Source organism: Terriglobia bacterium, from assembly GCA_020072565.1.
GTDB lineage: Bacteria > Acidobacteriota > UBA6911 > UBA6911 > UBA6911 > JAFNAG01.
The window spans coordinates 1-57,671 of sequence record JAIQGI010000037.1 but is presented as its reverse complement, the minus strand read 5'-3'; the positions used below and the strand labels follow the sequence as shown (position 1 = coordinate 57,671).

The following is a 57,671-nucleotide window of genomic DNA, read 5'->3' as shown; positions in this document are numbered from 1 at the left end:
ACAACAACTTCACTTACGGTGTCAGCACGGTCAGCCCCGGCTCGACGACGCGCGTGGTGGGTTCGCTTCTGCGCACGAAGCTCGTCGATGACACGAGCCCGATCGTGTACGGGGTGCCGGAAAACCTTGCGATGTACAGCGGCAACGGCGCGGCCTTCAGCGTCAGCGCCACCGCGGGTGGCGGCGGACGCGGCGGAGGGGGCGGCGCACCTCCGGCGGCAGCGGCTCCCGGCGGCGGACGGGGCGGCGGGGGCGGCGGGGGACGGCCGACCGGACGCGGCACGCAGGATGATCAGGATGTGGTTCAGGGCCGGCCGCTGCTGGAGGGGACGAACCTGAAACCGGTGCCCGAGCGGCCGCCGACGCAGCCCTGGCAATACGCCTTGCCGACGGAAGAGCAGTTGAAGAACAATCCGCCGAACATCATCCCGCCGGAATTCCGCCCGCGCGTGGCACTGCGCTTCGACGCCCAGAGTACCCTGCTCGTCTCGGGACTGCTGGACGGCGGCACAGATGTCGCGCAGCGGCCGGTGGTCGTCGATGTGCCGGTGGGTCAGGGCCATGTTGTGCTGTTCGCGAACAACCCAATCTATCGCGGCGAAACGATCGGCAGCTATTTCATGGTCTTCAACACGATCCTGAACTTCGACAGCCTGAACGCCGGGCGAAAGCTGGATCAGAGATAATTACCAGATCCTCGATCCTCACAACCGCAGATGCTCGCGGATAACAACCCGCGCGCGTCTGCGGTTTCCGACCCTGCCGGCAGCCTGTAGTCGCCGACGCGAGCGCATCCTCCGCACTCTTATGGTTCATCCGATCAGTGGGCTTGCTTTCGCTGCTGATGCGTCAACAACCGCAGAATGGCATCGAGAACATCGTCGAGACGTTTGCCGACATCCTCAGCCAGGAATCGCAAGACAAAATATCCGTTTTCCTGCAGCAACGCGTCCTTGCGGCGATCGCGGCGATAAGCTTCAGGATCGTCCAAATGCTGATCGCCATCCAGTTCCAGGGCCAGGCGCAGGTCAGGGCAGAGCAAATCCACCTCCATGTGGCCTGAGCCGCTGAAGGGAATGGGCAAGGCAGCGTTTAAGAGGAACCGCCCCGCGGTTTCCGGCAGCGTCTGCAGCCGGCGATAGAGAAAAGCCTCAGTTGCACTGCGGGCGCGACCGGCACCCTCGGCATCAGGGGGAATGGGGAGCGCCGCGTGATGGAAGAGGGACGCCAGCGGCGCGTCCACGCCATCCCGTATGAGCCGTCGGACACTGGCGGCATAGTCCCTTTTCCATTCAGGATCGACGGGCAGCGGAACTTCGACGGGCCAGCCAGGCACGGCACTGGCGGGCAGTCGAAGCGCGTATCCAATGGACTCGTAGCCTTTGCAGCGCCGGTCGAACATCCGTGCCAGCATGGGCACGTTCAGGTCGGCATAATCGTAGACGCGGACCTCACGCTTGCCATAATGCAGACGGTGCAGCCTCCCGGCGTACTGCGCAATCGTCCCCCGCCACGATACCGGCAAGGCCAGGAACAATGTGTCCAGCCGCGCGTCGTCAAAACCCTCTCCAATGAATCTCCCGGTTGCCAGCAAGACCCGTTCTTCACCTTCAGGAATGGCGGCCAGCCGAGCCAGACAGCGGCCCAGTTCTTTCCTGCCCATGCCGCCCCGAAGCACGACAAGATGGCGAATCTCGGCAGACAGCCGCTCTTCCAGATCGTCCAGGTGGCCGGTACGTTCCGTCAACACCAGAGGCGACCGCCCGTCGCGCGCGGCCTGGATGACATCCTCGCAGATGAGTCGGTTGCGGGTCCCATCAGCGATCAGTTCGGCATAGAGCTCGTGGAACTGACTTGGCAGCTCGAGGCTGGCTGCGTGATGCGAATGAAACGCCGTGGGACGGATATATACCACATGTGCGAAGGGCCGCGTGAGGGCCTGCTTTTTCGCATCGACGCGATACCGGACGGGCCCGCACTGCATGTAAACAATCGGGTGATGGCCGTCTTTGCGCACGACCGTGGCGGACAGGCCCGTGACATATTTCGCCCGCGCCTGCCGTACGACCTGCTCAAAGCTCAGCGCCGACACGTGGTGGCACTCATCCACTATGACATGGCCATATTCAGCCAGCCGAGCATCCGCTACGCCCTTGTGAACCAGGCTCTGCATGATCGCCACGTCCAGGAGGCCGGTCGGCCTGTTGCGTCCGCCGCCGATTCGGCCGATGGCTTTCATGGGCAGCCCCAGAAACATCGCCAATCGCTCCACCCACTGTTCCAGCAGCTGTCTGCGGTGGACGAGAACCAGCGTATTGACGCCGCGTTGCGCAATCAGCCACGCAGCCACAACAGTTTTTCCGAAGGCCGTCGCGGCGGAAAGAACTCCCATGTCGTGAGCTGCCATTGCATCGGCTGCAGCCTTTTGCTCGGGATGCAGGACGCCCAGAAAGGAAACACCCAGAGGTTTGCCGCCGTTGCGTTCGTCGCGAATCACAGCCCGGATCTTCAGATCAGATAGCAGCCTTCCCACGTCCTCCCAGGTGCCGCGCGGCAAGCCGATGTGATGCGGGCCATCCTCGGCGCAGGCGATGATGCGTGGCCGACCGTATGTCGGCAGACGCATCGCCTGCGCTTTGTAGAACTCCGGATTTTGGAAAGCCGCCAGCCGGAGCAATCGATTGCGCAGCCCGGGAGGCAACGCGTCCTTGGTGATGTAGATCTGATTTCCAAGAACCAGTTCGAGGTGTTCAGGTAAGGGTCCGGCGATCGGAGGTTCTCTTTGGCGGCGCGCGGGCGGTGCCGTCCACGGCAGAACATCATCCTCTTCTGCCGGCACGAGACGCACCCCGACGACTTGCCGCCTGCTCTCGGCATCCCGTACCAGGTCCTCAACCTGAACCCGTCTGATCTTCGTAATTGTGGCGAGATACATCCATTGGTCGGGATGGGGCGCAAAACCCTCATCCAGGAAGACGCTGTTTTCACGGTTCCGTGGCTGCTTTTGAAGAGGCAGAGCGATCAAATTGCCGAACCCGCCATGAGGGAGAGTATCCTGATTGGGAAAGAACCGATCGTAGGAGTCCAGCCCCAGATCCGGCCGTCGTTCCATCGTCTCGGTCAGAACGTACGATCCCAGCTTCCGCGCCAGACCGGCCGGCAGGGCCTCATCGAAAAACAGCCAGACATGCCCGCCATTGCCGGAACGTGACCGCTCCAGCGCGGCCGGCAATTTCAGCCGGCGGCATGTCTGCAGAAACGTTTCGGCATCCTCGCGCCAGCATTCCTTGTCGAAATCCGCTGCCAGGAAATAGCAGGTTTCGTCCCGCAGCATCGGGTAGACGCCTGCGACAAATTCGCGTCCTGTGTCATCACAGCCGCTAAGATGCCACCGGATCACCTCGTCCGTGACCGGAAGAAAGCGGCGATTCAGGCACTCGGCGCACTTCACCCTCCGCTTCTCGCACAAGCCATGAATCCACTCGTTGGCGCAGGCCGGCTGGTAGCCGGACCTGCCGGTCTGCCGGCTCTCGAAACGGCGGGGGTAGACATCTTCCCGGCCGCGGAAAAGAGAGCGAAAGAGGGCAATCTTGTCAGCGGGTGCGGAACAGCAGTTAATCGGAGTGCTCATCAGAGAGCCATTCCAAGTCGACGTAATCCCGGACGCGGAGTCGAGATCTCACGTTCCCGCAATCAAGGAGGTCAGGCCATAAAACCGGCGGGCCCGCTGCAGACGATGCCGCTGGCTTGCTGCGTATCAGTTCTGAGTTCCAGTCTTGCCCCGTCAGCGATCTCCCCCTCCAACCTTTTTGGTCGCGTTCGTGGCCGGCTCAATTTTTTTCTTCTGGTCCTCGCGCTGCTTCAGCCGCTGGCTGATGTGGTCCTGCATCTTGAGCAAAGGCACGCCGTTTTCGAGCCAGTCGGGAGAAGGCTTGTTCATCAGGTAGTGATCGAAGAACTCCTTCATGCGGATCATGTAGTCCTGCTGGTTGGGCATCTTGGCCAGCCCATGATTCTCACCCGGATACTCGAGCAGCACCACCGGCTTGCCCATCCGGCGCAGCGTGTCGTAGTACTCGATCCCCTGCGTGAAGTCGACGGCGCCGTCTTTGTCATTGGCCAGGATGATGAGCGGCGTTTTCACGTTCTTGGCCCAGTGGACGGGTGAGTTGCGCGAATAGGCTTCCCAAAGATCCCACGGTCCGCCCGTGAAGCGGCCCTGGCTGCTCTCGAAAATCGCCCCGTTCGTGCCGCCGGTATTTTTATAGATCAGGCTGTACATGCTGATCATATCGGTCAGGGGCGCGCCGGCCACCGCGGCCGCGAAAATGTCCGTCTGCGTGATGGTAAACGCTGTCTGGTAGCCGCCCCACGAGTGGCCGTGCAACCCGATGTGCTTCGGATCGACGGCGCCCGTCGCAATCGCGGCCTTCACTGCCGGCACGATCGCCCACACTGCCGACATGCCCGGATCATTCACGTAGTACTTGATGTCGGGCTGCAACACCGCGTAGCCGTTGCTTGTGTAATACGCGAGGTTGAAGCCGGATCCGGGGATGGACGGCCGCGGGAAGTTGTTGTGCCCCTGCGTGAGCCGCTCGTAGATGTAAACGATCGTCGGATACTGTTTGCCTTTCTCGTAGCCGGCCGGCAGGGAAAGTGATGCCTGCAGGCGCTCGCCTTTGTCATTCTTGAAATCGATGAGCATGGACCCGCTCGTCCAGAGGAACGGTTCGACTTCAGCCTGCATGCTGGCAAGCTTGCGGCCGTTCTCAAGGGCCGCATTGGTTACGTAAATCTCCGGCGAGTTCTGGGTGGTTTCGCGACTGTAGATCCAGACGTCCGCCTTCTTCGCCTTTGCCAGCCGGCCGAACGCGGCGTCGTCCCAGGTGAGCATCTTCACGCCGAGCTTGCCCGGCGTCAGCAGGCCATAGCCCTGTTTCTTGGTCCACTCCGCTATGGCACTGAAGTACTGGGGCTTCGAGAGATCGATGCCCTTTTCATCCGGATCCACGCGCACGCGACTGCGGTAGCGAATGCTGTCCTTCTTGCCGTTGACGGTGAGGTTTACCGCCGGCACACCGGCAGCGACGGGCACCTTCCAGAGGTCCCAGTCGTCCGACAGGATCAGGAAGGCGCTGTCAGACGTCCAGCCCATCGGACTCAAGGGCGGGTCGACAACGTTGTGATCGTCGTCGACGTCGACGAACGAGGTGGGCAGCCCCGCCGTAATGTTGCGAACGGTTCCACCGGCGAGGTCATACACGAAGAAGTTGCGGTTCTCGTAATAAAACCACTTCGTGCCGTCCTGCGAGGGGCTGTATCCCCAGCGCACCTGCTTTTTGATCGGTTTGCGCTCGCCGGTGGTCATGTCGATCGCGTAGACGTCGCGGAAGTTCCGGCCGCTGAGGTTGCCCTCGAGTTCGTAGGCCCGGACATCACTGCCGATCGCCCACTTGTCCTTCGGCGCGGGAGTCACCGAACGCACTTCGTCATCGGCGAGACGGATGAATTTGTTCTCGGCCACGCGAAAGATCGACAGATAGCTGAACTGCTTGTCGTTGTTCTCCTGCACCTGCTGCTGCGACTGCAGGCGCGGATCCTTGTAGTGCCATATCATCAGGTCCGGCCGTTCGGTGGTATCCTGGCTGGCGGCAGGAGGCGTCTGCGGCGGAGTGTCGCCCGGAGCAGTCTCCTCGGGGCCGCCACCGCCCCTGCGCTCGACCTTGTTGAGCGCCGTGATGCCGAAGAGGATTGCGTCGCGACTTTCCGTCCATTGCGGCGCGCGGTTGCCGCTGATCGACATGTTGGCGGGGAACGACTTGTCTTTGGCAGGATCGTAGGACACCTTCTTCGGCGCACCGGAGCCGAAGCCGGAGAATCCCACCACGGCGTAAAGCCGCTCCTTCCAGGCACGGTCGTCGTGTCCCTTCAGGACTGACAGCGCATCGCCCTCCTCCGTCCACGTCATGCGCTCGTAGAACGCTTTGTCGGTCTCGAGCGGAGTGATGACGCCCGTCGCCATCTCGCGAATCTCGACGCCGTTGCCGGCCTGATCGGCCGCGTCGATCACGATGGCGAGCTGCTTGCCGCTCCTGTTGAATGCAAACTCAGACACATTGCCGATGTTGAGCTCGGTGCCGGTCGCGAGTTCGCGCAGCACAAGATCGGTGCCCCGCGGCCGCGTGTCGCGCGGTGCGTCTGCAGCGGCGCCCACACCGCCGCCCCGCCCGCCTCCGGCCGCCGGCCGCGGCATCCGGCCCATAGCGATGTAGCGCAATCCAGCCGCCCATCTCGCCGTTGAACGCGAAACGCCGGATCTTGGCGATGTTTGTCTTCTCGCCGCTCGCAAGGTTGACGAGCGTCACACCGTTCTGGACCGGACGCCGCGCCTTTTGCGCCGCCTGGGCTTCCTTGCGGGTCGGCGCAGTTCCAATGGCGATCCAGGCTGAGTCATCCGAGAACGCCATCAAGCCGCCGGCACCTTCGCCGACCGGGAACTTCATTTCCTTGTCGCCGGTCGTACTGCGGACAATGACCTCGCTGTCTCCCTGGAGCGGCGACATTCGACAGGCCAGCCACTGCCCATCCGGTGACAACGTGTTCAGACCGATGCTGCGAAAGGCAAGAATATCGTCGAGTTCCATCGGGCGCTTGGCGCCGTTCTGGGCCGCAACCGGCGCCAACACGACGCAAACCACCAACAAAACCAGAATGGCGGAAGTGCGCATCCGCTTCATAAGAAACCTCCAGAGTAATAAATTGACCGTGATTTCAAATCTCGTGACATAAGACTGCGGGGAATTTCCCCTCCAGTTCCGGAGATGATCGTCCTCCGGCAGGCTATTCCACAGGCACGAGATCCGGCCTCAAAGAGAAGACAGTCCATTGCAGGCATTCATGTTCGGAAAAGACGGTAATTTCTCACAGTGCATTTCAGGAAAACCTAACGCGCTTTCACGTGGTCGCAGCAGAATACCATCCGCCGAGCTGGAAATCATCCGGATTCACTTCAGATCCGCCCTGCCGGTGGTCCCTTCGTTGGGGTGACCTTATAGAGCCCGCCGCTGTGAGCTGGAATGGTTGTCCTAATACAGGCGATCCGCAGCGAGGCAACACGCATTTGGATCCAACCGGCTTCTGAGCAGTCCGTCATGCGCCTCGGTAAGCAATCACATGCGCACTTCCACCGGGCGCCCGTCGAAGATGAGGGTTCGTGTCGCCCGCTCGCCCGCGAGGCGCACTTCGATCGTTCTCCAGGCCGGGGGCAGCATGCGCGAGCCCCGCGCCAGGCGCAGCGTCAGGCGGCGCTCCACATTCCGCCAACCCATTTCGATCCGCATCCACGCTCCCTTCCGATATTCAAAGGTCCTGCCATCGTCCTCATAGAGGGTGGATGCACCATCGGCGCCCGGATAGACGACGAGCGTCAAAGGAGCGTCGACGTGTTCGTCTGCGTACTGTTTGACGGGACCCAGTGGCAGGATGGAGCCCGCTCGTATGTGCAGCGGCATGGTTTCGAGATCGACCTTGCGCTCGATTTCGCGGCCGCCGACGACGCGCTCTTCGGTCCAGAAATCGAACCAGGTCCCGCGCGGCAGGTAAAGACGCCGGTTCGAGGCGCCTTTCTCGACGACCGGCGACACGAGCACGTCACGTCCCCACAAGTACTGGTCGCCGCGCGCGACTGCCGCCGGGTCGTCGGGATAGTGCAGCCAAAGAGCGCGCATGATCGGCAGGCCCGTGTCGCAACATTCCCGCACCGCTGTGTAGGTGTACGGCAGCATGCGATATCGCAGTTCGAGGTACTTTTTTAGAATCGGCTCTACCTGAGGATTTTTCAGTTCGACGGGATCCGGCTTAAAGGTCGTGGTCTCCATCGGGCCGCCGTCGCCGCCGTTCCAGCCCCAGGGGAGGCGCAAGTGCCAGTGCCGGCCGTGTGCGCGGAAGCACGTGCAGAACGCACCGAACTGGAACCAGCGCACGTGAAGTTCGCCTGTATATTCCTGCGTCGGTATGAATCCGCCGATGTCGGTGCCCCAGTAGGGAATTCCCGAAAGACCGGTGTTGACCGCAACCGGCACGTGCGTGCGCAGTGTTTCCCAGCGCGACTGCACGTCTCCCGACCAGAGAAACGCCGCGTAACGCTGCATGCCGGCATAGCCGTTGCGATGCAGAGCGAAGGGCCGCTCGTTCGGCCGCCAGAGCTGCGACCCTTCCCAATACATCCGGTTGCGATTCAAACGGGACGGTGCGTCATAGCCATCCCCCTGGTCAGGCCACCAGCCGTCTACGCCGATGTCGTAGAGCGGTTTGTGGTACGGCCAGTAGCACGGCACGTTGCGGTTGTCGGGCCAACGGTTGTCCGGCGACCGACCGCTGGGAACGGCGTTTTTCGGATCGCACAGTTCCTGCACCGTTCCGGTCAGGAGCCTACCTTCAATGACGATGTGCAAAACCACCTTGAAGTGCTGCGAGTGCAGCGTGTCGATCATGCCTTTCGGCTCGGGGAAGTTGCCGCCGTGCCATGTGAACTCGCCGTTGCGCGTATTCCACCCGGACGGCGTGAACTCAGTACCCAGGTAGATCAATGCATCACAAGGAAGTCTCTTCTCGCGCATCGTTCGGGCGACGCCCAGGACCTCCTCCGGGCCCGCCAGCGTTCGGTGCGACTGCATGTAGCCGATCGTCCAGAGCGCCGGCAACTCGGCGTACCCGGTTATGCGCGCGTACTCCCGCATGATTTCCGCCGGATTTAAGGAGGAGACAACGAACACGTCGAGGGGCAGACCCTCGTCCGGCGCTGCGAACCTCCCTTCCGCGCCGGTGAAGTCGAACGTGCCCAGGGGGTGATGGATGAACATGCCCCAGCCGTCCGTGCCCACCAGCCACTGGATCGGCACGCGGCCGCCGTGCGTGCCGAGCTGATACCCGCCCTGCCCGCTTCGCATCCGGTCCGTGGTACCTTTGCGATCGAATTGCGGCCCGCCCTGCCCGAGCCCGAGAAGCGGCCCTTTGCTCAAAAGAAACGACATCCCCGCGGTCTTCGCGTCCAGCGTCAGCCGCTGCACGGGCTGGCCCGTGCGGGTCTCAACCCGAAGCGTCGGCGGCTCAGGCGTGAACTTCACCACGAGGTTGCCGGTACGCACGGCGTCGAAGCGCTCGCGAGCACGACAGCGCACGATGGCGCGCCCCTCACCCTCAGGCACGACGGCGCCGTCCATCGGAACAGGGGCCGCACGCCCGGTTTCGAGTGGCAGCACGCTGAGGCGAACCGTTGCAGGGCTGAGCGAGGAAACCACAATCTCCACCGGTTTGCCTGCGACTACAATATCTGTGGCTTGGCCGCGGATGATGCTGCGCCCCAGGATCATGCCGGCGCCGGCTGTGCCAAGCTGCTTCAACGCATCACGACGGGTTAGCGGGTTTGTCATGCGCCGCATGCTATCGCCGGCCCTCAATCGAAGTCAAGCCGCGCGAGGCTCATCCGCATTCGGGGGCGGTTTCATTCTTGAACGGAAGTTGCTGCGCAATTGCTGCTTTCGCCGGCGGCGATCATCGTTTCGGGAATGCCGTGAATTCCCGCACATGATAGCTCGTCGCCGGATCTCGAGATCGCGGCGCCGGAGACTCAGCTTGCCGAGGACTCTGGGCAGGCGCAGAATTATCTTAGTTGGGGAAAGGGTGTAGGGCATTGGGCAACTCATTGACATTTTGCCAGCTTACACGGCTCGTCAATCAACAGCTTCAGGCCGGCAACCGGCCGATCTCGCCCAATGCATGGGAGAATTCCGATGAGATTCAGAGTATTTCTGCGCACCGTCGCACTGAGCTTGACGGTGTCCATTCTCGTTCCGTTTGCGCCGGCACAGCATGGCGGTCAGACGGGAAGAGGTACTACGAACAACAACGGCAGCAACAACACAGGCAACGGGAGCGGCAGGATCGGTTCGGATAAGAATCCTGACAGCCAATCACAATTCCAGCGGGAGCCATTACTCTTCATTTCCGGGTCTGTCGTGCTGGACGACGGAAGTCCTCCTCCGATGGGGGTGGTCATCGAGCGCGACTGCGGCGGCAGGACGACCAGGGAGGCGCATGTAAGTCCGAATGGGAGTTTCGGATTCCAGGTTGGCGTCGACAACCGTGTCTTGCCGGACGCCAGCGAGAGCGGCCCGGGCACACCCTGGGATCCGGTTGCATCGCCTTCCGGGCCGTTTTCCAGTTCGGGCTGGACTCCGGCTTCGTGGCTCGCCGGTTGTGAGCTGCGTGCTCGGCTCGGCGGCTATCGCTCCAGTCATGTGCTCCTGGCAGTGAATCAGACGATGGGCATGCTGGATGTGGGAACCATCGTACTTTACCCGGCGGAGAGGGTTCCGGGTACTACCATAAGCGCTACCAATCTGGCGGCGCCCAAGGAAGCGAAAAAGGCGCTCGAGAAAGCGGAGAAGGCATTTCAAAAGAAGAACTTCGATGAAACTGAAAAGGACGTTGAGGCTGCGCTTAAAGTGTATCCTGGCTACGCGACTGCCTGGTACGAGCTGGGGCGGGTTTATGAACAATCTCATCGCGTCGAGGAAGCGCGCACTGCTTTCTCAAAGGCATTAGCAGCCGACAAAAACTACGTGAATCCAATCATCGAGCTGGCACAGCTGGCTGCCACAGAAGCAAAATGGCAGGAAACCGCGGATTTGACGGAGCGCGCTCTGGAACTCGATCCGGTCGATTTCCCGGAAGGATATTACCTGAACTCACTGGCCAACTATACCCTGAGCAGGCTGGATGCGGCAGAGGGAAGTGCTCGCAAGCTGGAGCGTCTGGATACGCTGCACCGGTTCCCGGAGGCATTCCTGATCATGGCGGGTGTTTTCAATCAGAGGAAGGATTCTGCAGGCGAGGCGGATCAATTGCGCAACTACCTTCAATATGCTCCGCAGTCAGCCATAGCGGATAAGGTACGCTCCCGCCTCAAGGACCTGGAAAAGACCGCCGGTGTGCAGCAAACCACCCGCAAGGTGCCGGCCCAGACGCGTTAGTGAGTTCCCAACGGCACGGTCAATATCTACGCCGTGGCAACTAGCCCGCGCGGGTGCCGTCGGGAACCGGTGCTTCCGGAATCGCCAGAACGGGGCGGATCCCGTCCGCGTAGCCGATGTCGAACAGCATCCCTTCAGAAACGACGCCATGTATCTTTTTTGGTTCCAGGTTCACGACAAACAGGGCTTGCTTGCCTTCGATCTCCTTGGGGTGCGCGCGTTCCTGTTTGAGAGCGGCGACAATCGTCCGGGTGTGGTCGGCAAAGCTGACGCGCAATTGCACCAGCCTTGTGGAACCGGGCACGTCCTCCACCGCCTCGATTTTCCCGACGCGGATATCTACCTGGTTTAGAGTCTCGAGAGAGATCGCGGGCTTTACGGGGGCAGTTGGCATTGGCATATTCTATCGAAAAAAGGGTTCTTCGGGTTATTTTCGAGAAAAAATCTTGGCTCCCGGCCGATGAAATGATACAAGGCTGGATTGGGTAATATCTGGCTGAGACCGGCGGTGCCGATCAGAGCCGGCGGCTGTTTGGCTGCGCGTTGTGCCCGTGGATTGAGACAAAGAAGGGACTATAATGTAGTATGGGAGCGGAGGTTCTGGGTTTCACCGTCCTTTGGTCCCAGTTTGTCTTGCGTTTCCGGGCGCTTCAATCCCAGCGCCGGCATCGGTACTGCTGACCCAGCAGCTTTGAGTTCGGAATGGAGCACGGGTACTGCCAACCTGACAGTCTTGAAGCAGGTTTACATGACCCTCGCAGTTAAGCGTGCAATAAGCGGCTGAATGCCAAGAACACTTATGATCTCCCGGTTTCGTCCTTTTCGCTCCGTCGTCATTTTTGTCGTCCTGGGGCTTGCGACTCAGTGGTCATGGGGACAGTCTCGAGTTTCCTCGCCCAACGACCGCGCTCGTTATCTTGCTGCGCTGCCTTTGCAGGAAACCTCTCCACTGAAGAAGTTCGAGCAGCTGCCGGCCTATCAGGAGCACGCCGAACTCCTGGACGCGGAATGGCAGGCGAAACAGAAAACCAGGTGGGATGTGATGACGTCATGGGCGGGAACCGAGATCAGACCGTTCATCGACAACGGTGCACCGGTTTTCTATATGTTTGGCGGTCCGGATTTTCTGAACGCTTATCTCATCTACCCGGGCGCGCCGAAATATGTACTGTGCGGACTTGAAACCATAGGCAGAGTCCCTCCGCTCGAGAACTTGCCGGAGGAGAGGATTGCAGCCGACCTGAACAATCTCGGAATGTCTCTCAAACCGGCGCTTGACATGGGCTTTTTTATCACCAAGGAAATGGGCAGCAAGTTGCTGAAGGGCGATGCGTATGGTGTGCTCCCGCTGCTTTATGTCCTGGTCGTGCGCTCCGGCAATGAGATCACCGGCGTGCAGTATGTCAAGCTCAGCGAATCGGGCGATGTCATCCTGCTGCCAGGAGAAGATCCGATCAAAGCGGGCGCGCGTGGAGTCAGGATAACGTTTGTGCGCCAGGCGGGCGCGCCCACGCAGGAGTTGGATTATTTCCGCACCGACCTGTCCGATCAGGCTCTGGAACGGGACAAGCGTTTCCTCAATTACTTGGGCACGCTGGGCCGGGCTAACAGCTACTTGAAAGCAGCGTCGTACCTGATGCATTCAAAAAGTTTCGCTCTGATTCGCGACTTTCTGCTTTCGCAGAGCTCTTCGGTCTTGCAGGATGACTCGGGGATCCCCTACCGGGCTTTCAGCCCGGAGAGATGGAGGATCATGCTCTACGGCAATTATTATGGGCCGATCAGCGAAGTCCCCTGGGCCGAACAGCGAGATTTGAGAAAAGCCTACCAAGCGCCAGGCGCGGCAAGGCCGCTTCCATTCAAGAGCGGTTACGGCACCAAGGAGCACGCGAATCTGCTCTTTGCGACGGGAGCAGCGTCAAAAGCGCCGGACGCAAAGCCCAAGCCCATCCAAAAGCGCACGCATGGCGATCCTTGAGTGTAAGCGGGGATTTTGCCGTACACTGGATGGCTGGAGAGCAAACAGATGTCACCGAACAGGCCGCGCGCAGATGGCGACACGACGGACCGAATGATCGCGGAAGCCCGGCGCGAAAGAGAGCTGCGGATGAACGGCTACCGCGAGCGGGCGCTCAAGCTGTTCCCATGGATTTGTGCACGCTGCGGGCGGGAATTCGAAGGCAAGAGGCTGCGGGAACTCACCGTACACCACAAGGATCACGACCACGAAAACAATCCGCTCGATGGCAGCAACTGGGAGTTGCTGTGTCTCTATTGCCACGACAATGAGCACTCTCGCTACTCAGTGGCGGAGTGGTATGAAGAACCGACCCCGGGCGGCGAGCAAAAGCCGGCTTCTACTTACAAGCCATTTGCGGGTCTTGACGCCTTGCTGAAAGACAAGAAGTAGCTGCTCGCTTTCGACCCATGAACGCCGGTGCCACCCTCGTCGACTACAGTCCGGAATGTGTCGCGAGGAGGAAGCCCTCTTCATGGTGCTGCATTTCCGCAGGATCCCGCAGAATCTAACCCACTGCCTGACGAACGCGCACCTTTGATCCGGCGAAGGCGTAGTACGCGATGAATGCGTAGCAAGACATAGGGATCAGCATGGCAGCTGCCATGCTTCGGGTGGCTTCGAAAACCAGCCCCATGATGGGCGTGAACACTGCGCCCCCCACGATTGCCATCACGATCATCGAACCGCCCAGTTTTGTGTTGGGACCCAGTTCTTTGAGGCCAAGCGCGAAAATCGTCGGAAACATCAGCGACATGAAGAAGCTGGTCAGGAAGATCGCCCAGAGCCCTGCCCAGCCTGGGAACAGGATTCCTACACCCACCAGCAGCAGGTTGACAAGGCTGAAGGCGCCCATCAGCTTGTTGGGGCGAAAGAACTTCATGAGGTAGGTGGACGCGAATCTTCCCACGCCGAAAGCAATCAGGGTCCCGGTCAAAAAGTACCCCGCGATCTTTTCAGGCTGATGCGTGTAATCCTGAGTATACTGGATGAAGTAGCTCCAGGTCCCCACCTGTGCTCCCACATAGAAAAACTGGGCGACGACAGCCTGAATGAAATGGGGGTACCGAAAAAGCTCCTTAAACCTGCCTTTGTCGCGGCCGGTCGTGGATTGTCCCTCTTCGGCGATTACAGGAAATTTCGTTCTGATGATCAGGAGGGCCCAAAGAAACACGACCGCACCGAGGACCAGGTAAGGAGTAATCACCCTCAGGGTTTCCTGGCGCAGGTAGGCGTCGTACTGCCCTGCGGTCTTCAGCGCGTTCACTTCGTGACTCCCCAGTTCAATGCCCGAAAAAATAAACGCTGTGCCAATCAATACCCCGGTGATCGATCCCACCGGATTGAACGCCTGTGAGAAAGTCAACCTCCTTTCCGAACTCGCGGGATCACCCAAGCGCGCGATGAAAGGATTTGCCCCCGTTTCCAGGAATGCCAGACCGCTGGCGATTACGAACAGGGCAAACAGGAAGAAACCATAATCGCGGACGATCGCGGCAGGCCAGAACAACATGGTACCGGCGCCATAAAGAAGCAATCCCGTCACGAGTCCGGTCTTGTAGCTATACTTGCGCATGATCAGCGCCGCCGGCATGGAGAGCAGGAAATATCCCATGTAAAAGGCCGACTGAACCAGTCCTGCCTTGAAGCGCGTGATCTCGAAGGACTTCATGAACTGCCTGATCAGGACATCATTCAGATTGTTGGGAATGCCCCAAAGAAAGAACAGGGCGGTCACCAGGACGAACGGGACCGCGTTTTGGGATGGAAACAGCCTCCGTGCGCCATGCGCGTGATTTTCCGCCTTTAAGCCTGATGCCATATTGAAGCGCCCTTTCGCTGGTGTGGAATTCCAGTGGGGTTGTATCTGCGATCGTCGGAATTTCTGCCGGGATTTTGACGATTGCGGATGCGACTCCCGCTCACAACTGACGGAATCTGTTGTAGGCTTCTTTCCAAAGTGCGGTGTTTTCCGGCTCATAGCGCGCCGGGTGAAACGACTCGCGCACGATCTGCCGCGCAATCTCCAGCGATGGCAATCTGCCCAGGGCGATGGCCTGCACCAGGACGTTGCCGATCCCCGTACATTCAGCCGGTCCGGCCAGAACGGGGATCCCCGTGGCATCCGCAGTAAACCGGTTGAGCAGGTCATTTTTGCTGCCACCGCCGACGATGTGGAGCCTGTTCGGCCTGTTCCCGGTTATGCTTTCGAGCTGGTCCAACGTTTGCCGGTAGCACAGTGCCAGACTTTCCAGCGCGCAGCGTATCACGGCCCCCGGATTGGCAGGGACAGGCTGGCCGGTTACACGACAGTACTCGGCAATCCTGTCCGGCATCCCCCCGGGCTTGCCGAACCTCTCTTCCTGGGGATTGACGAACGACACGAGCGGTTTTGCCTCTCGCGCAAATGCTGCCAGTTCCTCGTAGCTGAATTCCTGACCCTGCCGTGCCCACGCGCGGCGGCATTCCTGCACGATCCAGAGACCGACGATATTCTTAAGGAAACGGATGCTTCCGCCATAGCCGACTTCGTTGGTGAAGTTAAATTGCCGGCTGCGCATGTTGACAACCGGACAGGAAGCCTCTATGCCGAGCAACGACCACGTTCCTGAGCTGAGATACGCCCAGCCTTCCCCCTCGGCCGGCACAGCGGCCACTGCCGCCGCAGTATCGTGGGAACAGCCGGCTACCACTTGAACTCCCTGCAGTCCGGTCTCGGCGGCGATTGCAGGCAGCAGCGGGCCCAACCGCGTGCCGGAGGCAACGGTCTCGGGAAAAATCGTCGGCGGAAAACCGAACTTCTCAATCAGCCAGGCCGACCACCCATGCACAAAGGGGTTATACAATTGCGTGGTGCTGGCCAAGGATTCTTCAGACTTGCCGACACCGGAAAACAAGAAATTGAAATAATCCCCGATATTGAGAAACCTGTCCGCAGAGCCAAGGAGTCCGGCCCTCTGCTGCAGGTCGGCGTGCAGTTGATAGAGCGTGTTGATCGGCATGAATTGAATACCGGTCTCCGCGAAGATCCGCTCGGCAGGAACAACCAGGAATGCGCGCTGCAATGCGCCTTCGGTGCGCGTGTCCCGGTAGTGATAAGGAGCCGTCAGCATCGGCTCGTTTCCGCGCAGCAAGACGTAGTCAACGCCCCAGGAGTCGGAGCTGATGCCCGAGACGGCGACGCCGCGACCCGCCACTTTGCGGAGCCCGTCCTTCAACTCATCAAAGATGCGCAGCACATCCCAGCGAAGGGAGTTGTTGACGGCGACAGCACCATTCGGAAAGCGATGAATCTCCTCCAGGTGAAGATGGTCATGTTCCAGAGAGCCGAGCAAAACACGCCCGCTTTCGGCACCAAGATCACAGGCCACGTAGCGCTCTAGGGTCATAGTTTCAGCGTGAGCGGGCAGCTACCCTCTGCTTTGATCTGATTTCTCGCCTAGTATTTCCCATACAACGGCCCGAAATTGGCACAGGCACGGAAATCCGCACCCTGGGGGTCATGCGCTCCGAACGCGGTCCAGGCGCTCGGCCGGAAGATCTGCTCCTCCGGCACATTGTGCATGTACACGGGCATCCTCAGCATGGCCGCCAGGGTTAACAGGTTGCTTCCGATATGCCCAAAAGCATACGCGCAGTGATTGGCGCCCCAACAGTTCATCACCGAAAAGACATCCCGGAAGGGCCCGCTGCCGGTCAGAATCGGCACAAACCAGGTTGTGGGCCATGTCTGGTTCGTCCGCCGGTCGAGAATTTGATGGACTTTGCCGGGCAATTCCACCGTCCATCCCTCGGCGATCTGGAGAACGGGTCCCAGCCCTCTCACTACATTGATGCGCGCGGCGGTCACAGGCATGTCGCCGCAGGTCGAATAACAGGAGGAGTATCCGCCGCCGCGGAAATACTCCACAATCGACGGATACCAGGTTGTGGCTTTCAGGCAGGCCTCGGCTTCCCGGGAATTTATATCCCAGTAAGGTTTCATTGCCGCTTTGCCGTTGATTTCCTGCCGTCCGGTGCCATCCAACGCCGCAGGCCCCGAGTTGATGAAGTGCAGCATCCCGCCCGCGGCTTTGCCTGCCAGTTTGTGGCCCGTCACTCTTCGCACCGCAGCAGGACTCCAGTATGTCCTCACATCTGCAAAAACCTGCGCCGAACCACTCATCAGGTGGCCCAACAGCATCGTCGCCCCGTTGAGGCCGTCGTTTTCCGTGGCAACAATGTAAGGCTCACGGATCCCGTTCCAATCGAACGACGAGCAAAGGACAGCCTCGAGAAAGTCACCGTTGGGAAAGTGATCCGTCCATTGCCTTTGCCCCTGGAAGCCCGCAGCAATCGCATTGTGGCCGAGCGCCTCTTCACCAAATCCCATTTCCGCCAGCCGCGGATTGCCGACCATCAGGTCGCGCGCAATGAGAGCCATTTTGACGCAGGCTTCCCAGTCCAGGTCCTTCTGCTTCCGGCTGCGCCGGACTCCTGCTGCATTGGTATCCGCACCCTCTTTGCAGTTGCGCCGGGTCCATGTCAGGGCCTGCTCAAACTCCTTCGGATCAAAGATCCTTTCCTCGATGCGGCGGACAAATTCGACCATATCGACAACCTCGACGCGCATCCCCAGATAACTCTCGAAAAACGCCTGATCGATGATCGAACCGGCGATCCCCATCGACACGCCGCCCATGGACAGATAGGACTTGCCGCGCATCGTGGCTACAGACAGGCCGGTTCGGGAGAATTGCAGCAGTTTCTGCTGCACATCCGCGGGTATGTCGGTGTCGTCCTGATCCTGGACGTCGCGTCCATAGATATTGAAGACCGGCAACCCCTTTTGGTTATGCGCCGCCGACACCGCCGCCAGGTAGACGGCGCCGGGCCGCTCGGTGCCGTTAAAGCCCCACACCGCCTTTGGGATGAGTGGGTCCATGTCCATGGTCTCCGATCCATAGCACCAGCACGGCGTCACTGTGAGTGAAACACCGACACCCTCGCGCCGGAACTTTTCTGCGGCACGAGCGGCCTCTGCCACACCGCCGATGCAGGTGTCTGCAACCACGCATTCCACGGTCATTCCATTCGCATGCCGGAGGTTTGAGGATAGAAATCTCGCGGCTTCGTTTGCCATCGCCAGGGTCTGATTTTCCAGTGACTCGCGCACCCCGCCCAAACGTCCATCGATGGTGGGTCGAATTCCTATCTTCGGCATCTCCCCTACGAGACGATTGCAGGGAGCATGCACTTTGAGATCGCTGCCTCCCATGGCCTGAGTCCTTTCAAAATGAATTCCGTTCAATCAGGGTCTTGCCAATGCCTTGCGCTCCAATTCATCATAATTCGGCGATGAATCGACAGGCGCATCAAAAGAATGAGCCTATTCTAGCGCGATGCGATCCTGGGACCTAGCGCTCATCTTCGTCAAACAGTGCTCGACCGTGGTGAAGCCCGGTGCGGTGGCAAAGTGGGGAGGCGGAAAGCGCGTTACCGGGTTATGCGCATGGTTTCATCGATGGAGAGGGTCGGCAGATCCGTTCTGGAGGAATCCATGGGTTTCGCAGTGATGCGAAAATGCGCGGCCCCGTCTACTTCAGCTTCGTAAACATAGCCGCGCCGGCTGCCCTCTGGAAATGGATTGGTGTTACCTGATTGCCTGAGTTGGTCCAGGCTGGCGTAGCTGCCGTTGGTTGCCAGGTAAAGCTTCTCCGATCTCCCGAGGCTCAGCAGGTCACTCCTGACAGCAACCAGATCGATCAGCTCGGCGACCGGCTTGTCACTCGCTCCTCGCTGGACTTGCGCGGAGTAGATGAAGTAGCCTACGACCAGTACTGCCAGAAGCCCGATCATACCCATTATAGATCGCATATCCGGCATACTCCTTTTGCGGCTGGAGATATCCACGTCTGTCGGTTACTGCCGCTCAACTGCCGTATCGACCCGGACCGACTTGCGAGTTTAGTCTATTCTGCGGATTTCGCCCGTCACGGGAAAGTTCCGGGGTTGCGCCTCTTTCCCGGTTTCCAGGGCGTCTTGAAAGATCAGCAATCCAATTTGAATTGAAAGTATCAGGAGCGGTGTGCTACCTAAGTACACGATTTCACACTTATACCGACGACGATGATCGCATTTTCCGGAATCCATACTTTGAGGGGGAAAAGAAATGATTCTCAGGCGATTCATGATGACGGTTGCGCTTGTGATCGCTAGTCTGGCTTCGGGCGCCGGCGCCATCGGACCCAAGCAGCCCATCGGTGAAATCGTCAATCCGTCGGTCGAAATGCTGGATGCGAACAATCAGCCCGCGCACTGGACCATCGACCCTGCCCCACGCACGAACACGACCCCCGGCGCGCAGGTCGCGTCCGATGTTGCCCATGCCGGTACGCGCAGCCTGGTGATCTCGGCAAACGGCGTTTCATGGATAAACAAGACACTCCTCAAACCCTACGCAAAATACAGGTTGACCGGCTGGATCAGGACCCAGGATATACCGGCCGCAAGCGACCGCGGTGCCATGTATGAGCTGCGCGGCGTCACTGTGACCTCGCCTGCGCAGAGGATCAACGGCACTCGGGATTGGACCAGAGTGGAAATCGCCTTCGATACCGAAGGTCAGGACAGCGTGATCGTCGCCGCCACACTGGGTCGAGGGGGCGCTCGGGGCAGTCGGGGCGCTGAGGCCGCCGTACCCCCGGGCAAAGCCTGGTTCGACGACCTGCAGCTGGAGCTGCTTTCGGCGCGCGAGCTCAAGCCGGCAATAACGATTGATGCCGCGAAGACGCGCGAACCGATGCCTGACCTCATCTACGGCCAGTTCATAGAACACCTGGGGCGCAGCATCTATGGCGGCATCTGGGCCGAGATGCTCGAGGACCGCAAGTTTTACTCCGCCGTAGGCGAAACACGCCGCGACAAGACCTTCGTTCCTTCGCCCTGGAAGGCCGTCGGTCCCGCGAGCTCCGTCACGATGGTGAAGGAAAACGCCTTTGTCGGCGAGCACACGCCCCAGGTGGACCTGGGCGACGACGGAACAGCCAAGGGCATCACGCAGTCCGGCCTGGGCGTAGTCGCCGGGAAAGGCTATGTGGGGTACGTCATTTTGGCGGGCGACACTTCGGCTGTGCCCATCGAGGTGAGCTTCGGCTGGGGCGGCGGCGCCGGCGAACGCCAGACGGTTAAGGTCGACAAGATCACGGGAGCGTTTAGAAAATACCCCCTCAAGTTCAAAGCCGGCGGCTCGACCGACGACGCGGTTCTCGAGATCGTCGGCAGAGGCAAAGGCAAGTTCCTGATCGGCACGTCCTCGCTGATGCCCGACGACAACATCAAGGGGATGCGCAGAGACACACTGGCGATGCTCAGGCAGCTTGATTCGCCCATCTACCGCTGGCCGGGCGGTAACTTCGTCAGCGGCTACAACTGGAAAGACGGCATCGGCGACCGCGACAAGCGTCCGCCGCGCAAGAACCCTGCCTGGACAGGTATCGAACACAACGACTTCGGCATGCACGAGTACTTTGCCTTTCTCGAGGAGCTGAACACGCAGCCGTTCATCGCCCTCAACGCCGGCCTGGGCAGCGTCGACCTGGCGGTCCAGGAAGTGCAGTACGTCAACGGCAGCCCCGACACGCCGATGGGCAAGCTGCGCGCCGCGAACGGCCATCCCGAGCCGTTCCGATGCACCTACTGGGCGGTAGGCAATGAGATGTCCGGCAACTGGCAATTGGGCAACGTGCCGATTGAGGAATTCGTGAAGCGGCACAATGCTTTCTCCCAGGCGCTGCTCGACATCGACAAGTCCATCAAGCTGGTCGCATCCGGCGAGGCGACCCGGCCCAACAGCGATTGGGATCGCCAGCTGCTTTCCAACTGTGCCGCCTATATCAACCTGAACAGCAAACACTTCTACAAGCAGGATTGGCACGGGGGCGGCCTGATGACCCATGTGCGCCAGATCGGCGACTCCATCCGCGCCATTGCCGACGCCCACCGCGAATACCTCAAGACAATTCCGCAAATGCAGGGCAAGAATATCCGGGTCTCGCTGGACGAGTGGAATTACTGGTACGGCCCACACGTTTTCGGTGAACTCGGCACACGCTATTTCATGCGCGACGCGCTCGGCATCGCGGCGGGCATCAACGAATACAGCCGGGACACCGACGTCATAGCACTGGCCTGCTACGCCCAGACCGTCAACGTCATCGGCGCCATCAAGACGAGCAAGACGGCCGCGGTGCTTGACTCTACCGGCGAGGCTCTCGTGATGTACCGCCGCCACTTCGGCTCCATCCCCGTGGCGGTTACAGGGGCACCCGAACCGCTCGATGTTGCCGTCGCCTGGACGAAGGATAAAAAGGCGCTCACGATTTCCGTCATAAATCCGACCTACGAGACTTGCCGGCTCGGATTCAAGGTCGAAGGTGCGCAGCTGGCTCGGCAGGCAAAGTCCTGGGTTCTGACCTCCCCGGACGACATGGACTATAATGACCCGGGCAAGGAGCCCATCGTCAGGTTCACTGAAAAAGCTCTCAGCGAAATCGAGGACACACTTACGGTGGCGCCTGCAAGCGCCACGATCTTCGAAATCCGGGTGAAATAAGAAACGCAAAAGCCCAACGCAGAGGACGCAGAGCATTGATAGCCTCGATCCTGAACTCTCTGTGCTCTCCGCGGCTCTCCGTCCTCCGCGTTAAGCTTTTGCTTTTGTCGATGCTTGGCCAACAGTAGAAAATGGAGCGCAAGTATGAGAAACGGCGCATATCGATCAGCAATCACAGTGCTCGCCTTTTTGCTCTTGCTCTGCGCCATGCCGGGGCGGAGGAATGAGGCGGCGGCTCAGGCAAAGAAGGGCGCGGCTCAGGCAACTCCAGGGCCTATGCTGGAACAGGGTCTGATCGAGCTCAACACTCCCGATTTCAGCCTGAGCCTGGTGCGGTCGTCGCAGACGATGGCCGGTCTCAAGCCCAAAGGCGGCGACGGATTCGATTTCACGCCGGCCGACCTGCTCGTCGAGCGCTCGCAGAACGGCTACTATCACCTGGGCGATCTCAACTTGCGCGTGCGCACGGGAAATACGGGAGAGTGGAAGAACTATTCGACGGCCATCGCCCGCAAACCGGTCACCGCGCTGCCTGAGTCGGGGCAGATCCTGGCGGCCGCCGATCTCACGCCGACGCTCCCCTCCGATTGCCCGCTGCAGATTACGCGCACCTGGGTGCTGGATGAAGCCAGGCTTGCCTTGCGCTTCGAGTTGAAGAACAAGGCAGCGGAGCCCGTTCAGGTCGGCGCGTTCGGCATCCCGATGATTTTCAACAATGTGATCACCAACCGCTCGCTCGACGAGGCTCACACCATCTGCTCGTTCTCCGACCCCTACATCGGCGAGGACGCCGGCTACCTGCAGGTGACGCGCCTCAGCGGCCATGGGCCGGCGCTCATCGTGGTGCCCGAGGGCAAAACCCCCTTCGAGGCGTATAACCCGATCCTGAACCGGCGCGGGTCTGGCGGCTCCGGGCCGATCTTCAGCGATCCCACGCCCCGCGGCCAGACTTTTGAAGGCTTCTTTGACTGGATGGTTCACAGCCGGGCCTACGCTGAAAACGAGTGGAAGCAAGCCCAGCCCTGGAATCCTCCCAGTTCGCTGACGCTGGCTCCCGGCGCGGTGAAGAATTACGGCGTCAAATTCCTTGTATCCGACGAGATCCGGAACATCGAGAAAACGCTCGCCGCCGAGGGACGTCCTGTCGCGGTCGGCATCCCGGGCTATGTCCTGCCGATGAATGCAAGCGGACAGCTCTTCCTCAAATACCCCAAGGGTGTCAAATCCATGGAAGTCGAACCCAAGGGGGCGGTAACGATCGCCACCGCCAAGTCCACGACCGGTGGTTGGAAGTCCTACGCCTTGCAAGGCAAGACCTGGGGCCGCGCCCGCGTGGTCGTCACCTATGACGATGGCCTCGTGCAGGCGATCCACTGCTTCGTGACCAAGCCGCAGGCCGACGCCGTCAGCGACCTGGGCCGATTCCTGACCACCAGGCAGTGGTACGTCGACCCCAAGGATCCCTTCAAACGCAGCCCTTCCGTCATGAGCTATGACCGCCAGGAGGACAAGATTGTCCTGCAGGATAGCCGCGTCTGGATCGCCGGATTGGGCGACGAGGGTGGTTCGGGATCGTGGCTGACCGCCGTGATGAAGGAGTTCGGCCAGCCCGACAAGGAGGAAATCGACAAATATCAGCAATTCATCGACAACGTCCTCTGGGGCGGCCTGCAGTATAAGGATGGGCCGCGGCAATTCGGCGTGCGCAAGAGCCTCTTCTATTATCAGCCCGATGAGATGCCGCCCGATTATTACAGGAGCGAGCTCAACTGGGGCAGTTGGACGAGCTGGAAAAAGGTGGATGCCGAGAAGGTCGATCGTTCCTTCAATTATCCCCACGTCGCCGCTCTGCACTGGGTGATGTACCGCCTCGCACGCAACCATGAAGGTCTGGTCACCAACCATCCCTGGCAATGGTATCTGAATAATGCCTATCAGACGGCGGTGGCGATGATGAACTATGCCGCTTACTACACCCGGTTCGGCCAGATGGAAGGGGACATCTTCGTTCAGATTCTGCTCGACCTCAAGCGCGAAGGCATGGCCGAGCAGGCCGCAGCCCTCGAGGCCAGGATGAAAAGCCGCGCCGATCGTTGGCGGAGCCAGGCGTATCCATTCGGCAGCGAGATGGCATGGGACTCCACCGGACAGGAGGAGGTCTACGCCTGGACGAGATACTTCGGTGACACCGCCAGGTCTGAAGTGACGCTCAACGCCATCCTCGGATACATGCCGACGCTGCCGCACTGGGGCTATAACGGCTGTGCCCGCCGCTACTGGGATTTTCTGTACGGCGGCAAGATCAGCAGGATCGAGCGCCAGCTGCACCACTACGGTTCGGGCATCAACGCGATCCCGGTGCTGAGCGAGTATCGCGCCCATCCCGACGACCTCTACCTCCTGCGCGTCGGTTACGGCGGCACGATGGGTGCGACTACAAACATCGACCAGGAAGGTTTCGCATCGGCCGCGTTCCACTCCTTCCCCGACACCCTCAAGTTTGATCCGTATTCGGGCGACTACGGCCCGAACTTTTTCGGCTACGCGTTCAACACCGCCACCTACATCGTCAACGATCCGGACTTCGGGTGGCAGGCGTTCGGCGGCAATGTCAAAGTGGAAGGCGGTACCGTCAAGGTCACACCGCTCGATTCTTTCAGGATGCGCGTTTACGTGGCTCCGGTTGGCTTATGGCTGACGCTCGATGCCGGCAAGTTCGCGAGCCTGGAAGTGAATCCCAAAACAGGTGTCGTGCGCGTGGGTTTTGTCCCCGCCACGACCTTCACACCCGCGGCGCGCCTGCGCGTGGAGCAGCCTGCCAAGGTGAACGGTGTCGGAACTTATCGTCCGGCCACTGCGTTCAAATCCGAGCGCGATGCCTATGTCGTACCGCTCAAGACCGGCATCACCTGGATCGAGTTGATTGGCAAGAGATAGCCGGAGCAGACATAGCTGTGATTTTGGTCCCCGCTGGTTTTGTCAGTCTGATCCCATCTTGTCCGGCTTCCGGCTGAAGCGGAAGACGCACTCCGTATATCCCTTGGTGTCCTGATAATCGATTTTGAGGTTCCATCCGGCCGCCAGAGCGCGGTCCTGCCAGATCGTCTCGAAGATTTCTTTGTAGTCTTCAAAGGAGATCTGCCCCTTGAGGTGAGCCGCACTCTGGTACAGTATGAAATAGGTGGGCGAAAGCCGGACCACGGCCTCCTCGTCGGTCAGCTTTTCCAGCCGGACTCCCTCTCCGTACAGGTTGGGGCCGCGCAAATTGGCCTGCTCCCAGCACAGAAAGAGAATGAAGGCCTTATGCGTCGGTACGAACGGCACCCGGCTCTTGGCCCAGACGAAGTACCCGCCGCCGTCCTTGAGCAGTCCGAGGAAGAAGTCTTTTCCCTTCTCCTTGGCCAGGATGCCCCGCCACTGAATGATTTTTGACCAATAGTCTTCCTCACGGTCCCAAGCCTTCTGGGCCTCGTTCGTGTCCGGAAACTTGGAGGTCGGGGGTGGGGGCGTTTTATCCAGGCGGATGAAGATCGCCTCCAGATGTTGGAAGTACCATTGCCCACCCTCCTCAACGAACATGAAGCAGTAGGAGGTCCGCTCGCTTTTGCCGAACGTCAAGGGAACGATGAAATTGGTCAGTGCCCCGTTCTTCAGGATCTCCGGCTTCCTGTCCCATTCTTGCCAATGCGCCTGCTGCTTCATCTGATCAAGAAAGCCCATCAGGACATCGGCCTTGCCGGCCATTTCCGGCATGGGCCTGATCCGATCGGGCGTGAATTTCCCGCTCTTCAGGAGCGATACGAATTCCCGCCAGATCTTTATCCCGGGCGCCGGCTGCCGGCCCATGGTCCCGGCTCCGAGGGCCTGGCCTATGATTCCCACGAGAAGAAAGCTCACCAGCATTTTCGCTGAAGGATGCCTGTTCATCTCTCCCTCCCTTATAATCAGCCAATAATTCGCCATTCCCGGTGGGTCCAGGATGCTGCCGATTGGGCACGAATTCAGCCGGAATGCTGACTGCTATGGCGATCTTTGAACCTTCGACCCAGTAGATTCTCAACGGCGCGAGGAAAGTTGATGCCTCCGGTTCGACGGTACTACGGGTGAATCGGCTAAGATGTTCCGAATATATGCGCCGGGAGGATTTGGATGCTCCGTCATCCATTTCCGGGTGCCTGTTATTGAGTTTGCCGCTAGAATTGAAGCAAAATTAGCGGCGTGGGGATGCATGCAGTTGCCGGGAGTGGCCGGATTTTCGAGATTTCATAACCGATCCGCACGGCAGGCAACAAAATGGGAATTGCCGCTGATATCGCGATCATCGTCGTTGCCGCACTTTTGGGCGGGTTCATTGCCCAGCGCCTCCGCCTGCCGCTGATCCTCGGGTATATCGTTGCCGGAATAGCCGTCGGCCCATACACGGGCGGCTATACCGTCACAGAGATCCACAATATCGAGCTGCTGGCAGAAATCGGCGTGGCTCTCCTGCTTTTTGCGCTCGGCATTGAGTTTTCTCTGAAAAAGCTCCAGCCGGTTCGAAGAATCGCCCTCCTGGGAACGCCGATTCAACTCCTGCTGTCCATAGCACTGGGTTATGGCATTGGCCGCTGGCTTGGTTGGGCGCCCTACGAATCGCTATGGTTGGGCGCTCTCATTTCCGTTTCGAGTACGGTTGTGGTCCTGAAAACGCTCGGAGCCCAGGGAGCGCTTGACGGACTGTCAGGCCGCATCATGATCGGCATGCTGATCATTCAAGATCTGGCCATCGTGCCTATGATCATCATCCTGCCGGAGCTGCAGCAACTCGACCGAGGGATCAGCGTATTATCATTGGCCGTCGTCCGAGCCACACTATTTCTCATCGCGATGATTTTCGGAGGCACGCGCATTATTCCTGCGCTCCTGAAACGCATCGCCGCCTGGAATTCCCGCGAGCTGTTCATCATGTCGATCATGGCGCTCGGATTGGGAATTGGTTATGCTTCCTACCTCGTCGGACTCTCGTTCGCTTTTGGCGCCTTCGTTGCCGGCATGGTGCTGAGCGAATCGGAATACAGTCATCAGGCGCTGAGCGACATCATTCCGCTTCGGGATGTGTTCGGCATGCTCTTCTTCGTTTCTGTCGGCATGCTGCTGGATCTTCCATTTCTATACCGAAACGCATCCACCGTACTGATCATGCTGGGGCCTGTAATAGTGGGGAAGGCCCTCATTTTTGCGGGATTGGCACGTCTTTTCCGATATCCGTTCGCCACAGCCCTGTACGTCGGATTCGGGACCTTTCAAATCGGAGAATTCGCATTTCTTCTGGGCAGTGTGGGCCTGCGCACTCAGGCCATCCGGCCCGGGACCTTTTCCCTTGTTCTGGCGACGGCTGTAATCACGATGATGCTGACGCCATTTTTTCTGCGTCTTGTCCCTTTGATGATGGGATGGTATCAGCGTTGGCGCCGGATTCAGCAGCCCGATGTGTCCAACATGCCGGAGCAGGGGCTGGGGGAGCACATCATCATCTGTGGGTATGGTCGTGTCGGGAGTTTCACGGCGGGAGTGCTTTCGCGGCTCGGCTTTCCATTCGTTGTCATCGAAATCGATCAGAACGCCGTATGGAAGGCTCGCTCCGCCGGTCTGCCAGTGATTTACGGGGACGGGGGGAGCCCCGTTGTGCTGGAGGCCGCCGGCGCATCGCGGGCGCGCCTGCTGTTGGTGACCGTTCCTGCCGTTTTTGACGCGGAACTGATAGTCAAGAGAGCCCGTCAACTCAATCCGCGCCTGCCGATCGTCGCTCGCTCCGCCCAGGTGAGTCAATTGGAGCAGCTGCGTGCCCTGGGGGTTCAGGATCTGGTCCAACCTGAATCCGAGGCGGGTTTGGAAATCGTGCGCCAGGCGTTGTTGCATCTGGACATGCCGGCTCTCGAAATCCAACGCTTTACCGACGGCGTGCGCAAGGAACTTTATGAGCCGCTCTACAAGCCGCAAACCGACGCATCCCTCCTGCGGCGTCTCCAGCGCGCCACCCAATCCATGGAGATCGAGTGGATTCCTCTTGCCGGAGACTGCCCCCTGATTGGGAAAAGCGCCACTCAGGCCGAAATCCGCAGGCAAACGGGCGCATCGATCGTGACCGTGCTTCATGGTGAAGAAACGTTCCCAAATCCTGATCCCGGCAGAATTTTCCAGCAGGGCGACATCCTGGCGGTCCTTGGGTCCGCGGAACAGCGAGCGAGATTCCGGAAACTAATAAACGCTCCGGATGCGGAGGCAACCGGTTCATAGCGGGTTGTTCAGCCGCGGGCCGTGCGAAGTGTCGCGCGCTTTCTCGCAGATTGCCACCACGGCGGGATGTTTAAGTTTCCTTTCGATCGAAATGGCGTAAATTCGGCCGAGCGCCTCATCCGTGCTGCCGATCCGGTGCAGACCCAGCGGGCGCTTGAACTGGTCGAGAATGGAGAGCGACGGGACAATGCCCAGTCCTGCTCTGCCAAATTCGGCTAGCAGGGCATCGTCTTCAAATTCCCCGATGATTTGCGGATGTACCCCGTGGGCTTCAAACCAGCGATTCAGCTCCTGCCGGATGGCCGTATTGTCGGTGGGAAGGAGGAAGGGCGCCCCGTCCAGCGAACGCGGAAAATCACGGCCATAGGCCCGGGCTAGTTTGCGGGAGGCCAAAAAGGTCAGGCCGGACTCACAGAGCAGATGACTATAAGCCTTGACCCTGATGCCCAGGGCGATGGGAGCGTCCGTCAAAACCAGGTCCAGTTCCTGGAGAGCAAGCAGGGCCAGCAGGCGGTCGGGCGGATCTTCACGGCATATGATACGAACGGGGCGCCCAAGGCGCATGGCTGGTTCGATCAGCTTGTAAGCGACACCTTTAGGCAACACATCGGCCAGACCGACCACTAACTTGAGAGGGTGTCCCGTGGGTCGTCCTTTGAGGGTATCTGTGAGTTCCCGGCCCAACGAAAAAATCTCATCGGCATAGCGAAACACCAATTTGCCCATATCCGTGAGAACCAACCTGCGCCCGGAACGCTCAAACAACTTTTCCCCCATGTTGCTTTCGAGGCTGCTGATCTGGGTGCTGATCGTGGGCGGAGACAAGAGCAATTCCCTGGACGCCTTGGCGATGCTGCCGGTACGCGCCGTAACCCAGAAATACTGCAGATGGTGGTAGTTCAGCCATTCCATGATTTCACCATAGTTTGAATAAATCTAACTGTCAACTACAAACTTTCTAATTTTCTCATAAGCGCTGACCTGGTATCTTTTAAGGAAGAAGGCGGCGGGTGGCCTTGAGGAATGGAAAGACCGCGCCGCCGTCTTGATCGGGGAGGAAAACTTGGAATTCAAGAACCTGCAGCACCACATCCATACGCTCGCGAACCTCGAGGAAGCAGACGAATCCATAGTGAATTGTTATCTCAATCTCGAGACAAGATATCGCGAGCAATTCAACGAGCGAATTCGCTCGTTGAAGGGCGGGATCGAACGGCCGAGGCGGCCGGCATTTTGGGAGGCCATTGGCCTCATTGAGGTGTTTCTCGGCACTGGGATCCGTCCCGAGTCCAAGGGAGCGGCCGTCTTCTGCCGCTGCGGAAATCGGCCATTCTTCCTGGCGCTGCAATTTGGAGCGCCTCTGCCGAATTCCCTGACGGTGAGCTCCATGCCGCACATTTACCATCTGGTGGCATTGAAGGATAACTACTATGTAGCGGCGACACTTCCGCCTTTTCTCGAGTTTGAAAATCGCGAATGCCTGGCGGTGGCGGATCGGCTTCATGCGGAGACGAACGGCTGTGGTCTTGTGGCAGTGGGAACGAGCAGCTGTCTAAAGGCCCTGATGGAAGATCGGGCCAGCATGCTGGTGCTGTCGAATACATATGCTCCCGATCCGGCGTGGTTGTGTTCATCCTGCAAGGAAATGGTGATCGCACCAGGAATGCCTCGTGAATGTGACGCATGCAAAAATCAGACCTTCCAAGCGCTCGATACGAGAGAAGAGATCGTTCGCCTGACGGAGAGGAACGGCCGCCCGATCGAAATCGTGGAACACAGCGCCGGCATGGAGGCAATCGGGGGCATTGGCTGCTTTCTTCGTTATCAAGCCCTTGAGTGGTTTGATCGGCCCGTCGCATGAAATTCCAAGTCCGCGGGAGGATGTTTATGCACGATCTGGCTATTGCATCTTGACCAGCTTACTGCCCACGCGGTCACTCCCCGTGTCGTAGACCACCACTTTGAGAATCTGACCCGCCGCTTTGAGTGGAATGACGGTGGAAAACGGGATCCCTGATTGCAGAAACCGCTGATAGCTATCCTCCTGCAGTTGCAGGTCCAGCGTCTTCCAGTCCTGCCCGAGGTAGCTTGCCTTCGCATCCGCGTAGAAAACGGTGATGCGCAGCCTGGCCGCGTGCAGGCCGTTGACGGTCTTGAATTCAACGGGCGCAGGGTCAATCAGCAGGTCGACCTTTAGTCGGGTCAGGCCGTCGGCGCCGGTCATCTTTGACCCGTTGACCGTGAAGGCAATGCCTGCCAAATCTCTATAACTCGCCCCGGCAGCCGTAATTCGGCTGTAGGCAACAAACTCCTCCATATAGCGCAGGTACTGGATGCAAGTGAATATGTTGCTCATATCCATTGCGGCGCTCTTCGTTCTCAGGACAAATTTACCGAAGGGCAGCGACAGAGTGAGTGCATCGGCTTGCAGCACGTCGAATTGCTTCATCGCCGCGGTTGTCGGATCGATCATTCCGTCGGCGGTGGCATTCTTCCACTCATTGGTGTCGCCGCGCAGGAGAATCTCCTGGGCACGGTCCACGCTCCGGGCGGCCGCACTGTCCTCTTTCAGCTCTGCGGGTGGAGGTAGCCTGGACGTCAGTTCTGCATCTCCGTGGAGGATGTAGTCGATTCTAGGCTGGTACCATTTGGCGAACCTCTGCAGAAGGGTACCATAGAGTTCCAGATGAGCTTCGATTTCGTCGGCTTTCTTTTTATAGCGCTCGAAGACCTGCAGGATTTTTTCGATCACTGAGGGGTTTTCGATGAAGATGTGTAATGGACAGGCAAATTTTGGGCACGAGAGTGGGTCATCGACACAAAACGGAGCGTGAACGCAAGAGTCCTTTCCGCCTGGCAAATGATTTCTCATTCCTCCACGACGGCTGAGCCACGAAATATACGAAACACATAAAGGCAATTTCGTGTGTTTCGTGTATTTCGTGGTCAGGATCTGGTAGCTGCTGTGCCGCGCCGCGTCATTTGTCCTTGGCGCGGCGGCAAAATTCATTTCTCCAGATAGTCAGTCAGGACTTGGGCCGGGCGCGCCTGCGCTGCTTGGTTTGTCGCGGTGATCGCGAGGATGCGGATCCTCTCGTTCGCGGGCAGGGTCAGTGTTTTGGCCCCCGCCGGCACGTCGATGGCATATGCATATAAATACGAATAAGCGTACGGCTCATTGGTGCCGTCGGACGCATGGCGGTGGGAAGCGAACCAGGCCACGGACGCGGGCTTTATATAACCCGGGGTCAGGGTGTCCACCACGTCGATCATGCGCGGTCCCTGTTGCCCCCCGCGGCCGGCTGCAGCCCCGCCCTGTCGCGCCGCCTGCTGAGCCAATTGTTCCGGTGTCGGCGGTGGCGCCGGAACCTGTTTCCAGACCCGGTTGTCCCATTGGCCGATGTAGCCGCTCCAATCCTGGACGGTCAGGCTGACCGGCTTATCGCCAACGAGGAATGTGGCCGTAACATCCGCAGGCATGTCTGCTCTGGTGGAGCTTGTATTGGCCATCAGAATGTAGAGACGATTGAAGTTGCCCGCAGGCAGCGTGATGTTCTGGCCACGCGGGATTACGGCATTGTATTTCCCATACCCGGCGCCAGGAGCGAGACTGAAATTGATGCCGGCGTAGGGAATCGTATTGGGCAGCATCTCCGCCGGCAGGGAACGGCCCTGATTATCCCAGTAACCTGCTCCCGGTTTGCCGTCGGGCGTTGTGACACACAGATCGTAGGTCAACTTGACCGCCTGCGACTGCACGGCGAGAACCTTGTTGGGGGCAGGGCCGAACTTCACCGCAAACGTGCGCGGCTGGAACTTCTTGAACGACGCGACCAGCTCGCCACCGGTTACCGTGGCTGGACCGACGGCTTCTTCCGCGCCGTTGACTTCGCGGGCCGAGATGACGGGTACAAAAAACGAAATGTGAACATCCTGCGCCGGCTTGCCATCCATCTCGACGAGGCGGACGATGTATTCATCCCGGTTCTGCTCGCTGGTCTGCTCGGCTTTCTTGAGGGCCAGTGCGCGGATCCGGCTGCTGCTGATCTTCATCAATGAGAAACTCTTGCCCAGCGCGCCCGCGTGACTGGGACTCTGGAAGGCTACGAGGGGCTGATTGAGCCGGAGCGCCTGCCAGTCGGTCTGTCCCTGGCGGAAGTCTCCTGCATGGCCGGCGAGGCCGTACACGAACTCATGGTGGCCGATATCCTGCGTGGACTGATCCGGATAGCCTCTCCCACCGTCACTGATGCCCGGCGTGCGAACGAGGGTCAGGCGCAGGGTATGATCGTTGGGCTTGTCGGAAGCGTTCTTGCAGTCCGTGAGGATGGTCACGCCGTAAGATCCGCTCTTATCCGTGAGATCGACGAACTGATGAGAGGCGACTTCAAACTGCCGCTCGGTTTCGGTGGGACGCTCGATAGTGCCGACGTCCCAGTTGTAAGTCGCATTCAGATTCGACGCGGTCAGGGGAAAGACGGCCTTGAGATTGCCTTCTCTGCTGTTCCAGTCCATGACATGGCCGATTTCGACGCGATTGCCGGCATCGCCGGCGGAAAGCCGGATCGTCTGGAAGAATTTGGATCCTTCCGCTTCACGCGCCACCTCAATGGCCACGCGCGCCGGGCCGTTCTCCACTATGCGGATCTGCGCCGGCCCACTGACGATCGTACGCGGCGCTCTCTGCTCGTCCTCGAAATCCATATTCCATGCGGGCCATTGGCGGGGCTTGTCCAGGATGATCGCCAGCTGCATTGGGGCGGAAAGCAATTCCTTGTTAAGAGTCTTGTCGAATATGCTGCTGACGTCGCCGTTCTGGGCCAACTTGATGGTGTAGCGAGCGTTTTCAAGGGACGATTGCGTCACTCTGAGCTGCGATGCCACACCGCCATCCGCAACCTGAGCATCGTATACCGCGTAGCCGGCCGAAGGGAATTTCGCCACGAACAGGACCTTTGCAGCCCCGTCCGCCGCGCCATTCAACTGCGCGGGCACTTCACTGCCGTCGGGCCCGAACACACGGACCGCCCTCGGAATGCCGCCAGCGAAAGAGATGGTGGCTTCCACCACATCCTCGCGCGGGATATTCAATGGATTGTAGACAACGATCGCCGTGCCCTTGGCCTGGGTGTCCATGCCGGAGGCGACCGCTTCGGTGGCGCTGGTGAGCACGCCGGCAAACTGGTTCATCGCCAACAGTTCGTCGTTCCACGCGTACTCATAGGCCTTGGGAATTGAGGTGCCCGGAATGATGTCGTGGAACTGCCCGCCCATAACCAGTGTCCAGGCGTCGTTCAGCCGCTGGAGAGGATATGGCTTGCCGCCCAGCAATTCAGCGGCAACAGAAGCTTTTTCAGCGGCATCGGCCAGCACTTCGTTTTTGCGGTTCCACCGCTTCATGTGCGCCTGGGACGTGATGGAACCCGCGGAATGGTTGATCAGTTCGAGATCGCCCTTGTATTTCGGCATCTTTGCGATCTGCTCGGGCTTCAGGTCCAGGAAAAGCTGGTCGGAAGTCGCAGAGATCACCCTGACCGGGCCATCGCCGACCATGACCTCAGACCCCGGCGCTGGCGGCGGAGTCTGCGGCGGACCACCCTGGCCGCGGCCGCCTCCTGACGGCAGCACGGTCCTGCTCCTGGTAACGATTGCTTCCAGCAGTTTTATCGAGGATTCATTGGCGGAACCCCCGCTGTCGCCCGTGCCGTAGTACATGTAGTCGGCATACGCGCCGGTCAGCTGCCCATTCAACTGAATGCGCGCGGGCCAATCCGTCGCCCCTCTGGCACCCCGCTGCGGCTGGTTGGGATCCGGCGGTGGCGGTGGCAGCGGACTCCTGCTGAGATCCGTGCCGATCTGGCTGCCATAGCCGCCGGGATTCAGCGCGGCGATCACAAAACTGCCATCCGGGCCCTCCCACACACCGACGTTGAAGGGGATGCCCGCGGGCGTTTTTTCCGGTGAGTCGGGACCGCCGACCATGGCTGCCGGCTGCCAGCTCGACGATAGTTTCTGCGTGGAGAAGCCCTTAATGCCGCAGTGAGCCAGGATCGTGGGCAACGATGCGGGGAAGCCGAAGCAATCCGGCAGCATGTATTCGGCGCTGGTCTTGCCGAACTCGCGGCGGAAATAGGCTTTGCCGTAAAGGACCTGCCGGATGATGGACTCGGCGGAGGGCGAGTTGACGTCGTTCTCCTCCATGGACGAACCGGCCGGAAACCAGCGGCCGGCGGCCACATACTTCTTCACCCTTTCGTAATCAGCCGGATAGTACTCCTTCATCATCCGGTAACGGTTGGCGCCGCTGAAATTGAAGATGTAATGCGGATACTTTTCAATCCAATCGAAATTGAGCCGCATGGTCTTGGGGATGTAGTCCTTGATCGTGGTGACATAGTCCCAGCGCCATTCTGTGTCCAAATGCGCATAGCCGACCACGTACAGAGTCGGCTGCTTGGTCAGATCCGGGCTTTCCGGCTTCGGCTTCTGTCCCTGGACCGCCGGCTTGGCAGCCTGATCCTGGACGCCCGCCGGTTTGGTGCTCTGTCCCAGCGCGCCGGCGAACATTGCCAGGCACGCCAGTATCAAAATAGGTAAACGTTTTAGGTCTCGTGTCATGGGCGTCTCTCCGTATGAATTTCCTGGGAATCAAGAATTATAAGCCTGAATTATTCATGGCTGGAACATATCTTTGGTCCGGGTTTCGGGAGTCTTGACCGTTGAGTGCGACTCTTCAGTATTTATCTTATTGTTTTTGCCCGAATCTGAGTCAGCTCCCGGTGAGTCGGGATGGTGTCGAAGGGACTCACCAGATCCTGCGCACTCTTGATGCGGTTCGATACCGGACCAGGAGTGTGAATCCAAGACACACACCCCGGATTTTGGATTTGGGGGACGGATTTGGGGCTCACTCCGGTTCGAGGCCGTGAGCGCCATGGCATGAGATTGTCTATCCCGCAGTGACGTTGTTCACTGATATTCGGCTGGGCCGGGCGAAAAGTTCCAGAGCGCAGGCTACTTTGTCCGGATGGCTTCGATGCGCCAGCTGAACTCCTCGAGCAGCTTCTCGCTCCAACCGACTTTTTCGAAAACCTTGCGTCCTTGCGCATCCACGAACCAGGTGGTCGGGAAAGTGTGGAGCCCAACCTTATTGACGTACCCGTCGTCGATGAGGACCGGGAACGCGTACTTCTTTTGTGCCATCCACGGCGGCACGTCGTCGGGGTTCGAATCGTTGTCGATCGTCAGGATCGCCACGTCGGGGTCGCTCGCGTACTTCTCGTAAAGCTTCTGATATTCGGGCAGTTCCTGGACGCACCAGCCGCACCAGATGCCCCAGAAGTTGATGACAACGATCTTGCCCTTGAGGCTGTCGAGCGAGACGCGTTTCCCATCGAGTGTCTTGAGGTTGAAGGTTGTGAGCGTTTCGGGACTGGCGATTCGTTCGGTCAGGATGCGTTCCTTGCGTTTGTCACGGTCGACTTCCCTCAGCTTCGCCAAATAGGCATCGATGCCATCGAGAGTGCCGCGACGCTTCTCGTACAGCGATCTGAGCGCTGTCTCGCAGGGATTGGCGCCGGGCGCCTGCACGCTCAATCCCTTGACGAAGAACTCTTCCGCCTTGCTTTCATTATTGCGCGCCAGGTAAAAGCGGCCGAGATGGTCGAGGTTCTGCCGGCTTGCGTGGTCCAGTTCGAAGGACTGCAGGAGAGCCTTCTCCGCCTCGTCCACACGGCCCTCGGCCAAAAGCACCCAGCCGAGCGCGTCGTAGCCCTTGGCGGTCGCCCAGCCGACGGCCCGATCGTATTCCCCTTGGGATTTGTAAACCGATCGCTGGCTATCGATCTTCTTTTTCAGCACCTCGATGCCATCGCGTGCGATGCGTTCAGCGTCGGCAAGGTGCACCTTGCGATCGGCAAGCGCGGTGGGCGTGTACACCCATGTAATGTGTGGGTTGTTGGTCTCGTACTTCAATGCACCTTCTGCCACGCGGTACAGTTCGTCGCCTGACACCGAGCTGTCGGTCGCGAGGACATAGAAGTAATTCTGATACGCTTCGCCGAGCAGTCCGTCGATATAGTGCCGCGGCCGGTCGATGAATTCGCGCAGGATTTGACGATACTGTGGCGAGCGAGCCGACTCCGGCGAGCGTCCCAACTCTCTCCACCGGGCGGCGAAGATCCACTCGGCTTCCAAGCTGTCGGGAAACATTTTGAGGATCTTGTCCTCGCAATCCCGCTGTTTCTCCGTCCACTTCATGTCTCGCGACACGGAAGCCACCGCCGACAAAGCGCCGGGACGGTCACCGCGGCCGTTCAGGAACGCGTTCACGTCCGCCTCGATCTCCTGGCGTTTCCTGTCGGCCCCGAAATCATGGCTGCCTGTCACGGCATTCCAGTACTCCTGGTGTACAACCGTCGAATCGGGCGCGATTGCCAGCGCCCTCTTGAGCAGCGGATAGGCCTCGTCGCTCCGGCGAAGCCCGTTCAAATACGCGCCGGGCAGATACAAGGCGTTCAGATTCTTCGGGTCGATCTGGCGCGCCTCTTCAAAGGCGGCAAACGCCAGCTTCGTCCGGGCTTCGTCCCGCGGCGGACCCGATGCACTCCGGTACAGCGCATAGCCCTTCGTCACGAGGATCTCCGCGGGGTTTTTCAGGCGGCCGCGCTGAGCGTCCACGAATGCGATCGCCTCGTCCCGTCGCTTCTCGTCGTTCGCAAGCGTTTGCGCGTGAATCCAGATGATATCGGGATTGTTCGGGAGCAACTTCAGCGCCGTCTCGCCCGCCGTCACGGCGTCGGCGGGACGCTCGCTCTGGTAATTGAGGGCGCCCGCGAGCGCAAACCAGGCCCAGGGATCCCGCGGCTTCTTCTTTGTCATCTCCTCGGCAAGCGAGACGGCGCGCTTCTCGTCACCGCCGCGCACCAGGTTGAGCAAGTACCACGCGTACAGGTCGGATGCGTTGGGGGATGCGGCCACCAGCTTCTCGCCCTCGAGGACGCCCGTCTCGAAGTCGCGCAGGAAGAACAGCGCTCGGAGCCGGGCGGCCCCTCCCGACGACGGAGCCTGCGCTGCCAGCGTCGCAGCAAGCGACAGGACGAGGGTGGCAGCCATAATGACACGCGAATTTTTCATGATATCAACACCTCGAAATAAAATAACGGGGGAACGCTTTCTAGAGCTGGGCGGAGAATAGCATAGGTTGGGGTGCGAGGTCTGCTGATTCGTCCGGGCGGTCGGATTTATAAAAATGGCCGGGAACTCAATGGAGACCCGTCCCGATAACGGATCCGCATCATGAAGTACAATCCGCGATAGCAGTGCCCTCGGTTCAATCAAACATCGCGCGGGCCGGGCATAGGCCGGCATTCCTTCTCGCAGATCCGCCGGAGCGCGGAAAGGCTGACGGCCTCCGAGAAATCATAAAACTCCGCATACGGCCTGAGCAGGAGATCCAGGACCTCCCGCGTCTGGAGGTCGACCATGGCAGGGAGGGCATGCAGAACTGCGCCGAGATCCACGCGGCTCAGCTTCAGGGGCATGAACTCCCTGACCAGACCTTTGTGAACCCGGAGCCGGCCCAGCCCGCGCGAGAGTATGTAGTCTTTGGCCCGGTTGACCTTCTTTTCGCCGAGATCCGCGATGACATTCAGATACTTCTGATGGAGCACCCATTCGTTGATCAACCGGCCGATCTCGTGCGGCTCGAAGCTTTCCCAGAAAGCGACGCCCGCTCCGGGCTTGACCAGGCTGCCGAGCAGGAACGCGCCGGCCTGGTAGCCCGAGATCCCCTTCCCGGCGCAGATTGCCAGGGCGTCCTTAAGGAGCCGGACCTGGCGATCGGGCGAGAGCAGATCGAAGGCCGTCAGGTTGACGAGATGAGTCCCCAGTGTGACATCGAGCATCCGCCGGACAAGCCGGTGCCGGTTGATGTCGAAACAGCGGTTCACAAAGCCGGCCTTGTCCGGCTCCTGTTGAAGCCGGCCGTACCGGATGGAGTGGCCCAAGTCCTGCAGGCTCTTGAACTCGGGTGCATCCACGCTTTCGAGGATCATCCGGTATTCCCGGTAATACGACGCCCAGCCTTCGAACAACACCCGCTCCAAAGCAGTAAGATCGACTTTTTCCCCGGCCATGAAACGGAGCAGTCTGGCCGGGGCAAAGGTAGCTTTTCCGACGTACAGGGTTCGCTGCCGGCTCGAAATCGAGACCCATTCCCCTTCCCGGAGGGCCAGGCCGTCGCGGTTGATCAGGCGGGTACCCTCGGAGTCGAACCGTACGCCGCTTCCCTCGAGGTTCAGCAGGGCCGGGATCCCGAGGTTCTGGGCGGCGGTCACGACGTGGATCGCTGCCGGGCTGAGGCTGCAGATCCCACCGACGCTCTGCATCTCGATGGCGTCGACCGGGGTGAAACGTTCCTGGGTCAGGATAACGTTTTCTCCCGGCCGCTCCTCGCGGGATTGCCGGGCCCGGCCGGCGGAAAACCAGATCCGGCCCGTGACCGCAGATCTCGGGAGGACCGAAATGCCTTGACAGAACGGGGTGAGGCTGTGAAGTGACTTCGGATCGATGGCGTCGGACTCGATCTGCCGGACGTGATAGGGCTTGATCAGCTCGCGCACCCGGTCGGCGGAGATCCGCCCGGCCCGGTGCATATCCATGACAGCCGTCAGCATGCCCACGCCGGACATCTCTGCAGGATTCACCTGAAGAGTAGTGAACGTGCCGTGGACCCCCGTGAACTCGACCATGACCGGGGCACGAAAGATGTCCTCAAGCTGGGAGAGCCTGTTCCAGAAATGATAAACCGCCGGGAAATCCTTCTTGGCCTCCTCACGTGTCTTGAAATGCCGTTCCTCCGGTTGAAGGCGGCCGGTCATCAGTTCCTCGCCGAACACCGTCCGGCCGAACTGGAGAAAGATGCCGGTCCCCTGGCGCGGGTGGCGGCTGTAAAGGACCCCGGCGTACGACCACCGGTCGATGACACTGCAGACCATTCTCTGGAAAATGACGGCAGGATACTGTGTTCCACAGACCACAAAATTGCGGAGCGCGTCGAGATGGCTTTCATAGTATTGATAGGCTTTGCACAAGAAAAACAGGATCTGGTCAAAGGCACCGGCCAGGAGCTCGGGCCGGCGCTCGGCGATGAGGGCTTCGATCCGGACCGCCAGAGCATTGTTCTCCTGCCGGGTCAGATGGGGCCGGATCTCCTTTTCAATGGATCGGAAGGCCTCCGGGTCGAGAGCTTCGAGGATGGTTTTGCGGTTGTCGAGGCGGATCTGCGCCACGGCGTTCTCCCCGTACCGGCGCGGCAGGCCACGGAGCATGCCGGGAGTCAGGCCGACGTTCAGGTAGGTCGGCATAAAACCGGGGATGTATTTCGGCATGGCCGACCGCATGGCGATGAGCAGGGGATTGTCAGGATCCTCGAGCTTGCGGCCGCTGAGGATTTCGAGATTTCGGATTGCGTCCCGGGCACACTCCCTCCGCCGGGCTTCCGGGAGCGTATAGACGCTCGCAGCAAGAAGAATGAAATCCGCCGTGGCGAAGCCGCGGCGGGACAAGTCGAGGAGGATGGCCCCCTTGTTGCTGATCCGGGCCTCGGGCCAAATCCCGGACGTGGTGTAGGGAACGACGTGCTCACTCTCGCCGAGGGCCGTCTGCGTAAACCTGGCGGCAATCTTTTTATAGGTTTCGGAAGCTTTCCCTTCGAGCTCCTGCCGGGCCTTGGGATCACCGCCGCGAGCGCGAAGAATCAAGTCCAGGTGGGCGATCGCTTTCGCCGGGGCGACACGGTCAAGGAAGCGGACATCGTAGTCGCGGACCGCGACGGTGGAAAGGGGCGCATGGTCAATCGCGTAGTCGATCTCCGCCGGCAGATAGCCGGGCAGTCGTTCGAATTTCGTCCCGGCCAGGCGATGATCGAGGCTCTCCGCGATCAGCCGGGCGCTCATGTACTCCGACCGGACTTGGGTGATCCTGCGGACCGCGTCGACGCGGCTGGCGGATGCTGCGTTCGGATCGCTCATCCGTTCGCTCCTTGGCCCTCCTGTTTCGCGTGTGAATCCCTATCATCCGCAAAACGCGCTGGAAAGTCAAAAGGCGAGGAGGTCAGAAACGGAAGCGATAGTGCGCCGTCACGCTGCGTCCAGGGCCGTCAACGCCCCAACCGGGCGCGCGATAGCTTTTGTCCCCGATGTTTTCAAAATCAACCGTGATTTCATGGCTCTCACTGAGGCGGAATCCGCCACGCAGATTGAGCAGACCATAACCGGGAATGGCCGGGAACAGAGGCGCCGAGGTTGCGCTGCCGAGCACGCGGTTCTGCACCTGCGCCAGCGTCTCAGCGGTGGCGATCAGTATGCCGCCGCTCGAGCCACAGCGTCCGTCCGGGCCCGGCGTGGTCAGGCCATACACACACGCACCGCGGCGAAAGAAGTTCTGGATGTTCGAACGCGACCGCGCCGCGCCCGTGCGCCTGTCGGAAAGGTCGAGCGTGGACAGCCGATCCTGTCTGCCTGCGAGGGTCGAGTAAGCTTCGATCCAATATCGCTTCCCGGCCGGCTGATAGCGCAGTTGCAGGAAGCCGATTTGCGGCGGCAAACCGCCGCCGCCCAGATTCGGCGGCACACCGGTTTCTTTGTCTCGTGCGCGCACGTAGCTGTAGTTGCCGCCCAATGACCACGAATCCGTTAATCGAACGTCGAGCGTGTATTCCACACCGTACAATCGGGTCCCGCCGAAATTCGCCTGTACCAGAACGGGACTCGAGGAAAGCGGCACGAAGACGGCGCCGTTGGCATTCTGACTCTCGATCACCTGACTGCCGAGGTGTGTGCCGACCGCACCCGGGGGCAGGATCAGCGTCTGCCGGACGATCGTATTCTCGTAGTCGATCAGGAAGCCGGTCAGATCCGTCTCGATCCGCCGGTTGCGAAAACGCAGACTGAGGTCAAAGTTGTTGCTGATTTCCGACCGCAGCGGTTCCACCGTCACGCCGGTCGAGACGGCGCTGTCATCCGCAGTCGTCCCGATGGTCGCGCCGAGTCCCGTCAAATCGCTGGTGGCTACCTGATACCCCACGCCCACGAGGCCGGTCGAGCCCAGGCTCGTGATGTTCGGCGCGCGAAAACCGCGACTGTAATTGCCGGCGACGTTGAACCCGCCGGCCAGCGTCACCACCGCACCGATGCGTCCCGAAAAATCGCCGACCCGCAATGAGTCGTCGGGGAACAGCGGCTGACCGTTAACGAGCGGACTGTTCGCAGCCCTCGAGCGATACGAACCGACGTTGTACCGCAACGCACCGCTCAGTCGCAGCCGGTTCCGGATCAACTCGAAGGAATCCTGCACGTAAAGCCCTGCCAGAATATAGCGAGCCCCGTTAGGCACGCGAGGCCGCACCAGCGTGAAGATGCCGGTAGCCGGATCGAGGGAATACGACGGCGCGTTCACCCGGTCGCGGTAAAAGTCGCCGCCCCAAAGGAAGCTGTTGCGGTGGAATGATTGCTTGTCAAGATAGAAGCTGGCGCCGTGGGAGCTCGTGCGCTCCTTGTCGTGGATGACGGCGGCCAGCGGATTGCCGTTGCCGCCCTGATTGACGCGTTCTTCACGCTGGCTGTTGTATGAAACGGTCGCGGTGAGGTTGTCAAAAAATCCTGCCCTCTGTTTGGAATAGCGCCCGTAGACAAAATCGAGCATCAGGTTGCGCAGATCGGCAATCAGATTGCCATCCCCGCCCAGCAACTGGTCGTAGCGTTTGCCGCCGTCCTGCTGCCCCCGCTGATAGTGCAGACTCAACTGCTGGTCCGCCGCAGGCATATAGTTCAGTTTGATGGTGCCGCCATATTGCGTGAAGCCGGTATCAGGCAGCCTGGACGATCCGATGATGCTGGAAGGCAGCCCGAGAAAGCGCGTGATCGCAGAATGGCTGTCCATGCCGCCGCCCGGGCGCAGCGTGTTGATACGACGGCCGGTGAAATTGGTCAGCACTCCCCAACGCTTCGTGCCATAGGTCATGAGCGCATTGCTGCCGTAAGAAGAATCGGCGCTGCTGAAGAAGGTGTTGAATTCGCCGTGCAGGTCCCGTTGAGCGGAGCCCAGCGGCGGCTGGCGGGTGAGGAGTTGCACGGTCCCGCCGAGGGAGTCCGATCCGTACTGCGCCGTGTTCGGACCGCGCAACACCTCGATGGCATCCAGGCTGGTCGGATCATTGAGATTGAAGAAGGTGTTGATGCCGCCGCGCTGAGTGGAATTTGTGTATCGTACGCCGTCAATGTAAACACCCACCTCGGTCAGGCCCCGCACCAGCACGGCGCCGACAGTCGGGCTCGTGCGCTGCAGCGAAATACCGACCTCTTCATCTGCGGCCTGTGCCAGCACCGCGGTGGCGCGCTGCGTGAGGGCATTATCCCCGATCACATTGACCTGCTGGGCAACCGCGTCCTTGTCTCTGGCCGTCCCGATCTCGGCAGTGACGGTTATGACTTCGGTAATCTGGCGTACTGCCATGATCACCGTCAGTTCGCTCGTGCTGCCCGCGGTCACGGTAACAGCCCGCCGCTCCAGGTTGAATCCCGGACTCGCTACCAGGATTTCGTAAGCGCCGGGAGGAACATCATCAAAGCGGAACTTCCCACCACCGTCGGTTTCCGTCATGCGCAGTGACGCCTGGCTTGAGTTAAGCAGGGTAGCTCGCGCACGAACCACCAGCCCGTTGCTGGTGTCTTTGACCATGCCCGCGATGCTCCCGCGCGGAGCCTGCAGACGGGCCTGTGCTGGACAAACGGGAAACAGCAAAAAAGAGAGTACGAGGAAAAATAGCGAGGCAGTGCCGGAAGTCCGTAGAATTAAGTGCGTGTACATGTCCGCTCCTGTTAGTGATCCGTGATGTAAGGCAAGATCTCCTGAACATTTTCTCCCCTCCACGGGCAAGCGGGGAGATGGTACGCGATTACCACCTGCAAGCATAGGTTTTGCTGGTATCTACTACCAGAGACCGTTGATGCGCCCAAGCCATGTCAAAACCGGGCTTCCCGGTTTCCCTAAAGTCGATGCCTTCATGTACCGATCCCATAGCGGGACCCCGGCGATGGCGCGACCCGGGGGATGGAGTTCTTCCGGATATGACCGATACCGCAATAAAGCGCGGCGTTTACCACTGCCCGAACTGTGGGGCCGCGGCGGCGCCCGAGAGCGTCCGCTGCGCTTACTGCAGATCGACGCTGGCCACCATCGTGTGTCCCGCCTGCTACGGAGCGATTTTCACAGGAATGAAGCATTGTCCCTGGTGCGGGACCGAAGCCTCGGCCGGAACGCCTGCACAACCGGACGTTCTCAAGTGCCCGCGCTGCGCTGCAGACCTGATGCTCATCAATCTGGGCCATGAAGCCGTCCATGAATGCGTTTCATGCGGGGGCCTTTGGCTCAACAAGGACACGCTTCAGAAGCTCTGTGACCGCCAGGAGGAACAGGAAGCCGTGCTCGGCTTCGAGTTCAAACCGCGGATCGAAGAGGGCTCGGCTCCAGGCCGGAACGAACGCCTGTATATCCCCTGTCCGGCGTGCAGGAAACTGATGAACCGGACAAACTTCGGCAGCTGCTCCGGCATCATCGTAGACTGGTGCAAGACGCATGGGACATGGTTCGACCGCGATGAACTCAGGCAAATCGTGTTGTTCATTCAGGGCGGTGGTCTCAAAAAAGCGCGCGAGCGCGATCGGGCCAGGTTGGAAGAGGAAAAGCTGCACCTGCGCGAACAGCAGCGCAATCTTGCCAGGATCACCCTGTTGGGACAAGACTCATCCCTGCGCCTGACAACTCCGGCAGAATCCGACTCGCTCTTTCAGATCCTGTCGGGCATCTGGCGTACCCTCCAATCGTAAGCGGCGTCTCTCATCCGGCGAAAACCGGCATCGTCCATGCGTCGCGCCTGCTCCCAAAATAGACAAATCGGTATCGGGATCGCAATCGCCATCGCAATCGGAACTCTTAGCCGGCAAAAGCCGATAGCGACCGCGATTGCGATACCGATCCCGATACCGACGTTCACCAACCGGATAGCATGAGCTTTTGATGCGTCGCAGGGTGCGCGCCTGGCGCATGCGGTACTGCTTCAAACTTGACTCCTCAAAAAAGGAAAGCGGCACCGAATGGCACGAATTTCATGAATGGCGGCATTTGGCAGATACGTGCCAGGCGCGGCTGCTCTGCAATGTATCCGTCCCCGCACATGGGGGGCTGTTCCCCGCCGGCCGGGAGCAAAACCGGTACAGGGAAGCGCGTTGCCTCTGAGACGCACCTATTGTATCTTCATCCGTGAAAAATGATCGAGCGCACACGCTATGAAGATCGCATTCATTGGAACCCACGGTGTGGGAAAGACAACCCTGGCCTACGAACTTTGCAACGAGCTCAAGAAGCAGCACCTGGATGTCGGGTTCATTGACGAGATCGCGCGCAGATGCCCGTTTCCCATAAACGAGGAAACCAGTCTGGAAGCTCAGACCTGGATACTTACGACCACGATCGGACGGGAGCTGGAGCTGAACAAGATCTACCCGAATATCATCTGTGACCGGTCCGTGCTGGACAACTACGTCTACCTCTACCACAAGTTCGGCCACATTTCCGAGTTACACGGCTTATCCAGGTATTGGGTGCGCACGTACGACCTGCTGTTCAAGGTGCCGTTCACCCGCAAGTACCTGCGGCCCGACGGTGTCCGTTCGGTGGATTTCGAGTTCCAAGAGACCATCGACCAGAAGCTGGTGCAACTTCTCCAGGAAGATGAGGTGCCATATCATGACCACCGGGTAATGAGCGATACGGTTCAGACAATCCTGGACTACCACCGCGCACACATCGGACCATTGCAGCGGCGCATTCCCGGAATGTAGTTTGCTCCATATTCAGGAAGGATTTTACCTTCTTGCGCTGCGTTGTGCCGGCACGGCGGCATCGGAGTGGCCGACGCCGCGAGAGGGCGCGACCCTGGATGGCGGTGTTTGCTGCGGATCAAGATTTAACATCGTGAAGCCGCTGACCTGAGCGTTGGCCAGAATGTCCAATGCGGAAGGTATCCTGCGCTCATCCCCACCGATTCCTCCCATTACCGAACCATAGGTGACTGCCAGCGCATCAAAGTGAGATGTGATGCCGGCCGTGTTGGTCGCCAGTGGAATAATCGTCCCTGCAAAGGGGAGGTCGCCGCTGAGGCGGATTGCACCTTGGATGCCTTCCTTCATGAAGGCAGAGTTTGCCGCGCTCATTCCCAAAGCGTGCCCGATCTCATGTATGGCTACGGACAGAAGGTCGACGTGGCCCAAGGCATCCCCAACAGGACTGCTGAATACTCGCGCCACATTGACAAGGCCGCCGCCCAGATCCTGGTATTCCTCCGTCCGGCGCCGATACTCTTCATCCGAATTCGGGGTCGGATCAAGATAGAAGGCAACAGCACCGCTGTTATCGAAAAAGATGATCCCGGCAATCTCCCGGTGGGGAATGCCGCCTTGTTCGACGAGAGTGTGAGTTCCGGCATCGCCGACAGGCGCCCATCCGAAACTAATGGTGATCGTACCCGGATCGGAATAAGCGGCCTCCCAAATCCGGGCCGCGGCATTCACGATCTCAACCAGGTTGCCTCCACCCGATGTGTTCGCAGGGGCGGCACCGCCGATGAAATTGGTGACCACGGTCAGTGCTGATACTTTGGGCACCGGGCTGAGTAAGAGCGTCAGAAACACCAGGAAAATCTGCTTGAGAGCCATCATTTTCTCCTCCGCGACCCACACCGGCTGAGTGCTTCAATCCGTTGTGTAAGAGGAATTTATCTCAATGGAGAAGCCCAAAAAATGGGACGAATGTCCTGATTTGGTTATCGTTTTGTCCCATTGGATATGGGACTGGTGGACCGGCGAGTGGTTTTGGTGCTGTATTCGAGGGCGGTCATGGTCTTGACAACCGGGGCTTGGATCGACGACCCTAACATGCTCTTGCTTCATCTCGAAGCCGGGGTCGACCTGGCTCAGTTCCGAAGAGCTGAACTTGATCTTCCGCAAAGGCCATGCCCCGCTTCACTGTGGCAGGGCGATCGGCGATTTGGACCGGAAGCGATGGTGATTCAGAACTTATCCGGAAGCGGCGCAAGCCTCGCCAACCGGGGACGGCAGTAACAGTTATGAGAATCAAGGTCAGGGACATAATCAACAAAGGGTTGTCCAGGACCGGATATCAGCTCGAACGGTGCCGACCCAATCCCATTCACCTCTGGGACCAGCATGCGGAGTTCAGTGAGCAGATGAGCAAAGTCAGCAGCTATACTCTGGTGGACAAAGCAAGATGTTTTATGCTGTTCCAGTTCGCCAGACAGGCATCCCGGATCGCGGGCGACATCGCCGAGGTCGGCGTATACAAAGGAGGCACGGCCAGGCTCTTGGCCAAGACCCTTGAACCCACGGGGAAGAACATACATCTTTTTGATACCTTCACCGGGATGCCGTCCGTAGATCAGAGCAAGGACCTCCACAGGGAAGGAGATTTCCACGATACCTCGCTGGAAGCCGTCAAGTCCTTGCTGTCGGATTGCAGAAATGTCCACTTCCATGCAGGCTGGTTCCCTCATAGTGCAAAGCCTGTGGAGGCTTTGACCTTCTGTTTTGTCCACATCGACGTGGACATTTATCGGTCGGTCATTGACTGCTGCAACTTCTTTTATCCGAGGTTGCAGGGTGGCGGCATAATGGTTTTTGATGACTATGGATTCCGAAGCTGTCCGGGGGCAAGACTGGCAGTCGATGAGTTTTTCTCAGACAAAGTCGAAACTCCATGTTACCTGCCGACCGGCCAGTGCTATGTTACCCGGCTTCTGAGTGACAAATAGTCGCCGTGGGGGCTCATGACGCCTCCAAGCTACTCTTGCAAGTGGTATTCAGGCTTTGAGCTCACCATGAGTGCACTCCGACGGGACATCCGCTTCGCTTTTCGGGCCCTTGCGAAGAATCCCGGATTTGCCGCGGCCGCGATCCTCGCTCTCGCAATCGGCATTGGCGCCAACACAACCATCTTCAGTGTTACGAACGCATTGCTGCTGCGCCCGCTTCCATACCAGGACCCGAATCGCCTGGTAATTCTGTGGAACCGCTCGCCGGGGCTGGGGATAGCCGAAGACTGGTTTTCCACCGCGCAATATTTTGACATCAAGGCGGGACACACGGGCTTTGAACAGCTGGCGATCGCCATCGGCGGAAATGTCAACCTGACCGGAGACGGCGAACCCGAGCGTGTTGGAACCATTCGGGTCTCCTCCAATCTCCTGCCCATGCTCGGTGTGAGGCCGGCCCAGGGTCGGCTTTTCGTTCCGGAAGAGGACTCGCAGGGCCGCCCGCTAACGGCTGTGCTCAGTTACGGGATGTGGGCGCGCCGCTATGGCTCGGATCCCGATGTAATCGGCAAGTCGATTACGATAAACGGCCAGCCCTACCAGGTGATCGGCATTCTGTCCCGATCATTTTCTTTGCCGCGAGAAGTGCTTCCGACACTGGGCGGCGCCGAACAGGCGGAGATCGTCCTGCCGCTGCCGCTGGCACCGAATGCGTCTCAGATTCGCGACCGTGAAGATTACAACCTCATGGGCAAGCTCAAACCCGGCGTTTCGCTCCGGCAAGCCCAGACCGAGATGGATGCCGTCACAGACCGCTTGCGGAGGGAATATCCGGACCTGTATCCACCCAACGGTGGTCTCACGTTCAGCATCGTGCCGCTTCTGGAGCAGGTGGTGGGCGACGTCCGCCGGCCTCTTCACATCCTTCTCGCTTCGGTCGGCCTGGTCCTGCTGGTGGCTTGCGCCAACGTCGCCAGCCTGCTGCTGGCGCGTGCGGCGGCCCGCCGGAAGGAAATCGCCGTGCGCGCAATGCTGGGCGCAGGCCGCGCCCGCATCATCCGTCAACTGCTTACAGAAAGCATTCTGCTCGCTCTATGCGGCGGAGGGTTGGGCGTCCTCCTCTCGCTCTGGAGTCTGAGCTGGATTGATGTGTTGGGAGCAAAGAGCGTTCCGCGCATGCAGGACATCGGCATCGATGGACGGGTGCTTCTCTCTACATTGCTCGTATCTCTTGTCACGGGCGTTCTTTTCGGCCTGGTGCCGGCTTTGCGGGTTGCCGGCGTTGACCTGAATGCGACCCTGAAGGAAGCAGGCCGGGGTTCGGCCGGCGGCAACATGATGTGGGGGCGTGGTCCCAACCTGCGCAGGTTGCTCGTTGTTTCCGAACTCGCGTTATCCGTGGTGCTGCTGATAGGAGCCGGACTTCTGATTCGCAGTTTCGCGCGCCTGCAGAGTGTACATCCGGGCTTTAATCCCCGCAATCTGTTGACCTTCGGCCTGACGATGACCGGCCGCAAGTACAACGACCCGCAGGCAGTGCTGGCGACCTATCGCCAGCTCTGGGACCGTTTCGAACACCTGCCCGGCGTGAGCGCTTCGGGCGGCACGACGGCACTGCCGCTGACTCAGACATTTGCCTGGACTCCAATCACGATCGAAGGACGCACGCCCCTTGCGGGTGAGAAGTTCATTAATGCGGATGAACGCGTCGGCGGCGGGCACTATTTCCAGGCGATGGAGATTCCGCTGCGGCGTGGGCGGTTTTTCACCGAACAAGATACTGCCGACTCCCCCAGAGTCGCCATTATCGACGACAGCATGGCCCAGCAGTTCTGGCCAAACCAGGATCCGGTCGGCAAGCGCATCCACCAGGTACAATCCAAGGTTCCCTGGCTGACCATTGTCGGTGTGGTCGCCAGAGTGAAACACGATGCGCTCGACTCTGATCCGCGCATCGCTTTCTACCTACCGCAAACCCAGATCCCCACGCGGGCGATGACCGTCGTTTTGCGGAGCGGCACTGACCCGGCCTCGCTTACGTCGGCAGTCAAGAAGGAAATCCGCGATCTTGATCCGAATTTACCCGCATACAATGTTCGCACCATGGAGCAGTTCGTCGATCAATCGCTGGCTCCGCGCCGATTCTCGATGCTGCTGCTCGGCATCTTTGCCGGCCTCGCTCTGGCGCTGGCCGGCATCGGCACCTACGGCGTGATCGCTTATCTGGTAAGCCAGGGCTCGCGGGAAATCGGAATACGCATCGCGCTGGGTGCTACGCAAGGCACCATCTTGGGCTCGATCGTTCGCCAGGGAGTGACTCTCGCGCTCTTCGGTGCAGGCATCGGCCTGGCCGGAGCTCTTGCGCTCACTCGCTTTATGCGAAGCCTCTTGTTCGGCATCACTGCAACCGACGGCTTGACGTTTGCCGCAGTTCCGACGCTCTTGATCCTGGTGGCGCTGCTTGCCAGTTATGTCCCGGCCCGGCGCGCCGCCCAGGTGGACCCCATGTCATCCCTGCGGTGCGAATAACGGGGCCATGGGGCAGGCCGAGCAAACCGAGGATGCCCCCCGCCCTATTACCAATCAATCTGTCATGCTGATCAGTCCACCACCCAAGGGCAGACGCAAACGGATCCTCATTTTCACGGTACCGATAAAGGACGGGAGCCACAGCTTCCGTGCGCGAATTTCAATGGTCAACCCAGCCACGGCCCGACGAATTATGTATGCTGCGGCCTTGACCGCATATAGATTATGAGTTTGTATTATCTGTCGCTTTTTAGAGAGGGGGTGGAGCTCGAGGGATGCATTTTCCAAAAGCCTGGGTGCTGCGCTGGGGGTGGCCACTCTTGATGATGGCGCTCATTTTCTTTGCCTCTGCCACGCCGGGCGGCGATCTGCCTGATTTCGCGGGATGGGATTTCTTGGTGAAGAAAGGTGGCCACACGTTCGGCTACGCCCTGCTGGGGGCGTCCTATTTGCATGCCCTGACAAACTCCAAGCGCATCAACAGACTCACGCTGCTCCTGGCAGTCATTCTGGCTGGGCTCTTCGCCTTCACCGATGAGTTTCACCAGTCGTTTACGCCCGAACGCTCGCCATCTGCGGCCGACGTGGGTATCGATATTATTGGAGCTATCCTGGGCGTGGGGATCTGGGCCTGGCTCCGATCGCCCATGAGGCGGCAGAGTACTGCGCCACGGGCATGAACTGTACTTACACGCGACGAGGCAGGTCCCGATGGCTCGACGGCGCCAGGTTTGTTGCGGTGGGTGTCAGCGCCTCCGGCGGGCGAGTGCGCGCCGAATCCCTCCGTGCGCTCCGGAACCCGCTTGAACAGCCACGTGAAACTCCCTGATGCGGAAATGCACAACGATTCGGTTCTCATACACAACGCGTCCGAAAATAACCTTCGGTCGATAAGCCTTTCGTTCCCAAAGAACAAATTGGTGGTAGTAACCGGTGTTTCCGGGTCCGGCAAATCGTCGCTGGTATTTGACGTAATCTATCGTGAAGCCGAAAGCCGGTATCTTGGCTCATTCTCCTCTTATGCCCGGCAGTTTCTCGGCAGGATGAAGCGCCCGAATGTGGAGAGAGTCGAAGGCTTGTCTCCTGCCATTGCCGTCGACCAGAAATCTGTCCTGTCAAATCCACGCTCCACCGTGGGGACGATCACCGAAATCTACGATTACCTCCGCCTGTTGTTCGCCCGTCTGGGAAAACCGGAGAACAACACACGGGATTTCAGGATCGAGCGCAGCCTCTTTTCCTTTAATTCTCCTGCCGGGGCCTGTCCCGCCTGCAAGGGTCTGGGCGTCGAAGACCGTTTGGATCCGGACTTGCTAATTGCAGACAAGAACAAGAGCCTGCGCCAGGGCTGCATGGTGATTACGGCTCCGAACGGGTACATCATTTATTCCCAGGTAACCATGGATGTGCTTGACGAGGTTTGTCGGGCAGAAGGATTCAATGCCGATATTCCCTGGAAGGATCTGACGCCGGAACAGAGGCACATCGTACTGTACGGCAGCGAAAGGATCGCAATTCCTTACGGCAAGCACACGCTGGCATCCCGGATGCGCTGGAGCGGCATTACAGCCAAACCCAGGGAAATGGGTTTTTACAAAGGCATCGTTCCAGTAATGGACGCCATCCTGAAACACAAACGCAACAGGAATATCCTGCGCTTCGTCCGCACTTCCGATTGTACCGCTTGCCGGGGCGCCAGGCTCAACTCCGACGCGTTATCGGTAAAGATTTGCGGCTTCAATATTGCAGATCTTGCTTCACTCCAGTTGAACCTGCTTCAGGATACCCTGGATAATCTCCGTCTTTCGGACCGGGAAGACCAGGTCGCAGCTCCGATCATCAGCAGGATTTCGAAACGGATTGATTTGCTCAAGCGCCTGGGTTTGGCCTACCTCTCTCTGGATAGAGAATCGACGACCCTATCCGTCGGGGAATCTCAGCGATTGCGCATCGCGGTTCAGGCGGGGACAGGATTGACGGGAATCCTCTACATCTTTGATGAGCCTTCGGTGGGGCTGCATCCCCGCGATACCCGGCGCCTGATCGAGGTACTGGAAGGGCTGCGCGACGACGGCAATTCGGTAATTGTGGTGGAACATGAAGAAGAATTCATCCGCCGCGCCGACTGGATCATCGACATAGGCCCTGCTGCCGGCGTCAACGGCGGACGCGTGCTCCAAAACATCGACACTTCAAAAATCGGGCACATCCCCGCGGGAGAACTCCGCCGAAGCCGTACCCTTTCCTTCTTCAAGGGCATTGAAAAGCTGGAGATCCCAGACAGGCGCCGCAGCGGCGGGGGAATGCTCGCGGTCCACGGCGCAACAGAAAACAACCTGAAAAATGTCGATGTCCACTTCAGCCTGGAAGCCTTGAATGTGGTGACCGGCGTGTCCGGCGCCGGAAAATCAACATTGGTCAACAGTGTCCTGGGAAATTTTTTGCGCAATCAACTCTATGCTTCTTCCGAGAAACCCGGCAAATGTCTTTCGATCGCAGGCTGGGAAAGCATATCCAAAGTAATCACCATCGACCAGTCGCCCATCGGCCGCACACCGCGAAGCAATCCAGCCACCTACACCGGCTTGTTCGACCACGTGCGCGATCTTTTCGCAGCTCTGCCTGCATCACGAGCGCGAGGCTGGGATAAAGGCAAGTTTTCATTCAATACCACGGGCGGCCGATGCGAAGCCTGTCAGGGAGCCGGGTATCAGCAGATCGGGATGCACTTCATGGGCAATGTTGAGGTGTTATGTGAAGAGTGCAACGGAAGACGCTTTCATGGCGATACACTTGAAATCACCCGCAAGGGCAAAAACATCGGCGATGTGCTCGACTTCTCGGTATCTGAAGCGAGAGATTTCTTCCCTGATCATGCCCGCATTCTGCGTTATCTCAAAACCATGGCGAGTCTCGGACTCGGTTATCTGAAGTTGGGGCAGCGTTCTTCCACGCTGAGTGGCGGCGAAGCCCAACGCATCAAGCTGGCGACGGAGTTGGCCAGGCCGCAGGCGGCGCATACGCTCTATATCCTCGATGAACCCACTACTGGACTTCATCAAGCGGATGTCGGCAATTTGCTTCTTGCCCTCAATTCGCTGGTCGTCCAGAAAAATACCGTCATCGTGATCGAACATCATCTCGGCCTTATCGCCGCAGCCGATTGGGTGGTGGATCTGGGCCCCGAAGGCGGCAGTGATGGCGGCCGTTTGCTGGTTCAAGGGACCCCGGAAGATGTCGTCCGGTGTGCGGAATCGCATACGGGACAGGCGTTGAAGGAATATCTGCAAGACCGGAGTATCACCGGCGTACCGGTCGCGAGAGAGACCGCTGCCTCTCCTCGAGGGGATAGCGGAACAGTGCCTGGGATCATTCAACTTAGTGGTGTCACCACCAACAATCTCCGACACATCGATGTCGCCATTCCCCGCAATCAGGTTACCGTGATCACCGGAGTGTCCGGCAGCGGCAAATCGTCGCTTGCTTTCGACACCCTTTTCGCCGAGGGGCAGAACCGTTTCATGGAGAGTTTCTCCACATACGCCCGGTCACAAATCGGCGTATGCGCCAGGGCAAATCTTGATGAAGCAACCGGGTTGACGCCGACCCTTGCGGTCGATCAGCGGTCCATAACGGCAAATCCACGTTCGACCGTGGGAACCATGACTGGAATCTACGACTTGTACCGTCTCTTGTATTCAAGGGTGGCTGCTACGGATGCTGGCGAAACACCCGGATTCTCCTCGCTCTTCTCATTTAACCACCAGTCAGGCGCCTGTCGCGAGTGTGACGGTTTGGGCCACATCACGGTCTGCGACCCGGAAATGCTCATTACCAATCCGGAGAAATCAGTTCTCGACGGCGCTCTGGATGGCACCAAGACGGGCAGGTTTTACGGTGACCCCTTCGGACAATATGTCGCCACGCTCAAAGCGGTCGGGCAACAGCATCATATCGATTTTTCAAAGCCCTGGGCCGGCCTGTCGGAATTCGGGAAGAGCCTTGCCCTCTATGGTAGCGATGACGAAGTTTACGATGTCACCTGGAGCTATAAGAGGGAAAATCATGCCGGGCAACACGAGTTCAAGGGCAAATGGCCCGGCCTGGTCAGCCTGGTCAATGCCGAGTATGAGCGCAAACATGCCGACCACCGCGGGCAGCGCATGCTGCCGCTCATGAAACAGGACCTCTGTCCGTCCTGCCACGGAACCCGCCTTAGGCCGGAATCGTTACGATTTTCCATTGGCGGGTTGAATATTGCGGAATTGTCGGCGTTCCCGGTTTCCGCTGCTCTCGATTTCTTCAGGACCATCGATGACGTTCTGCGAGAGCCGCCATGGGCCGAAATTGCGGCTCCGTTGGCGATGGAGGCTGTCCGGCGCCTGGCATTTCTTGACGAATTGGGTCTGTCCTATCTGAGTATCGACCGCACCTCCAACAGCCTTTCAGGGGGCGAGGCTCAACGCGTCAGGCTGGCCGCACAGTTAAGGAGCGGTCTCACAGACGTTACTTACGTTCTGGATGAACCCACCGTGGGCTTGCATGCAGCTGATGTCGGCAGACTAATAATGAAGATGCTCCATATGCTGCGGCAGGCAGGAAACACTGTTGTCTTGGTGGAGCACGACCGCGATGTGATCCTCTCCGCCGATCACGTCATTGATTTGGGCCCCGGCGCGGGCAGCCAGGGCGGAAGGATCGTTGCAGAGGGAACTCCTCAGGAAATAATGCACAGCACGGCATCGATGACCGGCAGGTATCTGTCGGATAACTCAAATGCCGTCTCAACCAGGAATAGAGTCCTGAAAGAAGGCTTGAGCCTCGTGGGCGCCTGCGCCAATAATTTGAAACATCTTTCGGTCAGTATTCCTTCTGAAGGGATCGTTGTCGTTACCGGCATCTCGGGCAGCGGAAAAACCAGCCTGGTCTACGACGTCGTTTATCAGTCGTGGGAAAGAGGCAAAGGCTGCGGATGCACATCGATCACGGGTTTTGAGCATTTCCATCGTATGGTCGCCGTCCATCAAAAACCGCACTTTTCGGGGTCAACGGGCACTCCTGCGACCTTCACCGGCATCCTCGACCGCATTCGCGACTTGTATGCCGGTACGGAAGATGCCCGGCGTCTCCATCTGGGCAAGAAGCATTTTTCGTTTGCCGACAAAGAGGGGCGTTGCGAAACTTGCAGGGGTTTGGGCAGGATCAGGGTCAGCATGGATTTCCTGTCGGATGTGGAAGTGACCTGCGAGCAGTGCAAAGGAAAACGATATCGGGAGGAGGTGCTCGCCTGCCGGTATCAGGCAAGAAACATCGCCGACGTGCTGGCAATGACGGCCGGCGAAGCGGCTGAGTTCTTCCGGAACCAAAAGGTTCTTTCTGCCCGGCTCGAGATGCTGAGCCGGGTAGGATTGGATTATATGCAATTGGGCCAACCTCTCGACTCGCTGTCGGGCGGAGAAGCACAGCGGCTGATGCTGGCTGCGGAACTGGCGAAACCCGTGAGTGGAAAGATTCTTTACTTGTTTGACGAACCCGCGACGGGCCTGCACTTCAGCGATATCGAATATCTCCTGAAACTGTTTCATCAACTCGCCGACCAGGGTCATACTCTGCTCGTGATCGAGCACGACCCGCAAATCATCCTGAATGCCGACTGGATCATCGATCTCGGGCCGCAAGGCGGTGAGAAAGGCGGGTACGTCGTGGCCAGCGGCCGGCTGCCTGACATTATCCAAAACGAAAACTCGGTCACCGGACGGCACCTGAAGAACGGCCGCGGAGGAGCAACCGTGGATGCAGTCGGATAGACGGGCAGCGTTTTCCCGCGTCCAAAACCGCATTTTGGTCGCGCATGCATGAATAGTCTGGATCAGGGCTGCGAGTCGGCATGTCTTTTCTCCAAGGCGCTCCTCGAATAGATTGAACCTCTTGCCTCGGAAAATCGTAATAATTGGACGACAGGGGGAATAGGCATGAGACTATCCAGGTATATTGCTGCTTTTTGTATCGGCATGTATCTCATCGCTCTTTCGGGATGCGATTTGGCCTATCCCGCCGTGGAAGGCCAGTTCGATCGCACCCTGAATGTTACGGGAATGGTGAACCTCGATGTCAGCACGGGATCCGGGAGCATTGCCATACGGGCCGGAAGCGCCTCCGCCGTACAGATTCACGGGCTCATCCGGGCCGGCGAGGATTGGAGGAGCAACGCGCAGGAAAAAGTGCGTTACCTGGAGGCTAACCCGCCGATTGAGCAAAACGGCAACGTCATCCGCATCGGGCGGATCGACAACGCAGCCTACAGAAATAATGTTTCCATCAGTTACGAGATCATCGTTCCTGCGGAGACCCAGGTCCGGTCCAAGACCGGTTCCGGAGGTTTGAAAGTCGAGGGCATTCGCCGTCCCGTCGACGCCAGCACCGGCTCGGGATCGATCGCGATGGACAATATCGGCAACGATGTGATCGCCCACACCGGTTCAGGCAGCATCGAGCTGGATCAAATAACAGGCAAGGTAGAAGCCCGCACCGGCAGTGGTTCGATCCGGGGGGAGCGCATCGCCGGGTCCGTCAAGGCAGATACCGGAAGCGGGAGTATAACGCTGGCGCAGACTTCCGCGGAGCGCGGCGCAATCTGGAACGTGGAAGTGAGCACCGGTTCAGGCAGCATCGACGTGTCGGGTGTGAACGGGCCGCTCCGAGCAGAGAGCGGCAGCGGCGGAATCACGGTGACGGGAAACCCGGCGGGAGATTGGGAACTCGATGCTTCATCCGGAGCGGTCACGCTCCACCTGGACGCGAATGCCGCATTCGATCTGTATGCGCGCTCCAGCTCCAGCAGGATCAGTGTGGACCAACCGGTCACTGTGACCGGAACGCTCGGCAAGCACGAGATCCGTGGCAAGGTTCGGGGTGGCGGCCATCTGATTGATGTTCGCACCGGTTCCGGCAGCATCAACATTCACTAGAAATTCGAGAAGGCGGAAGATTATTTCACAGCCTTCCGGTTTCCCCGCGTCTGCAAGGTTTGCCGGGCGCAGTTCTTCGGCTCAGGATTCGGCAACCGGTTTGCAGCACCCTGTCACCGGCTTTCCGGACGCCGGCGAAGGACAGCACTCTTTGCGTCTCTCTTGTCAAACATCCTCAGCAGATAGTAGTTAGCAACGCCGATCACCGCCATCGCCGCCATGAACGCCGGATAGGCGATACGCCAGTTCTGCGCACCCGTCATCATGCTCCATTCCGACATGCCGCCGATTCCTGCCAGCATCGTCAACGGCATAAACACCGTCGTGATCATGGTCAACCGCCTGACGACGCGATTGGTTTTATTCGCCACCGCCGCCATCTGGTTATTGATCATGGAGAGATGGATCTCCATGATGGTCGCGATCAGTTCCCTGCAGATCTCGATGACTTCAAAAAACTTGGCGAGGTGGTCATAGATGTCGCGGAACTCGTAGATCGCCTTCTCGCTGATAAACGGCGAGTCCCGCCGACACAGCTTGACCAGAATCTCCCGCTCGTAGACCAGGCTTTTGCGCAGGAACAGCAGGTTGCGCCGCAGATGCATCAACTTCGCAGGCTTGAAGTCGACGCGCCCCTGCAGGATCTCTTCCTCGGCCGTGTCCAACTGGTCCTGCAGGGCCTCGATGGCGGCGAACTTCTCATCCACGATATCGTCCAGGAGGACCTCCAGGAGGAAATCCGCACCCGGTCGCACCTGTTCCAGATCACGCCGCACAGTGGCTTCGAGCCGCTCCGCGAAGGAGTCATTACCCCCGCCATGCGAGTGCACCGTCACCAGAAACTTCTCTCCGAGAAAGAAGTTGACCTCTTCGACCAGAGCGGCGCCGTTGTCGTGACGATAGCGGTTGAAAAGAATGAAGGTGTGCTTGGGAAACTCCTCCATTTTGGGCACCTGGTCTTCATCAAGGCAGTCCTCGATGGCGAGAGGGTGCAAACCCAACGGCTCGGCAAGGGCAGTCAGGTCCTCAGGGCCCGGATCGGTGAAATCGAGCCAGATGAACCCATCACCCCGCCGCCTGCGAAGAGCCTCATCCAGAGCCGCTATCTTTTCGAGTCCCTTCCCAGCCGTGAAGCTGAAGTATCGACCTGCTCCCATTTAATCCTCCCCTTTTCAGTGCCGGACCGCAATTTTGCATTGATCTCGATAGATAGGCTCACTCTAACCTCAATACTGTTCACTTAACAAACGAACTGTGGTATCCTGTGGTAAATTTTCACAGGAGGACCGCATATGGCACGTACCGTTGCTGAGCTTCCAAGCGGCTCCCGCATTACGGATTACATCAGTCTGGGCGTTATTACAAA

The 57,671-nt window shown here is 59.3% G+C and carries 31 protein-coding genes and 1 pseudogene (1 of these 32 running past the window's edge); 15 read left to right on the top strand and 17 right to left on the bottom strand.

The features are described from left to right. Positions 1–686, top strand: partial view of a hypothetical protein gene (locus LAP85_20490; protein ID MBZ5498783.1) — the end only. The gene continues 2,572 nt to the left of window position 1, outside the view; only the last 686 of its 3,258 coding nucleotides appear in the window; the start codon falls outside the window, past its left edge; the stop codon is at positions 684–686. Between the two features lie 134 nt (positions 687–820). On the opposite strand, the gene LAP85_20485 is transcribed toward LAP85_20490, so the two are convergent. The 3 genes and pseudogenes from LAP85_20485 to LAP85_20475 all read right to left on the bottom strand — a co-directional run bounded on the left by LAP85_20485 (position 821) and on the right by LAP85_20475 (position 9,434). Beyond that, positions 821–3,631, bottom strand: a complete 2,811-nt coding sequence (locus tag LAP85_20485; GenBank protein ID MBZ5498782.1) for a DEAD/DEAH box helicase family protein — start codon at positions 3,629–3,631, stop codon at positions 821–823. 153 nt (positions 3,632–3,784) lie between these two features. Next, positions 3,785–6,740: pseudogene (locus LAP85_20480) on the bottom strand (prolyl oligopeptidase family serine peptidase). 432 nt (positions 6,741–7,172) lie between these two features. Beyond that, positions 7,173–9,434 carry a DUF5110 domain-containing protein gene (locus LAP85_20475; protein ID MBZ5498781.1) on the bottom strand — a complete coding sequence of 754 codons (2,262 nt, stop codon included), beginning with the start codon at positions 9,432–9,434 and terminating at the stop codon, positions 7,173–7,175. A gap of 360 nt (positions 9,435–9,794) precedes the next feature. Here LAP85_20475 and LAP85_20470 point away from each other — a divergent pair, with 360 nt between their 5' ends. Beyond that, complete coding sequence (locus tag LAP85_20470; GenBank protein ID MBZ5498780.1) at positions 9,795–11,036, top strand: tetratricopeptide repeat protein; 1,242 nt, start codon at positions 9,795–9,797, stop codon at positions 11,034–11,036. Positions 11,037–11,076: 40 nt separating this feature from the next. Here LAP85_20470 and LAP85_20465 read toward each other — a convergent pair whose 3' ends face one another. Then, positions 11,077–11,430 carry a tRNA-binding protein gene (locus LAP85_20465; GenBank protein MBZ5498779.1) on the bottom strand — a complete coding sequence of 118 codons (354 nt, stop codon included), beginning with the start codon at positions 11,428–11,430 and terminating at the stop codon, positions 11,077–11,079. Between the two features lie 390 nt (positions 11,431–11,820). On the opposite strand from LAP85_20465, the gene LAP85_20460 reads away from it, so the two are divergent. Both LAP85_20460 and LAP85_20455 read left to right on the top strand, forming a co-directional pair. Continuing rightward, positions 11,821–13,014, top strand: coding sequence for a hypothetical protein (locus tag LAP85_20460; protein ID MBZ5498778.1), 1,194 nt, complete (start codon positions 11,821–11,823; stop codon positions 13,012–13,014). Between the two features lie 93 nt (positions 13,015–13,107). Further along, a complete protein-coding gene (locus tag LAP85_20455; GenBank protein MBZ5498777.1) occupies positions 13,108–13,446 on the top strand; it encodes a YajD family HNH nuclease in 339 nt (112 codons plus the stop codon). 115 nt (positions 13,447–13,561) lie between these two features. On the opposite strand, the gene fucP is transcribed toward LAP85_20455, so the two are convergent. The 4 genes from fucP to LAP85_20435 form a co-directional block, all read right to left on the bottom strand. Continuing rightward, positions 13,562–14,875, bottom strand: a complete 1,314-nt coding sequence (fucP, locus tag LAP85_20450; GenBank protein MBZ5498776.1) for an L-fucose:H+ symporter permease — start codon at positions 14,873–14,875, stop codon at positions 13,562–13,564. Between the two features lie 100 nt (positions 14,876–14,975). After that, positions 14,976–16,442 (bottom strand): rhamnulokinase, encoded by a 1,467-nt coding sequence (locus LAP85_20445; protein MBZ5498775.1) that lies wholly within the window; start codon positions 16,440–16,442, stop codon positions 14,976–14,978. A 50-nt stretch (positions 16,443–16,492) separates the two neighbouring features. Further along, positions 16,493–18,310, bottom strand: coding sequence for an L-fucose isomerase (locus LAP85_20440; GenBank protein MBZ5498774.1), 1,818 nt, complete (start codon positions 18,308–18,310; stop codon positions 16,493–16,495). A gap of 218 nt (positions 18,311–18,528) precedes the next feature. Next, positions 18,529–18,909: a hypothetical protein gene (locus LAP85_20435; GenBank protein ID MBZ5498773.1), complete on the bottom strand. Its 381-nt coding sequence runs from the start codon at positions 18,907–18,909 to the stop codon at positions 18,529–18,531. A gap of 295 nt (positions 18,910–19,204) precedes the next feature. Here LAP85_20435 and LAP85_20430 point away from each other — a divergent pair, with 295 nt between their 5' ends. Both LAP85_20430 and LAP85_20425 read left to right on the top strand, forming a co-directional pair. Further along, on the top strand, positions 19,205–21,646 hold the full coding sequence (locus tag LAP85_20430) for an alpha-L-arabinofuranosidase (protein MBZ5498772.1): 2,442 nt from the start codon (positions 19,205–19,207) through the stop codon (positions 21,644–21,646). Positions 21,647–21,790: 144 nt separating this feature from the next. Then, the gene (locus tag LAP85_20425; protein MBZ5498771.1) at positions 21,791–24,583 is read left to right on the top strand and encodes a hypothetical protein; all 2,793 of its coding nucleotides are present in this window, start codon (positions 21,791–21,793) and stop codon (positions 24,581–24,583) included. Between the two features lie 42 nt (positions 24,584–24,625). Here the strand turns inward: LAP85_20425 and LAP85_20420 are convergent, their stop codons facing one another. Then, on the bottom strand, positions 24,626–25,573 hold the full coding sequence (locus LAP85_20420; GenBank protein MBZ5498770.1) for a hypothetical protein: 948 nt from the start codon (positions 25,571–25,573) through the stop codon (positions 24,626–24,628). 366 nt (positions 25,574–25,939) lie between these two features. On the opposite strand from LAP85_20420, the gene LAP85_20415 reads away from it, so the two are divergent. Next, positions 25,940–27,922: a cation:proton antiporter gene (locus tag LAP85_20415; protein MBZ5498769.1), complete on the top strand. Its 1,983-nt coding sequence runs from the start codon at positions 25,940–25,942 to the stop codon at positions 27,920–27,922. Here LAP85_20415 and LAP85_20410 read toward each other — a convergent pair. Beyond that, entirely contained in the window at positions 27,917–28,834 is a 918-nt protein-coding gene (locus LAP85_20410; protein ID MBZ5498768.1) for a LysR family transcriptional regulator, read from the bottom strand. The genes LAP85_20415 and LAP85_20410 overlap by 6 nt on opposite strands. Before the next feature lie 151 nt (positions 28,835–28,985). On the opposite strand from LAP85_20410, the gene LAP85_20405 reads away from it, so the two are divergent. Next, entirely contained in the window at positions 28,986–29,783 is a 798-nt protein-coding gene (locus LAP85_20405) for a hypothetical protein (GenBank protein ID MBZ5498767.1), read from the top strand. Between the two features lie 39 nt (positions 29,784–29,822). Here the strand turns inward: LAP85_20405 and LAP85_20400 are convergent, their stop codons facing one another. From LAP85_20400 to LAP85_20380, 5 genes are all read right to left on the bottom strand, one after another. After that, positions 29,823–30,674: a hypothetical protein gene (locus LAP85_20400; GenBank protein ID MBZ5498766.1), complete on the bottom strand. Its 852-nt coding sequence runs from the start codon at positions 30,672–30,674 to the stop codon at positions 29,823–29,825. Between the two features lie 254 nt (positions 30,675–30,928). Then, a complete protein-coding gene (locus LAP85_20395) occupies positions 30,929–34,489 on the bottom strand; it encodes an alpha-mannosidase (protein ID MBZ5498765.1) in 3,561 nt (1,186 codons plus the stop codon). A 447-nt stretch (positions 34,490–34,936) separates the two neighbouring features. Beyond that, positions 34,937–37,057, bottom strand: a complete 2,121-nt coding sequence (locus LAP85_20390) for a redoxin domain-containing protein (GenBank protein ID MBZ5498764.1) — start codon at positions 37,055–37,057, stop codon at positions 34,937–34,939. 200 nt (positions 37,058–37,257) lie between these two features. Beyond that, positions 37,258–39,954, bottom strand: coding sequence for a hypothetical protein (locus LAP85_20385; GenBank protein MBZ5498763.1), 2,697 nt, complete (start codon positions 39,952–39,954; stop codon positions 37,258–37,260). Between the two features lie 82 nt (positions 39,955–40,036). Beyond that, a complete protein-coding gene (locus LAP85_20380) occupies positions 40,037–42,790 on the bottom strand; it encodes a TonB-dependent receptor (protein MBZ5498762.1) in 2,754 nt (917 codons plus the stop codon). A gap of 260 nt (positions 42,791–43,050) precedes the next feature. Here LAP85_20380 and LAP85_20375 point away from each other — a divergent pair, with 260 nt between their 5' ends. Continuing rightward, positions 43,051–43,809, top strand: a complete 759-nt coding sequence (locus LAP85_20375) for a zf-TFIIB domain-containing protein (GenBank protein MBZ5498761.1) — start codon at positions 43,051–43,053, stop codon at positions 43,807–43,809. Between the two features lie 459 nt (positions 43,810–44,268). Continuing rightward, positions 44,269–44,823 (top strand): ATP-binding protein, encoded by a 555-nt coding sequence (locus tag LAP85_20370; protein MBZ5498760.1) that lies wholly within the window; start codon positions 44,269–44,271, stop codon positions 44,821–44,823. 24 nt (positions 44,824–44,847) lie between these two features. Here LAP85_20370 and LAP85_20365 read toward each other — a convergent pair whose 3' ends face one another. Next, positions 44,848–45,699 (bottom strand): hypothetical protein, encoded by an 852-nt coding sequence (locus LAP85_20365; GenBank protein MBZ5498759.1) that lies wholly within the window; start codon positions 45,697–45,699, stop codon positions 44,848–44,850. 407 nt (positions 45,700–46,106) lie between these two features. On the opposite strand from LAP85_20365, the gene LAP85_20360 reads away from it, so the two are divergent. The 5 genes from LAP85_20360 (at position 46,107) to LAP85_20340 (ending at position 56,305) form a co-directional block, all read left to right on the top strand. Continuing rightward, positions 46,107–46,808: a TylF/MycF family methyltransferase gene (locus LAP85_20360; protein MBZ5498758.1), complete on the top strand. Its 702-nt coding sequence runs from the start codon at positions 46,107–46,109 to the stop codon at positions 46,806–46,808. Between the two features lie 66 nt (positions 46,809–46,874). Beyond that, complete coding sequence (locus LAP85_20355; GenBank protein MBZ5498757.1) at positions 46,875–49,337, top strand: ABC transporter permease; 2,463 nt, start codon at positions 46,875–46,877, stop codon at positions 49,335–49,337. 275 nt (positions 49,338–49,612) lie between these two features. Next, positions 49,613–50,017 carry a VanZ family protein gene (locus LAP85_20350; protein ID MBZ5498756.1) on the top strand — a complete coding sequence of 135 codons (405 nt, stop codon included), beginning with the start codon at positions 49,613–49,615 and terminating at the stop codon, positions 50,015–50,017. A 156-nt stretch (positions 50,018–50,173) separates the two neighbouring features. Further along, entirely contained in the window at positions 50,174–55,144 is a 4,971-nt protein-coding gene (gene uvrA / locus LAP85_20345) for an excinuclease ABC subunit UvrA (GenBank protein MBZ5498755.1), read from the top strand. 165 nt (positions 55,145–55,309) lie between these two features. Then, positions 55,310–56,305: a DUF4097 domain-containing protein gene (locus LAP85_20340; protein MBZ5498754.1), complete on the top strand. Its 996-nt coding sequence runs from the start codon at positions 55,310–55,312 to the stop codon at positions 56,303–56,305. A gap of 113 nt (positions 56,306–56,418) precedes the next feature. Here LAP85_20340 and LAP85_20335 read toward each other — a convergent pair whose 3' ends face one another. Next, a complete protein-coding gene (locus LAP85_20335) occupies positions 56,419–57,462 on the bottom strand; it encodes a magnesium transporter CorA family protein (GenBank protein MBZ5498753.1) in 1,044 nt (347 codons plus the stop codon). Between the last annotated feature and the right edge of the window lie 209 nt (positions 57,463–57,671).

Bases quoted from the DNA above. Each gene is read 5' to 3' on its own strand.
- LAP85_20475 (MBZ5498781.1), bottom strand. From the start codon at position 9,434: ATGACAAACCCGCTAACCCGTCGTGATGCGTTGAAGCAGCTTGGCACA.
- LAP85_20430 (MBZ5498772.1), top strand. From the start codon at position 19,205: ATGATTCTCAGGCGATTCATGATGACGGTTGCGCTTGTGATCGCTAGT.
- uvrA (MBZ5498755.1), top strand. From the start codon at position 50,174: ATGCACAACGATTCGGTTCTCATACACAACGCGTCCGAAAATAACCTT.
- LAP85_20395 (MBZ5498765.1), bottom strand. From the start codon at position 34,489: ATGTTCGCCGGCGCGCTGGGACAGAGCACCAAACCGGCGGGCGTCCAG.
- LAP85_20355 (MBZ5498757.1), top strand. From the start codon at position 46,875: ATGAGTGCACTCCGACGGGACATCCGCTTCGCTTTTCGGGCCCTTGCG.
- LAP85_20335 (MBZ5498753.1), bottom strand. From the start codon at position 57,462: ATGGGAGCAGGTCGATACTTCAGCTTCACGGCTGGGAAGGGACTCGAA.
- LAP85_20415 (MBZ5498769.1), top strand. From the start codon at position 25,940: ATGGGAATTGCCGCTGATATCGCGATCATCGTCGTTGCCGCACTTTTG.
- LAP85_20445 (MBZ5498775.1), bottom strand. From the start codon at position 16,442: ATGACCCTAGAGCGCTACGTGGCCTGTGATCTTGGTGCCGAAAGCGGG.
- LAP85_20440 (MBZ5498774.1), bottom strand. From the start codon at position 18,310: ATGGGAGGCAGCGATCTCAAAGTGCATGCTCCCTGCAATCGTCTCGTA.
- LAP85_20385 (MBZ5498763.1), bottom strand. From the start codon at position 39,954: ATGAGCGATCCGAACGCAGCATCCGCCAGCCGCGTCGACGCGGTCCGC.
- LAP85_20470 (MBZ5498780.1), top strand. From the start codon at position 9,795: ATGAGATTCAGAGTATTTCTGCGCACCGTCGCACTGAGCTTGACGGTG.
- LAP85_20420 (MBZ5498770.1), bottom strand. From the start codon at position 25,573: ATGAACAGGCATCCTTCAGCGAAAATGCTGGTGAGCTTTCTTCTCGTG.
- fucP (MBZ5498776.1), bottom strand. From the start codon at position 14,875: ATGGCATCAGGCTTAAAGGCGGAAAATCACGCGCATGGCGCACGGAGG.
- LAP85_20425 (MBZ5498771.1), top strand. From the start codon at position 21,791: ATGAGAAACGGCGCATATCGATCAGCAATCACAGTGCTCGCCTTTTTG.
- LAP85_20350 (MBZ5498756.1), top strand. From the start codon at position 49,613: ATGCATTTTCCAAAAGCCTGGGTGCTGCGCTGGGGGTGGCCACTCTTG.
- LAP85_20460 (MBZ5498778.1), top strand. From the start codon at position 11,821: ATGCCAAGAACACTTATGATCTCCCGGTTTCGTCCTTTTCGCTCCGTC.
- LAP85_20455 (MBZ5498777.1), top strand. From the start codon at position 13,108: ATGATCGCGGAAGCCCGGCGCGAAAGAGAGCTGCGGATGAACGGCTAC.
- LAP85_20390 (MBZ5498764.1), bottom strand. From the start codon at position 37,057: ATGAAAAATTCGCGTGTCATTATGGCTGCCACCCTCGTCCTGTCGCTT.
- LAP85_20380 (MBZ5498762.1), bottom strand. From the start codon at position 42,790: ATGTACACGCACTTAATTCTACGGACTTCCGGCACTGCCTCGCTATTT.
- LAP85_20370 (MBZ5498760.1), top strand. From the start codon at position 44,269: ATGAAGATCGCATTCATTGGAACCCACGGTGTGGGAAAGACAACCCTG.
- LAP85_20375 (MBZ5498761.1), top strand. From the start codon at position 43,051: ATGACCGATACCGCAATAAAGCGCGGCGTTTACCACTGCCCGAACTGT.
- LAP85_20465 (MBZ5498779.1), bottom strand. From the start codon at position 11,430: ATGCCAACTGCCCCCGTAAAGCCCGCGATCTCTCTCGAGACTCTAAAC.
- LAP85_20360 (MBZ5498758.1), top strand. From the start codon at position 46,107: ATGAGAATCAAGGTCAGGGACATAATCAACAAAGGGTTGTCCAGGACC.
- LAP85_20365 (MBZ5498759.1), bottom strand. From the start codon at position 45,699: ATGATGGCTCTCAAGCAGATTTTCCTGGTGTTTCTGACGCTCTTACTC.
- LAP85_20340 (MBZ5498754.1), top strand. From the start codon at position 55,310: ATGAGACTATCCAGGTATATTGCTGCTTTTTGTATCGGCATGTATCTC.
- LAP85_20485 (MBZ5498782.1), bottom strand. From the start codon at position 3,631: ATGAGCACTCCGATTAACTGCTGTTCCGCACCCGCTGACAAGATTGCC.
- LAP85_20410 (MBZ5498768.1), bottom strand. From the start codon at position 28,834: ATGGAATGGCTGAACTACCACCATCTGCAGTATTTCTGGGTTACGGCG.
- LAP85_20435 (MBZ5498773.1), bottom strand. From the start codon at position 18,909: ATGCGATCTATAATGGGTATGATCGGGCTTCTGGCAGTACTGGTCGTA.